Source organism: Pseudomonas sp. TUM22785 (assembly GCF_028198105.1).
GTDB lineage: Bacteria > Pseudomonadota > Gammaproteobacteria > Pseudomonadales > Pseudomonadaceae > Metapseudomonas > Metapseudomonas solani.
In genome coordinates, this window is the sequence record NZ_CP116239.1 from 6,662,595 (window position 1) to 6,718,185 (window position 55,591).

The 55,591-nt window shown below is 67.7% G+C and carries 53 protein-coding genes (2 of these 53 only partly in view); 15 read left to right on the plus strand and 38 right to left on the minus strand.

What is annotated here, in order from left to right; genetic code table 11:
• The 7 genes from ssuB to PI990_RS30120 form a co-directional block, all read right to left on the minus strand.
• Positions 1 to 14, minus strand: partial view of an aliphatic sulfonates ABC transporter ATP-binding protein gene (gene ssuB / locus PI990_RS30090; RefSeq protein ID WP_271659352.1) — the beginning only. The gene continues 796 nt to the left of window position 1, outside the view; the window shows 14 of its 810 coding nt (coding positions 1-14); it begins with the start codon at positions 12 to 14; its stop codon lies off the left edge, out of view.
• A complete protein-coding gene (gene ssuC / locus PI990_RS30095; protein WP_043240389.1) occupies positions 11 to 796 on the minus strand; it encodes an aliphatic sulfonate ABC transporter permease SsuC in 786 nt (261 codons plus the stop codon). The genes ssuB and ssuC overlap by 4 nt, the downstream gene beginning before the upstream one ends.
• Positions 797 to 806: 10 nt before the next feature.
• The gene (ssuD, locus tag PI990_RS30100) at positions 807 to 1,964 is read right to left on the minus strand and encodes an FMNH2-dependent alkanesulfonate monooxygenase (RefSeq protein WP_263401028.1); all 1,158 of its coding nucleotides are present in this window, start codon (positions 1,962 to 1,964) and stop codon (positions 807 to 809) included.
• Between the two features lie 110 nt (positions 1,965 to 2,074).
• On the minus strand, positions 2,075 to 3,040 hold the full coding sequence (locus PI990_RS30105) for a sulfonate ABC transporter substrate-binding protein (RefSeq protein ID WP_021222844.1): 966 nt from the start codon (positions 3,038 to 3,040) through the stop codon (positions 2,075 to 2,077).
• Between the two features lie 109 nt (positions 3,041 to 3,149).
• Positions 3,150 to 3,725 (minus strand): NADPH-dependent FMN reductase, encoded by a 576-nt coding sequence (gene ssuE, locus PI990_RS30110; RefSeq protein ID WP_184489796.1) that lies wholly within the window; start codon positions 3,723 to 3,725, stop codon positions 3,150 to 3,152.
• A 103-nt stretch (positions 3,726 to 3,828) separates the two neighbouring features.
• Positions 3,829 to 4,467 (minus strand): peroxiredoxin, encoded by a 639-nt coding sequence (locus tag PI990_RS30115; RefSeq protein ID WP_263401030.1) that lies wholly within the window; start codon positions 4,465 to 4,467, stop codon positions 3,829 to 3,831.
• Positions 4,468 to 4,933: 466 nt separating this feature from the next.
• Positions 4,934 to 6,277, minus strand: coding sequence for an OprD family porin (locus PI990_RS30120; RefSeq protein WP_184489798.1), 1,344 nt, complete (start codon positions 6,275 to 6,277; stop codon positions 4,934 to 4,936).
• Between the two features lie 552 nt (positions 6,278 to 6,829).
• Here PI990_RS30120 and tauA point away from each other — a divergent pair.
• The 6 genes from tauA (at position 6,830) to PI990_RS30150 (ending at position 13,092) form a co-directional block, all read left to right on the plus strand.
• Positions 6,830 to 7,810, plus strand: coding sequence for a taurine ABC transporter substrate-binding protein (tauA, locus tag PI990_RS30125; RefSeq protein WP_271659353.1), 981 nt, complete (start codon positions 6,830 to 6,832; stop codon positions 7,808 to 7,810).
• A gap of 141 nt (positions 7,811 to 7,951) precedes the next feature.
• Positions 7,952 to 8,734: a taurine ABC transporter ATP-binding subunit gene (tauB, locus tag PI990_RS30130; RefSeq protein WP_021222839.1), complete on the plus strand. Its 783-nt coding sequence runs from the start codon at positions 7,952 to 7,954 to the stop codon at positions 8,732 to 8,734.
• Positions 8,731 to 9,558 (plus strand): taurine ABC transporter permease TauC, encoded by an 828-nt coding sequence (gene tauC / locus PI990_RS30135; RefSeq protein ID WP_271659354.1) that lies wholly within the window; start codon positions 8,731 to 8,733, stop codon positions 9,556 to 9,558. The genes tauB and tauC overlap by 4 nt, the downstream gene beginning before the upstream one ends.
• Before the next feature lie 15 nt (positions 9,559 to 9,573).
• Positions 9,574 to 10,407 (plus strand): taurine dioxygenase, encoded by an 834-nt coding sequence (gene tauD, locus PI990_RS30140; protein ID WP_271659355.1) that lies wholly within the window; start codon positions 9,574 to 9,576, stop codon positions 10,405 to 10,407.
• Positions 10,408 to 10,527: 120 nt separating this feature from the next.
• Entirely contained in the window at positions 10,528 to 12,573 is a 2,046-nt protein-coding gene (locus tag PI990_RS30145) for an OPT family oligopeptide transporter (RefSeq protein WP_271659356.1), read from the plus strand.
• 114 nt (positions 12,574 to 12,687) lie between these two features.
• Complete coding sequence (locus PI990_RS30150; RefSeq protein WP_021222835.1) at positions 12,688 to 13,092, plus strand: hypothetical protein; 405 nt, start codon at positions 12,688 to 12,690, stop codon at positions 13,090 to 13,092.
• A gap of 244 nt (positions 13,093 to 13,336) precedes the next feature.
• Here PI990_RS30150 and PI990_RS30155 read toward each other — a convergent pair whose 3' ends face one another.
• The 10 genes from PI990_RS30155 to PI990_RS30200 form a co-directional block, all read right to left on the minus strand.
• A complete protein-coding gene (locus PI990_RS30155) occupies positions 13,337 to 13,645 on the minus strand; it encodes a DUF971 domain-containing protein (protein WP_271659357.1) in 309 nt (102 codons plus the stop codon).
• Positions 13,645 to 14,610: a HEAT repeat domain-containing protein gene (locus tag PI990_RS30160; protein WP_271659358.1), complete on the minus strand. Its 966-nt coding sequence runs from the start codon at positions 14,608 to 14,610 to the stop codon at positions 13,645 to 13,647. Before PI990_RS30160 ends, PI990_RS30155 begins: the two co-directional genes overlap by 1 nt.
• On the minus strand, positions 14,607 to 15,461 hold the full coding sequence (locus tag PI990_RS30165) for an ABC transporter ATP-binding protein (RefSeq protein ID WP_271659359.1): 855 nt from the start codon (positions 15,459 to 15,461) through the stop codon (positions 14,607 to 14,609). Before PI990_RS30165 ends, PI990_RS30160 begins: the two co-directional genes overlap by 4 nt.
• Positions 15,461 to 16,240 (minus strand): ABC transporter permease, encoded by a 780-nt coding sequence (locus PI990_RS30170; protein WP_442969307.1) that lies wholly within the window; start codon positions 16,238 to 16,240, stop codon positions 15,461 to 15,463. The genes PI990_RS30165 and PI990_RS30170 overlap by 1 nt, the downstream gene beginning before the upstream one ends.
• Before the next feature lie 72 nt (positions 16,241 to 16,312).
• Complete coding sequence (locus PI990_RS30175) at positions 16,313 to 17,722, minus strand: ABC transporter substrate-binding protein (protein WP_271659360.1); 1,410 nt, start codon at positions 17,720 to 17,722, stop codon at positions 16,313 to 16,315.
• Positions 17,723 to 17,852: 130 nt separating this feature from the next.
• Entirely contained in the window at positions 17,853 to 18,098 is a 246-nt protein-coding gene (locus PI990_RS30180; protein WP_021222829.1) for a 4Fe-4S dicluster domain-containing protein, read from the minus strand.
• A gap of 67 nt (positions 18,099 to 18,165) precedes the next feature.
• The gene (locus PI990_RS30185; RefSeq protein WP_043240355.1) at positions 18,166 to 19,890 is read right to left on the minus strand and encodes a fumarate reductase/succinate dehydrogenase flavoprotein subunit; all 1,725 of its coding nucleotides are present in this window, start codon (positions 19,888 to 19,890) and stop codon (positions 18,166 to 18,168) included.
• A complete protein-coding gene (locus tag PI990_RS30190) occupies positions 19,887 to 20,636 on the minus strand; it encodes a GntR family transcriptional regulator (RefSeq protein ID WP_263401042.1) in 750 nt (249 codons plus the stop codon). The genes PI990_RS30185 and PI990_RS30190 overlap by 4 nt, the downstream gene beginning before the upstream one ends.
• A gap of 714 nt (positions 20,637 to 21,350) precedes the next feature.
• Positions 21,351 to 22,541 carry a trans-sulfuration enzyme family protein gene (locus tag PI990_RS30195; RefSeq protein WP_271659361.1) on the minus strand — a complete coding sequence of 397 codons (1,191 nt, stop codon included), beginning with the start codon at positions 22,539 to 22,541 and terminating at the stop codon, positions 21,351 to 21,353.
• Positions 22,542 to 22,771: 230 nt separating this feature from the next.
• A complete protein-coding gene (locus PI990_RS30200) occupies positions 22,772 to 23,554 on the minus strand; it encodes a MetQ/NlpA family ABC transporter substrate-binding protein (RefSeq protein WP_021221752.1) in 783 nt (260 codons plus the stop codon).
• A gap of 273 nt (positions 23,555 to 23,827) precedes the next feature.
• On the opposite strand from PI990_RS30200, the gene PI990_RS30205 reads away from it, so the two are divergent.
• From PI990_RS30205 to PI990_RS30225, 5 genes are all read left to right on the plus strand, one after another.
• The gene (locus PI990_RS30205) at positions 23,828 to 24,829 is read left to right on the plus strand and encodes a D-cysteine desulfhydrase (protein ID WP_271659362.1); all 1,002 of its coding nucleotides are present in this window, start codon (positions 23,828 to 23,830) and stop codon (positions 24,827 to 24,829) included.
• Between the two features lie 117 nt (positions 24,830 to 24,946).
• Positions 24,947 to 25,747: a cystine ABC transporter substrate-binding protein gene (tcyJ, locus tag PI990_RS30210; protein ID WP_021221754.1), complete on the plus strand. Its 801-nt coding sequence runs from the start codon at positions 24,947 to 24,949 to the stop codon at positions 25,745 to 25,747.
• Positions 25,744 to 26,412 carry a cystine ABC transporter permease gene (gene tcyL, locus PI990_RS30215; RefSeq protein ID WP_021221755.1) on the plus strand — a complete coding sequence of 223 codons (669 nt, stop codon included), beginning with the start codon at positions 25,744 to 25,746 and terminating at the stop codon, positions 26,410 to 26,412. The genes tcyJ and tcyL overlap by 4 nt, the downstream gene beginning before the upstream one ends.
• Entirely contained in the window at positions 26,412 to 27,158 is a 747-nt protein-coding gene (gene tcyN, locus PI990_RS30220) for an L-cystine ABC transporter ATP-binding protein TcyN (protein ID WP_021221756.1), read from the plus strand. Before tcyL ends, tcyN begins: the two co-directional genes overlap by 1 nt.
• A 346-nt stretch (positions 27,159 to 27,504) precedes the next feature.
• The gene (locus tag PI990_RS30225; RefSeq protein ID WP_271658950.1) at positions 27,505 to 28,449 is read left to right on the plus strand and encodes a transposase; all 945 of its coding nucleotides are present in this window, start codon (positions 27,505 to 27,507) and stop codon (positions 28,447 to 28,449) included.
• A gap of 155 nt (positions 28,450 to 28,604) precedes the next feature.
• On the opposite strand, the gene PI990_RS30230 is transcribed toward PI990_RS30225, so the two are convergent.
• The 4 genes from PI990_RS30230 to PI990_RS30245 form a co-directional block, all read right to left on the minus strand.
• The gene (locus PI990_RS30230; RefSeq protein WP_271659363.1) at positions 28,605 to 29,534 is read right to left on the minus strand and encodes a sulfonate ABC transporter substrate-binding protein; all 930 of its coding nucleotides are present in this window, start codon (positions 29,532 to 29,534) and stop codon (positions 28,605 to 28,607) included.
• A 2-nt stretch (positions 29,535 to 29,536) separates the two neighbouring features.
• The gene (mgrA, locus tag PI990_RS30235) at positions 29,537 to 30,580 is read right to left on the minus strand and encodes an L-glyceraldehyde 3-phosphate reductase (protein WP_043246657.1); all 1,044 of its coding nucleotides are present in this window, start codon (positions 30,578 to 30,580) and stop codon (positions 29,537 to 29,539) included.
• 54 nt (positions 30,581 to 30,634) lie between these two features.
• On the minus strand, positions 30,635 to 31,969 hold the full coding sequence (locus PI990_RS30240) for an LLM class flavin-dependent oxidoreductase (protein ID WP_271659364.1): 1,335 nt from the start codon (positions 31,967 to 31,969) through the stop codon (positions 30,635 to 30,637).
• A gap of 88 nt (positions 31,970 to 32,057) precedes the next feature.
• On the minus strand, positions 32,058 to 34,307 hold the full coding sequence (locus PI990_RS30245) for a TonB-dependent receptor (protein WP_442969358.1): 2,250 nt from the start codon (positions 34,305 to 34,307) through the stop codon (positions 32,058 to 32,060).
• A 216-nt stretch (positions 34,308 to 34,523) separates the two neighbouring features.
• Here PI990_RS30245 and PI990_RS30250 point away from each other — a divergent pair, with 216 nt between their 5' ends.
• From PI990_RS30250 to PI990_RS30260, 3 genes are all read left to right on the plus strand, one after another.
• A complete protein-coding gene (locus PI990_RS30250; protein WP_271659366.1) occupies positions 34,524 to 35,558 on the plus strand; it encodes a LacI family DNA-binding transcriptional regulator in 1,035 nt (344 codons plus the stop codon).
• 41 nt (positions 35,559 to 35,599) lie between these two features.
• On the plus strand, positions 35,600 to 36,790 hold the full coding sequence (locus PI990_RS30255; RefSeq protein WP_021221762.1) for an MFS transporter: 1,191 nt from the start codon (positions 35,600 to 35,602) through the stop codon (positions 36,788 to 36,790).
• 198 nt (positions 36,791 to 36,988) lie between these two features.
• Positions 36,989 to 37,354, plus strand: coding sequence for a nuclear transport factor 2 family protein (locus PI990_RS30260; protein ID WP_021221763.1), 366 nt, complete (start codon positions 36,989 to 36,991; stop codon positions 37,352 to 37,354).
• A 30-nt stretch (positions 37,355 to 37,384) separates the two neighbouring features.
• Here the strand turns inward: PI990_RS30260 and PI990_RS30265 are convergent, their stop codons facing one another.
• On the minus strand, positions 37,385 to 38,299 hold the full coding sequence (locus tag PI990_RS30265) for a sigma-54-dependent transcriptional regulator (protein WP_271659367.1): 915 nt from the start codon (positions 38,297 to 38,299) through the stop codon (positions 37,385 to 37,387).
• A 166-nt stretch (positions 38,300 to 38,465) separates the two neighbouring features.
• Entirely contained in the window at positions 38,466 to 39,047 is a 582-nt protein-coding gene (locus tag PI990_RS30270) for an RBBP9/YdeN family alpha/beta hydrolase (protein WP_271659368.1), read from the minus strand.
• A 184-nt stretch (positions 39,048 to 39,231) separates the two neighbouring features.
• On the opposite strand from PI990_RS30270, the gene PI990_RS30275 reads away from it, so the two are divergent.
• Positions 39,232 to 40,149: a LysR family transcriptional regulator gene (locus PI990_RS30275; protein ID WP_021221766.1), complete on the plus strand. Its 918-nt coding sequence runs from the start codon at positions 39,232 to 39,234 to the stop codon at positions 40,147 to 40,149.
• A gap of 54 nt (positions 40,150 to 40,203) precedes the next feature.
• Here PI990_RS30275 and PI990_RS30280 read toward each other — a convergent pair whose 3' ends face one another.
• From PI990_RS30280 to PI990_RS30350, 15 genes are all read right to left on the minus strand, one after another.
• The gene (locus PI990_RS30280; RefSeq protein ID WP_271659369.1) at positions 40,204 to 41,607 is read right to left on the minus strand and encodes a sodium:proton antiporter; all 1,404 of its coding nucleotides are present in this window, start codon (positions 41,605 to 41,607) and stop codon (positions 40,204 to 40,206) included.
• A gap of 125 nt (positions 41,608 to 41,732) precedes the next feature.
• Positions 41,733 to 42,497: a malonate transporter subunit MadM gene (madM, locus tag PI990_RS30285; RefSeq protein WP_021217719.1), complete on the minus strand. Its 765-nt coding sequence runs from the start codon at positions 42,495 to 42,497 to the stop codon at positions 41,733 to 41,735.
• Between the two features lie 5 nt (positions 42,498 to 42,502).
• The gene (gene madL, locus PI990_RS30290) at positions 42,503 to 42,904 is read right to left on the minus strand and encodes a malonate transporter subunit MadL (RefSeq protein ID WP_043246646.1); all 402 of its coding nucleotides are present in this window, start codon (positions 42,902 to 42,904) and stop codon (positions 42,503 to 42,505) included.
• Between the two features lie 60 nt (positions 42,905 to 42,964).
• The gene (gene mdcH, locus PI990_RS30295; protein ID WP_271659370.1) at positions 42,965 to 43,885 is read right to left on the minus strand and encodes a malonate decarboxylase subunit epsilon; all 921 of its coding nucleotides are present in this window, start codon (positions 43,883 to 43,885) and stop codon (positions 42,965 to 42,967) included.
• Positions 43,882 to 44,496: a malonate decarboxylase holo-ACP synthase gene (locus PI990_RS30300; protein WP_184489811.1), complete on the minus strand. Its 615-nt coding sequence runs from the start codon at positions 44,494 to 44,496 to the stop codon at positions 43,882 to 43,884. The genes mdcH and PI990_RS30300 overlap by 4 nt, the downstream gene beginning before the upstream one ends.
• Before the next feature lie 22 nt (positions 44,497 to 44,518).
• Positions 44,519 to 45,304 carry a biotin-independent malonate decarboxylase subunit gamma gene (gene mdcE, locus PI990_RS30305; RefSeq protein ID WP_184489812.1) on the minus strand — a complete coding sequence of 262 codons (786 nt, stop codon included), beginning with the start codon at positions 45,302 to 45,304 and terminating at the stop codon, positions 44,519 to 44,521.
• Positions 45,301 to 46,155, minus strand: a complete 855-nt coding sequence (locus PI990_RS30310) for a biotin-independent malonate decarboxylase subunit beta (protein WP_271659371.1) — start codon at positions 46,153 to 46,155, stop codon at positions 45,301 to 45,303. Before PI990_RS30310 ends, mdcE begins: the two co-directional genes overlap by 4 nt.
• Positions 46,148 to 46,447 carry a malonate decarboxylase subunit delta gene (locus PI990_RS30315; protein WP_271659372.1) on the minus strand — a complete coding sequence of 100 codons (300 nt, stop codon included), beginning with the start codon at positions 46,445 to 46,447 and terminating at the stop codon, positions 46,148 to 46,150. The genes PI990_RS30310 and PI990_RS30315 overlap by 8 nt, the downstream gene beginning before the upstream one ends.
• A 2-nt stretch (positions 46,448 to 46,449) precedes the next feature.
• On the minus strand, positions 46,450 to 47,298 hold the full coding sequence (locus tag PI990_RS30320) for a triphosphoribosyl-dephospho-CoA synthase (RefSeq protein ID WP_271659373.1): 849 nt from the start codon (positions 47,296 to 47,298) through the stop codon (positions 46,450 to 46,452).
• Positions 47,298 to 48,962 carry a malonate decarboxylase subunit alpha gene (gene mdcA / locus PI990_RS30325; RefSeq protein WP_184489815.1) on the minus strand — a complete coding sequence of 555 codons (1,665 nt, stop codon included), beginning with the start codon at positions 48,960 to 48,962 and terminating at the stop codon, positions 47,298 to 47,300. The genes PI990_RS30320 and mdcA overlap by 1 nt, the downstream gene beginning before the upstream one ends.
• Positions 48,963 to 49,103: 141 nt before the next feature.
• Positions 49,104 to 50,048, minus strand: coding sequence for a transposase (locus PI990_RS30330; protein ID WP_271657778.1), 945 nt, complete (start codon positions 50,046 to 50,048; stop codon positions 49,104 to 49,106).
• A gap of 472 nt (positions 50,049 to 50,520) precedes the next feature.
• Positions 50,521 to 52,941, minus strand: a complete 2,421-nt coding sequence (locus PI990_RS30335) for a TonB-dependent siderophore receptor (RefSeq protein ID WP_271659374.1) — start codon at positions 52,939 to 52,941, stop codon at positions 50,521 to 50,523.
• Positions 52,942 to 53,678: 737 nt separating this feature from the next.
• Positions 53,679 to 54,677: a FecR family protein gene (locus PI990_RS30340; protein ID WP_271659375.1), complete on the minus strand. Its 999-nt coding sequence runs from the start codon at positions 54,675 to 54,677 to the stop codon at positions 53,679 to 53,681.
• Positions 54,674 to 55,255, minus strand: coding sequence for an RNA polymerase sigma factor (locus tag PI990_RS30345; RefSeq protein ID WP_271659376.1), 582 nt, complete (start codon positions 55,253 to 55,255; stop codon positions 54,674 to 54,676). Before PI990_RS30345 ends, PI990_RS30340 begins: the two co-directional genes overlap by 4 nt.
• Before the next feature lie 129 nt (positions 55,256 to 55,384).
• Positions 55,385 to 55,591 carry the end of a type VI secretion system ImpA family N-terminal domain-containing protein gene (locus tag PI990_RS30350; RefSeq protein ID WP_271659377.1) on the minus strand. It continues 921 nt past the right edge of the window, so only the last 207 of its 1,128 coding nucleotides appear in the window; its start codon lies off the right edge, out of view; the stop codon is at positions 55,385 to 55,387.

The following is a 55,591-nucleotide window of genomic DNA, read 5'->3' on the forward strand; positions in this document are numbered from 1 at the left end:
GAGAGCGCGTTCATGCCGCACCTCCCTTGGCCTGGTAGGCCGGGTGCCAGCGCAGCCACAGGCGTTCGAGGCCACGGGCGGCGACGTCGGCCAGCTTGCCGAGCACCGCGTAGAGCAGGATCGCCAGCACCACGACATCGGTCTGCAGGAACTCGCGGGCGTTCATCGCCAGGTAGCCGATGCCGGAACTGGCCGAGATGGTCTCGGCGACGATCAGGGTCAGCCACATGAAGCCGAGGGCGAAGCGCACGCCCACCAGGATCGAGGGCAGCGCGCCGGGCAGGATCACCTGGCGGAACAGGCCGAAACCGGAGAGGCCATAGCTGCGCGCCATTTCCACCAGCGCCGGGTCGACGTTGCGGATGCCGTGGTAGGTGTTGAGGTAGATGGGGAACAGGGTGCCGAGGGCGACGAGGAAGATCTTCGCCGACTCATCGATGCCGAACCACAGGATCACCAGCGGGATCAGCGCCAGGTGCGGCACGTTGCGGATCATCTGCACCGAGCTGTCGAGCAGGCGCTCGCCCCATTTCGACAGGCCGGTGATGAAGCCCAGCAGCAGGCCGATACCGCCCCCGATGGCGAAGCCGATACCGGCGCGCCAGCCGCTGATGGCCAGGTGGGTCCAGATTTCACCGCTGGAGAGCAGGTGCCAGCCCGCCGTCACCACGGCGCTGGGCGCCGGCAGGATGCGGGTGGAGAGCAGGCCGGTTTCCACGGCGATCTGCCAGGCGGCCAGCAGCGTGAAGGGCAAGGCCCAGGGCGCCAGGCGCTGGAGGATGGATTGGACGTTCATCTGCGCATCCTCAGCTCTGGGAGACCTTGAGGCGACGCTCGGGCAGCGCCTCGTTGGCGACCATCTCGCCGAAGGGGCTGACGAAGGCCAGGCCGTCACCCGTCTGCGGGCGCGCCACGTCCAGGTGGGGGAACAGCAGTTCGGCCACGCGGTAGGACTCTTCCAGGTGCGGGTAGCCGGAGAAGATGAAGGTGTCGATGCCCAGGTCGGCGTATTCCTTGACCCGCGCCGCCACCGTGGGGCCATCGCCCACCAGCGCGGTGCCGGCACCGCCACGCACCAGGCCGACGCCGGCCCAGAGGTTGGGGCTGACTTCCAGCTGGTCGCGGCGGCCGTTGTGCAGGGCAGCCATGCGTTGCTGGCCGACGGAATCGAAACGGGCGAAGGCGGCCTGGGCCTTGGCGATGGTCTCGTCGTCGAGGTTGGCGATCAGGCGGTCGGCGGCGGCCCAGGCCTCTTCATTGGTCTCGCGCACGATCACGTGCAGGCGGATGCCGAAGCGCACGCTGCGGCCGAGCTTGGCGGCCTTCTCGCGCACCTGCTCGATCTTCTCCTTCACCGCGGCCGGCGGCTCGCCCCAGGTCAGGTACAGCTCGACCTGTTCGGCGGCCAGGTCCTGGGCAGCTTCGGAGGAACCGCCGAAATACAGCGGCGGGCGCGGCTGCTGCAGCGGCGGGTAGAACAGTTTGGCGCCCTTCACCTGGATGTGCTTGCCGTCGTAGTCGACGGTCTCGCCCTCCAGTACGCGGCGCCAGACGCGGGTGAACTCGACGGAAGCCTCGTAACGCTCTTCATGGTTCAGGTGCAGGCCGTCGGCGGCCAGCTCGTCCGGGTCGCCCCCGGTCACCAGGTTGAACAGGGCACGGCCACCGGAGAGGCGGTCGAGGGTGGCGGCCTGGCGTGCGGCGACGGTGGGCGAAATGATCCCCGGGCGCAGGGCCACGAGGAACTTCAGGCGCTGGGTCACGGGGATCAGCGAGGCAGCGACCAGCCAGGAATCCTCGCAGGAGCGGCCGGTGGGGATCAGCACACCGCCGAAACCGAGGCGGTCGGCGGCCTGGGCGATCTGCTGCAGGTAACCGTGATCGACAGCGCGGGCGCCCTCGGATGTGCCGAGGTAGTGGCCATCGCCGTGGGTAGGCAGGAACCAGAAGATGTTGAGGCTCATCGCAATAACTCCAGAGTGAGCGCGCCGGCGTGGCGTAGCCGCGCGATGATGGTTCGCTTACGGGTATCAGGACCTTCCCCGCGCCGTCCTGGCGCGGGGCAAGGCGCACATCACGGCTGCTGGGCGACCTTGGCGGGCGGCGTCCAGATCACGTCCTTGATGCTGAGTTTTTTCGGGATCAGCTTCAGGTCGGTGAAGGTGTCGGCGATCTTCTGCTGTGCGGCGACCACCTCCGGGGTGAGGAACTGCGCGCCGTAGCCCTGGCGCTTCACCGCGATGGCGGTGATGTCCTTGGGCAGGCCGAGCAGCGGCGCCACCTGTTCGGTGACGGTGTCCGGGTCGGCCTTGGAGTCCTCGCCCACCGCGCGCACTTCCTCCACCAGGGTGCTGATCACCTGCGGGTGCTGGGTCGCGTAGTCGCGGGTGGCCAGGTAGAACTGGTGGTTGTCCACCAGCTGGCTGCCGTTGCGCAGGGTGCGCGCCTGCAGTTGCTGCTCGGCGGCGGCCTGGAAGGGGTCCCAGATCACCCAGGCGTCGACGCTGCCACGCTCGAAGGCGGCGCGGGCATCGGCCGGGGGCAGGTACACGGGCTGGATGTCGCTGTACTTCAGGCCGGCATCTTCCAGGGCGCGGACCAGCAGGTAGTGCACGTTGGAGCCCTTGTTCAGGGCGACCTTCTTGCCGGCCAGTTCCTTGACCGACTGGATGGCCGAATCCTTCGGCACCAGGATCGCCTCGCTGGTGGGCGCCGGCGGCTCATAGGCGACGTAGAGCAGGTCGGCACCGGCGGCCTGGGCGAACACCGGCGGGGTCTCACCGGTGACGCCGAAGTCGATGGAGCCGACGTTGAGGCCTTCCAGCAGCTGCGGGCCACCGGGGAACTCGGTCCATTTCACCTCGATGCCCTGGTCGGCCAGGCGCTTCTCCAGCGAGCCCTTGGCCTTGAGCAGCACCAGGGTGCCGTATTTCTGGTAACCGATCCGCAAGGTCTCGGCCTGTGCCTGGGTGATGGCGCCGAAGGTGATGGCCGCTGCAAACAGGGCGACCAGGCTCCGACGCAAAGTGATGGTGCGCATGGCGCTCTCCTCGAACTCTGCTTTGGGTAGTGGTTGCGCCTGCTTGCCCGTTGGCGGGCGAGTAAGGCTTTGTTCTTGTCACCCCCGAGGGAGTGTCGTGTCGTCTTGCTCAGATGCTCCAGCGCGCATTGCGCAGGGCATCCGGGGCCAGGGGCCGCGGCCTTCTGGCCAGGGCCCGCTGGAACTGCTCCAGCGATTCATCCAGGCGCTGCTCCAGCGACGGGGCGAGCTGTATGCCTCCGTTCTGGCGCTCCACCTGGCTGTCGTCGGCGAAGATGCCGTGCAGCACTTCCTCGGCCTTGAGGGCCGTCAGAACGGGCCGCAGTGCGTAATCCACCGCCAGCATGTGGGCCTTGCTGCCACCGGTGGCGATGGGCAGCACGACCTTGTGTTCCAGGGCCCGCTCGGGCAACAGGTCGAGCAGGGTCTTCAGCGCTCCGGCGAAGGACGCCTTGTACACCGGCGTCGCCACCAGCAGCCCGTCGGCACGGCCGACCTGTTCGATCAGGTGCTGCACCTGCGGGCTGTCGAAGCGTGCGTGCAACAGGTCCTCGGCCGGGAAGTCCCGTACCGCGAAGCCCGCCAGTTCCACCCCATGCCGCTCCAGCCACTGGCGGGCGCGGGTCAGCAGGGCTGCCGAACGCGACTCCAGGCTGGGACTGCCGGAAAGGGTTACCACCAACATCGGGACTGTTCCTCTTCGATAAAAAACGGACCGGCGCACCGGTCCGAACCCTGCTCGTACATCCATTCGCCCGGGCCTGCTCGTGCAGGCCTGGGCGCCCGCATCAGCGGTTGGGCTGCGGGGTCAGGCGCAGGTAGGGCTTGACCGCCTTGTAGCCACGGGGGAAGCGTTGCTTGATTTCGTCCTCGTCCTTCAGCGAAGGCACGATCACCACGTCGTCGCCGTCCTGCCAGTTGGCGGGGGTGGCGACCTTGTGGCTGTCGGTGAGCTGCAGGGAGTCGATCACCCGCAGGATCTCGTTGAAGTTGCGCCCGGTGCTGGCCGGGTAGGTGATGATCAGGCGCACCTTCTTGTTCGGGTCGATGATGAACAGCGAACGCACGGTGAGGGTGTCGTTGGCGTTCGGGTGGATCAGGTCGTAGAGGCCGGAAACGGCGCGGTCGGCGTCGGCGATGATCGGGAAGTTGACCACGGTGTGCTGGGTCTCGTTGATGTCGTCGATCCACTTCAGGTGCGAGTCCACCGGGTCCACCGACAGGGCGATGGCCTTGACGCCACGGGCGGCGAATTCGTCCTTGAGCTTGGCGGTCAGGCCCAGCTCGGTGGTGCACACCGGGGTGAAGTCGGCGGGGTGCGAGAAGAGCACGCCCCAGCTGGCGCCCAGCCACTCGTGGAAACGGATGCGGCCTTCGCTGGATTCCTGTTCGAAGTCGGGGGCGATGTCGCCGAGTCTGATGCTCATCTGTGCAGCTCCTTGAGACTGAATTCGTCGTTCTGTGCGCCCACTATGCCCAGCCTCGAAGGAAATCAAAAAGAATAAATAACAATTTATTTATAACTTTAGGAGCTATATATCCCCGCCCACCCAAACACCCGGCCAGCACCTGTAGCAGGGGTCGGGCGGCGTTCCGCGAGGCACGAAACCCATCAATGCGGAGTGCCTTGCGACCGCATGGGTTTCGCTCCGCTCTACCCATCCTACGGGTGGCTGCCTGGGGCGCGGTTTAAGGCACGCAGCGCTTTCGTAGGATGGGTAGAGGTACGAAACCCATCATGGCGGAGTATCCGGCGACCGCATGGGTTTTGCGCCGCTCGCGGAACTCCGCCCGACCCATCCGACGAAAGCCGGAGCGACGCCCTTCTCCAAATCGCGCCCACAAAAAAGCCCCGCCTCCGCCAGGGGCGGAAGCGGGGCTCGGTGACGCTGCTTACAGCAGGGTCAGGGTGTAGCTCACGATCAGGCGGTTTTCGTCCTGGTCGCGGGTGGTGCCACCCACGTCGCTGCGGAAGGCAGCGTTACGCCAGGACAGGCCCAGGCCTTTCAGCGGGCCGTCCTGCAGGGTGTAGTCCAGGCGGAAGTCACGCTCCCACTCGCCCAGGTCGCCACCGGTGGCGTTGTCGATGCCGCTGCCCTTCAGGTAGGTAGCGATGGCCTTCAGGCCCGGCACGCCGGCCTTGGTGAAGTCGTAGCCGTATTCGGCCACCCAGGTGCGCTCGCCGGCGCTGAGGAACTTGCCGATCTGACGGTCGGTGATCAGGTACGCGGTACCACCGTCACCCTGGTTCAGGAAGGGGAAGGCGCTGTCGCCGGACACCTGCTGGTAGCCCAGGCTGGCGGCATGGCTGCCCAGGGTGTAGGTGAAGAAGCCGCTCCAGGTGCGGTTGTCCACTTCGCCACGCAGCGGATCGTTGCTGGCCCATTTGCCGGCACTGCGGTAACCCTGGCTACGGCCGGCAGCGCTGGAGTTCAGGCCGTCGGAGGTGCTGTAGAAGTAGCGCAGGTCGGACTTCAGGGAGCCCGGACCAACCGGCAGCACGTGGGTCAGGCCCAGGAAGTGCTGCTTGTAGAACTCGTCGAGGTTGCCGTAGTAGTACTGGGCAGTCAGGTCTTTGGTGACCTTGTAGTCAGCACCGGCGTAGTAGAACTTGTTCTCGAACTTGCCGGTCTGGGCGTTGTTGGCGCCACCGATGGACAGGCCACGGGCGTCGCTGGAGTTACGGCCCTTGGCGTGCTCGAGCTGGCCGCCGATCAGGGTCAGGCCGTCGATTTCGTTGGAGGTGACCTGGCCACCTTCGAAGGTCTGCGGCAGCAGGCGACCGTCGTTGAAGGTCACGACCGGCAGCTTGGGCTGCAGGGTGCCAAGGCGGCCTTCGGTCTTGGAGACGCGGACCTTGCCGGTCACGCCGATGCTGCCGAAATCGTCCACGGCACGGCCATCGCCTTCCGACGGGAACACGATGCCGCCGTAGTTATCGCTGCCGTTGTTGTAGTGGGTGCCCTTGCCGGAATCCAGGCGCACGCCCAGCAGGCCCAGCGCGTCGACGCCAAAGCCTACGGTGCCTTCGGTGTAGCCGGAGGTGTAGTTGAAGATGAAGCCTTGGCCCCACTCTTCCTGCTTGGACGGGTTATTGGTCCCTTCGCGGTTGTCCTGGTTGATGTAGAAGTTACGCAGGCCGAGGGTGGCCTTGCTGTCCTCGATGAAACCGCCTGCGACGGCCTGTTGGGCCAGCAGGCCGCCAGCGATGGCCAGGGCCAGGGTAGATTTGTTCATGCAATGCTCCAGTGGTGCGTGTTTCTAGGTTGTTCTGATGGGTGAGGCGGACAACGCTATATACACAAGTAAATAGCGAGGCGGTATGACCCGCCGGTCATAAATTTTCCGTAGCGCCTTGCCAGCAGGCCTGCCTCAGGTGGCGGCCAATCTAGGACAAGGGATTTAATTCTTAAAAAGAATTTATCGTCACGTTCTTGTAACTAAATCGCATAAATAAGCCGATAACCTCCCTCTGGCGGGGAGCTGCCCCTGGGAGAGGCGACTTCGGTTACTCGAAAGGGCGCGCAAATTACCGACTTTGGCCGTCTTGCGCCATCCCCAATGACGCAGCAGCGGACGGAATTCGCAGTCCCACACCTCTCCTGGCCTGTAAAGGCGCCGGCACCCTGACGGCCGCTCATAAACTAATAACCAAATAGTATTTATTGAGAGGTTTTTAGATCATTTAGATTTCGCTTCACCGGACCACCGGACACCCTGAGAAAACCCCGATTCCCGTCCCGTGGCCCGGCCTCCAAACCGGCCCGTCGCCTGTTTAGGAGCACCACCATGATCAGCTCTCTGTTCCCCCGTCGCCTGCTGGCGGCACTGACCCTCGGCGGCCTGGCCATCACCGCGCAGGCCGCGGACTTCACCGTCGCCTACCAGACCACCGTCGACCCGGCGAAGGTCGCCCAGGCCGATGGCGCCTATGAAAAGGCCAGCCACTCGAAGATCGACTGGCGCAAGTTCGATGGTGGCGCCGAAGTCATCACCGCCGTCGCCTCCGGTGACGTGCAGATCGGCTACGTCGGCTCCAGCCCCCTGGCAGCCGCCGCCACCCGCCAGCTGCCGATCCAGACCTTCCTCATCGCCACCCAGATCGGCGACGCCGAAGCCCTGGTCGCACGCAACGGCGCCGGCATCGCCAAGCCCGAGGACCTGATCGGCAAGAAGATCGCCGTGCCCTTCGTCTCCACCGGCCACTACAGCCTGCTGGCCGCGCTCAAGCACTGGAAGATCGACCCCAGCAAGGTGACCATCCTCAATCTCGCGCCGCCGGCCATCATCGCCGCCTGGCAGCGTGGCGACATCGACGCCACCTATGTATGGGACCCGGCCCTCGGCGTGGCCAAGTCCTCCGGCAAGGTGCTGATCAGCTCCGGCGAGCTGGGCAAGCTGGGCGCGCCCACCTTCGACGCCTGGATCGTGCGCAAGGACTTCGCCGAGAAGCACCCCGAAGTGGTCCGCGCCTTCGCCAAGGTCACCCTCGACGCCTACGCCGCCTACCGCAAGGACCCGCAAGCCTGGCTGGCCGACAAGGCCAACATCGACAAGGTGGTGAAGCTCTCCGGTGCCAAGGCCGAAGACATCCCGCTGCTGCTGCAGGGCAACGTCTTCCCGCTGGCCGCCGACCAGGCCACCGCCCTCGGCGCGCCGACCACCCAGGCCATCAACCAGACCGCCACCTTCCTCAAGGAGCAGGGCAAGGTCGAGGCAGTGCTGCCGGACTACGCCCCTTATGTAAGCAGCCAATACGTCACCAACTGATCGGCTGCGCGTCGGCGGGGCGTTGTTGAAAACGACCTTGGCTTGCTCACTTACAGACGTAAGCTCCGCAGCCCCGGTCGTTTTCGCCTAGCCCCGCTCTAGCTCGCTCGATCAGACACACTCAGAAGAGCGTCGAAGAAAATGGCCTTACTCCAGCTGGAGCGCATCAGCGCACAGTACCCCGGCACGGCCGAGCCGGTACTGACCGACATCTCCCTCAGCCTCGGGCCACAGCAACTGCTGGTCGCCCTGGGGCCTTCCGGCAGCGGCAAGACCACGCTGCTCAACCTCATCGCCGGCTTCGTGCCACCCAGCGACGGGCAGATCAGCCTCGACGGCAAGCCCGTGCAGGGCCCCTCCGCCGAGCGCGGCGTGGTGTTCCAGGACGACGCCCTGCTGCCCTGGCAGAACGTGCTCGGCAACGTCGCCTTCGGCCTCGAACTGGCCGGCGTCCCCCGCGCCCGGCGTGAAGCCAAGGCCCGCGAGATGCTCGCCCTGGTGGACCTCGCCGGCTTCGACACGCGGCAGATCTGGGAGCTCTCCGGGGGCCAGCGCCAGCGCGTCGGCATCGCCCGCGCCCTGGCCGCCGACCCGCGTGTGCTGCTGATGGACGAACCCTTCGGCGCACTGGATGCCTTCACCCGCGAACAGATGCAGGAGCTGCTGCTGCAGGTCTGGCAGCGTGCCGCCAAGCCGGTGTTCCTGATCACCCACGACATCGAGGAAGCGGTATTCCTCGCCACCGACCTGATCCTGCTGTCGCCCAACCCGGGGCGCATCAGCGAGCGCCTGAGCCTCGACTTCGGCCGCCGCTACGCCGCCGGTGAAAGCGCGCGGGCGATCAAGTCCGACCGGCGCTTCATCGAAACCCGCGAACATGTCCTCGCCCAGGTCTTCGCCGAACGGCAAAGGAGAAGTGCATGAGCAGCCTCGACCTGCCCCTGCTGGAAAAAGCAGCGGCGCCCGCACCGCGCCCCTGGCGCCTCTCCACCTTCGCCATCAGCAGCCTGACCCTCGCCGGCCTGCTGCTGGCCTGGTGGGCCGTCACCACCGCCGGCCTGGTGGAGCCGCTGTTCCTGCCCAGCCCCCAGGCGGTGCTGCGCAAGGGCTGGCTGCTGGCCACCCAGGGCTATATGGATTCCAGCCTCTGGGCGCACCTGCTGGCGAGCCTCGCGCGCATCGGCACCGCCCTGCTGGCCGCCGTGCTCACGGCCATCCCCCTGGGCATCGCCATCGGCCGCAACCGCGTGGCCCGGGGCATCTTCGACCCGCTGATCGAGTTCTACCGGCCGATCCCGCCGCTGGCCTACCTGCCGCTGATCGTCATCTGGTGCGGCATCGGCGAGCTGTCCAAGGTGCTGCTGATCTTCCTCGCCATCTTCGCGCCCATCGCCATCGCCACCGCCACCGGCGTGCGCAACGTCAACCCGGCGCGCCTGCGTGCCGCGCAGTCCCTCGGTGCCACCCAGGCGCAGCTGATCCGCCATGTGATCCTGCCCAGCGCCCTGCCGGACATTCTCACCGGCGTGCGCATCGGCCTCGGCGTCGGCTGGTCGACCCTGGTCGCCGCCGAGCTGGTGGCCGCCACCCAGGGCCTGGGCTTCATGGTGCAGTCGGCGGCGCAGTTCCTGGTCACCGACGTCGTGGTGCTCGGCATCCTCGTCATCGCCCTGGTCGCCTTCGCCCTGGAGCTCGGCCTGCGGGCCCTGCAGCGCAAGCTCGTGCCCTGGCACGGGCAGAACCACTGATTCGAGACAACCGCCATGAGCCTGCACATCACCCCCCTCAGCCCCGCCCTCGGCGCCCTTATCGGCGGCGTCGACCTGCGCGAGCCGCTGAGCACCGAACACCGCGACGGCATCGAAGCCGCCCTGCTCCAGCACCAGGTGCTGTTCTTCCGCGCCCAGCCCCTGGAACCCACCCAGCAGGCGCGTTTCGCCGCCCAGTTCGGCGACCTGCACATCCACCCGATCTACCCCAACATCCCCGAGCAGCCCGAAGTGCTGGTGCTCGACACCGCCGTCACCGACGTGCGCGACAACGCCCTCTGGCACACCGACGTCACCTTCATGGAAACCCCGGCCCTAGGCGCCGTGCTCAGCGCCAAGCTGCTGCCGGCGGTGGGTGGCGACACCCTCTGGGCCAGCAGCAGCGCCGCATTCGAGGTCCTCTCCGAGCCCCTGCAGCGGATGCTCGAAGGCCTCACCGCCACCCACGACCTGGCACGCTCCTTCCCCGAGGAACGCTTCAGCCTGACGGCGGACGAACGCGAGAAGCTGGAAGCGGCCAAGCGCAAGCACCCGCCGGTCAGCCACCCGGTGGTGCGCACCCACCCGGTCACCGGGCGCAAGGGCCTGTTCGTCAGCGAAGGCTTCACCACGCGCATCAACGAACTCTCCGCCGCCGAGAGCGACGCCCTGTTGCGCTTCCTCTTCGCCCACGCCACGCGCCCGGAATTCACCCTGCGCTGGCGCTGGCAGGAGAACGACGTGGCCTTCTGGGACAACCGCATCACCCAGCACTTCGCCGTCGACGACTACCGCCCCGCCCGCCGCGTGATGCACCGCGCCACCATCCTTGGCGACAAGCCGTTCTGACCCACACCATGACCGATCCCTGCACGTTCACGTCCGTTCCCTGCAACCAATGGCCGCACCCGCTGGTCTAGGCTTTCCCCTGCCGGCAGAATGCGCGCCGGCATACCTCTGGAGAGCCCCATGACGGACCGCGTCCCCGACCATCTCGACCTGCCCGAACTGACCCTGCGCGGGCTGGTCCTCGGCGCGCTGATCACCCTGGTGTTCACCGCCTCCAACGTCTACCTCGGCCTCAAGGTCGGGCTGACCTTCGCCTCGTCGATCCCCGCTGCGGTGATCTCCATGGCGGTGCTGCGCTACTTCAAGGGTTCGAACATCCTCGAAAACAACATGGTGCAGACCCAGGCCTCGGCGGCCGGCACCCTGAGCTCGATCATCTTCATCCTCCCCGGCCTGCTGATGATCGGCTACTGGGCGGGCTTCCCCTTCTGGCAGACGGCGGCCATCTGCGCCATCGGCGGCATCCTCGGCGTGCTCTACACCATCCCCCTGCGCCGGGTGATGGTGGTGCAGAGCGAACTGCCCTACCCCGAAGGCGTGGCGGCGGCGGAAATCCTCCGCGTCGGCAGCGACGACGAAGCCGCAACCGATGGCAAGCCGGCCACCCGTGACAAGAACGAGCCCGGCCTGCGTGACATCCTCGGTGGCGGCCTGGTGGCCGCGGCCTTCAGCCTGTGCAGCAGCGGCTTCAAGGTGCTGAGCGAAGGCATCAGCGTCTGGGCCACCGCCGGGCAGACGGCCTTCCGCTTCACCACCGGCTTCTCCTTCGCCCTGGTGGGCGCGGGCTACCTGATGGGCATCACCGCCGGCATCGCCATCCTCGTCGGCGTGCTCATCTGCTGGGGCGTCGCGGTGCCGCTGCTCACGGTCAACGCCACCCCGGCCGCCGGCCAGGCCATCAGCGAGCTGGCCACCCAGCTGTGGAGCTCCCAGGTGCGTTTCCTCGGCGCCGGCACCATCGGCATCGCCGCGCTCTGGACCCTGGCCACCCTGTTCAAACCCATGGCCCAGGGCGTGTGGACCTCGCTGCAGGCCGTGCGCGGCAAGGGCGAGATCAGCACCGAACGCACCGAGCGCGACATGTCGGCGCGGGCCATCCTGCTGCTGGCGGGCATCCTGCTGCTGGCCCTGTTCGGCGTGTTCGGCTTCTTCCTCCACGAGGCGGCGCCGGAACTCACCGGCCTCGGCTTCTGGGGCCTGGTGTCCGGCTGCGTGCTGTTCGCCTTCTTCTTCGGCTTCCTGATCGCCGCCGCCTGCGGCTACATGGCCGGCCTGGTGGGCTCCTCCAGCAGCCCGATCTCCGGCATCGGCATCATCGCGGTGATCCTCGTCTCGCTGCTGATCCTCGGCATGGGCAGCCTGGAATCCGGCCTGCTGCAACTGGCCGGCGGCAAGGTCGCCATCGCCCTGGCCCTGTTCACCACCGCCGTGGTGCTGGCCATCGCCGCCATCTCCAACGACAACCTGCAGGACCTGAAGACCGGCGACCTGGTGGGCGCCACGCCCTGGCGCCAGCAGGTTGCGCTGATCGTCGGCTGCCTGGCGGGCGCCCTGGTCATCCCGCCGGTGCTCGACCTGCTCTACAACGCCTACGGCTTCGCCGGCGCCCTGCCCCGTGAGGGCATGGACCCGCAGCAAGCCCTGGCCGCGCCCCAGGCGACCCTGCTCACGGCCATCGCCAGCGGCATTTTCAAGAACGCGCTGAACTGGAACATGATCCTCATCGGCGTGGTGCTCGGCGTCGCCCTGATCCTCGTCGACCTGGCCCTGCGCCGCACCAGCAAGGCCAGCCTGCCGGTGCTGGCGGTGGGCCTGGGCATCTACCTGCCGCCCACCATCGGCATGACCCTGGTGATCGGCGCCGCGCTGGGCTGGCTGATCGACAGCCGCCTGCAGAAGCGCGCCATCGCCGCCGGGCAGGACCCGGAGGCCTATGCCGAAGTCCCGCGTCGGCGCGGCGTGCTGCTGGCCTCGGGGCTGATCGTCGGCGAGAGCCTGATGGGCATCCTGCTCGCCGGGCTGATCGGCGGCAGCGGCGAGGACGCCCCGCTGGCCCTGGTGGGCGCGGGCTTCGCAAGCACCGCCGAGTGGCTGGGCCTAGTGGTATTCGTCATCGTCTGCGTAGGCTTCTGTCGTCATGTGCTGAGGTCGCAACGCAGTTCCTGAAACGCGTGTGAACCCTTTGGCAAACCTGTTCGTTCCCCCCTTTTTCGGGGGGAACTGTCGCTATGCTGGCTGCCTAATCGGAGTGAGAGCCAACATAGACAGGGCCCGTCAGCCATGAGTGCAGCCATCTACATAGTTCCTGAAAAGCCCCTCGCGGGCATCGATGACTTCGTCAACGGCAAAGCCGTGGCCAGCGTGGACGAGGTCGAGCTCGACGAGCTGTGCAAACGGCTCAAGGTGAAATCCCTCTGGGCGTTCGTCAGCCAGGACCCGGGCGACTTCGCCGACCTGCTGGAAGAAGGCGAGGCGCTGGACCTCAGCGACAGCCTGCCCGACGAGCAATGGTTCGCCGCCGAGGACGGCCTCAAGACCGTGCGTGCCCTGCAGGGCCACCTGGTCACCGAGCCACGCGCGCTGTCCAATTCCACCGACTTCCTCGAAGACCTGCAGGAATACGAGTGGGTGCTCAACGCCCTCGCCGAGCAGGAAATCCGCTGGCACTTCGAAGTGGATTTCTAAGCACCGGTGAATCGCTTCCGTAGGATGGGTAGAGAGGTACGAAACCCATCATTGCGGAGTGCCCGGCAACAGCATGGGTTTCGCTTCGCTCGCGGAACGCAGCCCGACCCATCCTACAAAGGCATCGCCTCACCGTAGTCCGTGGCCGCCAACCCCCGCAGCTTTCGTAGGATGGGTAGAGGTACGAAACCCATCATTGCGGAGTGCCCGGCAGCAGCATGGGTTTCGCTCCGCTCTACCCATCCTACGAAGGCATCGCCTCGCCGTAACCCTGAGCCGCCAACCCCCGCAGGTATTCCCAGGGATAGATCCCGCGCTCGTGCCCATCGCTGAACACCAGCTGCACGCCGTAGCCCTGTGGGTGGGTGGCGGTGAGGCGCACGGCCTCGTCCACCAGGGCGATGGCGCCACGCAGGCGCGCCGCCTTGCACTGCGAGCAGGGGCAGGCGCCGCGCAGGCGGGCGTGGCTGATGGCCTGCTGCTCGCCATCGCGCCATTCCAGGGTCAGGCGCCCTTCGCTGCGGGCATTGCGCAGGCCGGCGGGGGCGTCCATCAGGCCGCTCCTTGCAGTTGCACCAGGGCGATGCGCACCGCCTTGCGCACTTCCGGGTCGCCGTCGGCTTCCGCCGCGCGCAGGGCCGGCACGGCCCAGGTATCACCCAGCTCACCCAGGGCCAGCGCGGCTTCCTTGCGCAGGTTGGCGATGCCGTGCACCAGCAGCCCGGCGAGCCCCGGCCCGGCCGGGCGGTGGCGCAACCGGCCGAGGGCGCGGGCGGCGCGCAGGCGCACCTGCCAATAGGCGTCATCCAGGGCGGCGAGCAGGGCCGGGCCGGCGGCGTCCAGGCCCACCTTGCCGAGGGTGGTGGCGGCTTCTTCGCGCACCTGCCAGGCCTCGTCGGCCAGGGCCGCACGCAGCGCCGGCAGCACGCTGGCGTCGCTGGCCAGGCCCAGGGCGCCGGTGGCGGCGCGGCGGACGTCGGTGTCCGGGTCATCGCTGGCCAGGCGCGCCAGGGCCGGCAGTGCATCACTACGCTTGAGCCAGCCGAGGATGCCCACCGCCTCGCGGCGCACCCCGGCTTCGGCGTCGTCCAGGGCATACAGCGCCGGCGTGGCGGCGGCGTCCAGGCGCAGCTCGCGCAGGGCGCGCAGTGCACTGGCGCGGACGAAGGCGTCGGCATGGCGCACCCAGGGCAGGATCAGTTCCCCCGCTTCCGTGCTCTTCAGTTCGCTCAGGCTCTGCGCGGCGGCCAGGCGCACGGCTTCGTCGCCATCGGCCAGGGCGGCGCAGAGGGCCTGCACCACATCGGGCTCTTCCCAGGCTTCCAGCAGGCGCGCGGCCTCGGCGCGCACCTCGGCGGCGGCGTCGGCCACCAGGGCGTCGGTGAGCCAGGGCAGGCCTTCGGGGTCTTCCAGGTCGGCCAGCTCGATCAGGGCGATGCGGCGCACGCCGGCGTCCTCATCGGCGAGGCGCGGCAGCAGGTCGAGAATCTCGGGGTTGTCGGTTTCACGGTGGGTCATAGGGCGACTCGCAAGGGCGGGTGGTCGGTGGGCAGGCCGAGCGGGGTCAGGCGCGGCAGTTCGCGGCCTTCCTCGTGGCGCAGCAATTCCAGGCAGTGGCGCTTGAGGTGGGTGAAGCCGGGGCTGGTCAGCAGGCTGGCGCGGCGCGGCCGTGGGAAGTCGAGGTGCAGGTCCTCGATGAAGCGGCCGGGGCGCGGGCTCATCACCAGGATGCGGTCGGCGAGGAACAGCGCTTCGTCGATGTCGTGGGTGACGAACACCACCGTGGTGCGGATGCGCGTCCAGATATCCAGCAGCAGCTCCTGCATGCGCGAACGGGTCTGCGCGTCGAGGGCGCCGAAGGGCTCGTCCATCAGCAGCAGGCGCGGCCGGTTGATCAGCACGCGGGCGATCTCGGCGCGCTGCTGCATGCCGCCGGAGAGCTGCGCGGGCCAGCGCCCGGCGAAGTCGGCAAGGCCCACCAGGCCCAGGAGCTCGGCGGCCTGGCGACGCCGCTCGTGCTTGCCGATGCCCTGCATCTTCAGGCCGAAGGCGACGTTGTCGAGCACGCTGCGCCAAGGCAGCAGGGTGTGGTGCTGGAACACCATGCCGCGCTCCGGCGAGGGCCCGGCCACGGCGCGCCCGTCCACTTCCAGGGTGCCGGTACGCGGCCGCAGGTGCCCGGCCAGGGCGCCGAGCAAGGTGGACTTGCCGCAACCCGAGGGGCCGAGGATGCAGACGAACTCGCCGGGGGCGATGGAGAAGTCCACCGCCTGCACGGCATCGAAGGCCTGGGCGCCCTCGCCGAGGCGGATGGACAGCTGCCGGCCCTCGATGCGGCCGGATTCGACGACCTGTTCGAAGGCGCTCATCAGGCGTTCCTCCGCGTGCGGTACCAGGGCGTGGCGAGGCCGCCGAGGCGCTTCACCAGGCCGCTGCTGCCCATGCCCAGCAGGCCGATCAGCAGCATGCCGACGACGATGTCCGGGTAGTTCTGGATGGTGTAGGACTCCCAGGTGTAATAGCCGATGCCGAACTGCCCGGAAATCATCTCGGCGGTGACCAGGCAGAACCACGAGGTGCCCATGCCGATGGCCAGGCCGGTGACGATGCTCGGCGCGGCGCCGGGCAGGATCACCTCACGCAGGATGGCCAGGCGCCCGGCACCCAGGCTGCGCGCCGAGGCCACCAGGCGCGGGTCGACGCCTTCGACGCCGTGCACGGTGTTGAGCAGGATGGGGAACAGCGCGCCGGTGAAGGTGATGAACACCATCGACAGCTCCGAGGACGGGAACATCAGGATGGCCAGGGGAATCCAGGCCACCGCCGGGATCGGCCGCAGCACTTCCAGGGGCGGCAGCAGGCTGTATTCGGCCCAGCGCGAACGGCCGATGGCCAGGCCCAGCAGCACGCCGACGATGGCGGCGGCCAGGTAGCCGGCGAACACCCGCGCCAGGCTGCTGGAAAGGTGCGGCAGCAGCTTGCTGGAATGCACCAGCTGCCAGGCGGCCTCCAGCACCGCGCCGGGGGTGGGCACGTAGCTGAAGGTGATCAGCCCCAGGTCCAGCCGCGCCGTGGCCGCCAGCTGCCAGAACAGCAGGCAGGCGGCCAGGGAGGCGAAGCGCAGGGGCCAGCGAAAGAGGGATGTCATGGGCTTCTCCTGCAGGTTGGCGCCAAGCGGAGCGCGACCCAGCAGGGCCCCGCTCAGCACCGACCTACGTATTCAGCGGCTGGCCAGGGCCTGCTTCTGGTTGGCACGGGTGAAGTCCAGCGCGGTGCCGCCATTGGCCTGGGCGTAACGCTCGGCCTGGTCCTTGAGCAGGAAGGCGGAAAGCTCGCCCTTGTCGTTGCGCACGAACCAGGCCTGGTTGGCCAGCAGCTTGATGCCGCTGTCGGTGGCCTGGGCGTAGATGGCGCGGATGTCCTTGCCCTCCTGCTCCAGCTGCGCCAGGGCGGCCAGGGCCGCTTCCGGGGAGGCGTAGTGGCGCACCTTGTCTTCGCCGCGCACCCAGATCTGCGCCAGGCGCTTGAAGTCGGTGATCGGCTTACCGGTGGCGGCGTCCTTGGCCACCAGCGGCAGCGGGGCGTAGTTCTTCAGCGCCTTGTCGTAGTCCTGCCCGGCGTCCTTGAAGGCCGCGCGGATGAAGCGGTCATCGATGAAGGTGCCGGTGTCCAGGCCGCGGTCGGTCTTCTTCAGCAGCTTGAGGGTGTCGATGGAGGTGGCCACCGCCTGGCGGTATTCCGGCTTCCAGGTGAGGTCGCGGGTCTGCAGGCCGAGGGGGCCGTGGAACAGGTAGTTCACTTCGGCCTCGATGCCGGTGACCTTCTCGATCAGCTCGCTGTACTTCCCCGGCTCGGCGGCCAGCAGGCGGTCGGCCTCCAGGCTGGCGCGCAGGTAGGCGGTGACCACTTCCGGGTACTTCTCGGCGTAGGCGGCGTCCACCAGCGCGCCGTGGAAGGTCGGCGCCTCGGCCTGGGAGCCGTCGTAGATCTTCCGCGCGAAGCCACGGTTGGGGAACAGCTCGGCGAAGGGCACGAAGTCGGCGTGGGCCTCGATGCGGTTGCTGCGCAGGGCGGAGCCGGCGATCTCCGGCGGCTGGGCGATGATGCGCACGTCCTTCTCCGGGTCCCAGCCCTGGGCGGCGATGGCGCGCAGCAGCATGCCGTGGGCGGTGGAGGCGAAGGGCACGGAGATGGTCTTGCCCTTGAGCTCGGCGATGGACTGCACGCTGGATGAGGCCGGCACCACGATGCCGTTGCCGCTGCCCCGGGTGCTGCCCGAAAGCACGCTGATGAACAGGCTGCGCTTGCCGGCATCGAGGTGGGCGACGCCGTTGAAGGAGCCGGGGAAGTCGGCCATGGCGCCGAAATCCAGCTTGCCGGCGACCATCTCGTTGGTCAGCGGCGCGCCGCTGGTGAAGTTCTTCCACTCCACCTCGTAGTGGGCGTCCTTGTACGTGCCGTCGTGGGGCAGGTACTTCTCCAGCAGGCCCAGCTCGCGGATCAGCAAGCCGCCGGTGGCGCAGTTGATGGTGGTGTCCTGGGTGCCGATGGCGATGCGGATGGTCTCGGCGGAGGCGGACGCGGTGGTAACGGCCAGCGCGAGGCCGGCGATGGTTGCACGTAGGCTCATGGTTCCCCTCGAATCATTGGTCGGGTTGTCGTCTCCGCCACATCGTCGGTGGTGGGAAACGAGGGGTCTTGCAGGCAAGGCGTCCGGCGGCGGGCCGGATGGCGGGTGTCGTTCTTGTGGGTGAAACGGATCAGCGCAGCAGGTAGGGGATCTCCACCTTCACCGCGCCGGTCGGGCAATCCTTCTCACAGGGCATGCAGTACCAGCACTCGTCGAAGGCCATATAGGCCTTCTGGGTCGCCGGGTTGATGGCCAGCAGGTCCATCGGGCAGACCTCGACGCACACGGTGCAGCCCTTGTGGGCGATGCACTTGTCTTCGTCGACCGTCACCGGCGCGCTGCTGCGGAAGAAGATTTCCTGGGGTTGAAAGGCCATGTCACGGGTCCTTGGAGCCTTGGGGCTCTCTGTGTTCTTGGGATGTAGGTTGAATGAAAAGCGCGGATTACGCGGCTTCGGTCTTCACCCGCAGGCGGTCGTAGGCGCTTTGTTCTTCCGCATCCAGGGCGATCAGGTAGGGCTCCACCGGTTTCTTGAAGCTGGTCATGGCGCCGTCATCGCCCTTCTTCAGGTGGCAGTGGCAGAACCACTCGGCGTCGTTGCGCTCGGGGTGGTCGACGCGGTGGTGGTAGAGGCCCCAGCGGCTTTCCTCGCGGAACAGCGAGGCGCGGGCGGCCATCTCGGCGCAATCGCGGATCACGCTGACTTCCATGGCACGCATCAGCTCGTGGGGGTTGTTGGCCTTCATCTGCCCGAGGTCGCGTTCGATCTCGGCGAAGCGGGTCAGGCCGATCTCCATCTTCCTGGTCACCTTGGGCGGCTGCAGGTAGTCGTTGACCATGCGCCGCAGCTTGTACTCCACCTGGGCCGGCGGCAGGCCGTGCTCGCGGTTCAGCGGCGCGTAGACCCGCTCGCGCTCGCGCTCCACCTGGGCCGGGTCGACGGCGGCGAAATCACGCCCGGCCACGTAGTCGGCGGCGTTGATGCCGGCGAACCAGCCGTAGGTGAAGGCGCCGAGCATGTAGTTGTGCGGCACGGCGGCCATGTCGCCGGCGGCGTAGAGGCCCTTCACCGAAGTCTCGGCCTTCTCGTTGACCCACACGCCCGAGGCGGAGTGGCCGGAGCAGAAGCCGATCTCGGAGATGTGCATCTCCACCATCTGCTGGCGGTAGTCGGTGCCCCGGCCGGCGTGGAACTGGCCACGGCTGGGGCGCTCGTTGCTGTGGAGGATCTCCTCGATGGTCTGGATGGTTTCCTCGGCCAGGTGGTCCAGCTTGAGGAACACCGGGCCGTTGCCGCCTTCGAGCTCCTGGTGGAACTCCCACATCATCTGGCCGCTCCAGTAGTCGCACTCGATGAAGCGTTCACCCTTGTTGTTGGCCGTGTAGCCGCCCAGGGGGCCGGTGACGTAGGCACAGGCGGGGCCGTTGTAGTCCTTGATCAGCGGGTTGATCTGGAAGCACTCGAGGTTCGCCAGCTCCGCCCCGGCGTGGTAGGCCATGGCGTAGCCGTCGCCGGCATTGGTGGGGTTCTCGTAGGTGCCCATCAGGTAGCCCGAGGACGGCAGGCCCAGGCGCCCGGCGGCACCGCAGGCGAGGATCACCGCCTTGGCGCGGATCACCTGGAAGTCGCCGCTGCGGCAATCGAAGCCGAGCACGCCGCAGGCGGCACCCGCCTCATCCAGCAGCACGCGGGTGGTGACCAGGCGGTTGGTGATGTTCACCCGCGCACGCTTGAGCTGGCGGTAGAGCACCTTCTTGATGTCGTGGCCCTCGGGCATCGGCAGCACGTAGGCGCCCATGTGGTGGACCTTCTTCACCGCGTAGTCGCCGGTCTCGTCCTTCTCGAACTTCACCCCCCAGCGGTCCAGCTGCTCGATGGTCGCGAAGCTGTGGGTGGCGTAGGCGTAGACGGCGGCCTGGTTGACGATGCCGTCGTTGGCCACGGTGATTTCCTTGGTGTACTGCTCGGGCGTCGCGTGGCCGGGGATGATGGCGTTGTTCAGGCCGTCCATGCCCATGCTGATGGCGCCGCTGCGCTTGACGTTGGCCTTGTCCACCAGCAGCACGCGCAGCTCGCGGTTCTTCTCCTTGGCCTTGATCGCGGCCATGGGGCCGGCGGTGCCGCCGCCGATGACGACGATGTCGTATTCCTGCTCCAGGGTGTTCATGCCTGTGCTCCCTTCTGGCGGTCGATGCGCAGGCGGTACTGGAAGGCATCGCCGCGGTAGTAGAGGTGTTCGAAGTCCAGCGGCGCGCCATCGGCGGTGTGGGTCAGGCGCTCGATGCGCATGATCGGCGAGCCCTCCTCCACCTCCAGGGCCTGGGTCAGGTCGCTGTCGGCGAGCACGGCGTCGATGGCCAGGTCGGCGTGGCCCAGGGGAATGCCGCAGTCGTTCTCGAGGATGAGGAAGATGTCGCGGGTGACCAGGTCGGCCTTCTCCAGCTTCTCGCCCACCGCCAGGGGCAGCCAGGTGAGTTCCAGGGACACCGGCTCGCGGTTGATCAGGCGCACGCGCTTGATCTCGATCACCGGGCTGCCCTCCTCCACCTGCAGCCGCTCGGCCACCAGCGCACTGGCCGGCACCTGCTTGAAGCTGCGCAGGCGGTTGAGCACCTCGTAGCCCATCTGGGTCATGGACTCGGCCAGGCCCTGCAGGGTGGAGACGTTCTGGAAGGCCTTGGGCTTGGCGACGAAGGTGCCCTTGCCGTGGATCTTGAAGATCAGCCCTTCCTTCTGCAGGTCGCCCAGCGCCTGGCGCACGGTGATGCGGCTGACGTCGAAGGCCTTGCCCAGCTCGCTTTCCGAGGGCATGCGGCTGTGGGGTGGATAGGTGCCATCGAGGATGCGCCCGCGCAGCAGCTCCTTGAGCTGGCTGTAGAGGGGCACCGGGGAAAGGGGAAGCAGTTCGGCCATGTCGTTCGCTCGTGATCCTGACTTGTTATAACAAGTTATGGCGCGAGGATAGCGAGCATAAGGACCGCAGCGGAAATACCGTTATCGAATAAGAATAGAAGCCGGCCAACACGCTTTTTGTAGGGGCGACTTCAGTCGCCAAGCAGGCCGAAGGCCTGCCCTGCCTGGCTCCCAAGGGGCGGCTGTGCCGCCCTGGGCGAATGAATTCGCTCTGTCTGCGTTAGCTGTTGTGGTTTTAATGCAAGCGCTCAAGCACGGTGCTTTCCGGGCGCCCGAGGGTTTGTGCCACCTCCACCGCATGGGTTTCGCTCCGCTCTACCCATCCTACGAAAGTCCGTGCGCACCACGTGGTGATGCGCTGGACGAAGAAAGTTGGAGCAGCCGCCAACGCCCCTCCAGGAGGCCGAACGCAGTCGTTGCGCCGGGGGACGAGCGGCATGGATGCCGCGAGAGGCGCGCCAGGCCATGGACGGCCCATCGCGCCGGCCCCCAGAGCGGCGATGGAGTGAGGGAACCCCGGCGAAGCCGGGGCCGGATGATGGGGCAAGCGTTTTTGGTTCCTTTTTTGGCGACTGAAAAAAGGGACTCGCCCGGGGGGGCGAAACCAGAAACATCACCAGAGCTCGGCAATCAGCTGGGCTCAAATCCTCTAGCAACACTTAACGCACACAGAGCCAATGAATTCGCCCCTACAGGTTCGCGTTCCGCGCCTCGTCAGAGGCTATCCAGCGCCTGCACGAAGTCGGCGACGATGTCCGCCGCATCCTCGATGCCCACCGACACGCGGATGGTGCCGTCGTGGATGTCCAGCTCGGCCAGGGCATCCTGGGAGAGGGCGCGGTGGCTGGTCTTGCCGGGGTGGGTGATGCTGCTGGCGACACCGGCCAGGGACGGGGCGAAGGCGGTGTTGCGCAGGGCACGGATCAGGCCGTCCACCTCCGCCAGGCCGCCCTTGAGGGTGAAGGCGAGCATGCCCGAGGCACCATTGGGGAACAGCCGGCGGGCCAGTTCGAAGTCCGGGTGCGAGGGCAGGCCCGGATAAAACACCCGTGCCACCTTCGGGTGGGCCTCCAGCGCTTCGGCCAGGGCCTGGGCGTTGGCCGAGTGGGCTCCCATGCGCAGGGCCAGGGTCTTGGCGCCACGGAAGGTCAGCCAGGCCTCGAAGGGGCTGGCGCTGCCGCCGGCGTTGATCTGGAAGCGCCGCGCCTGGGCGACCCATTCGGCGTCACCGACGAGGATGCCGCCGGTGGCGTCGCTGTGGCCGTTGAGGTACTTGGTGGTGCTGTGCAGCACCAGGTCGGCACCGGCGGCCAGGGGGTTGTAGAGCGCCGGCGAGAGGAAGGTGTTGTCCACCAGCAGCTTCAGCCCGCGTGCCTTGGCCAGCCTGGCCAGGGCGGGGATGTCGCTGACCCGCACCAGCGGGTTGGACGCGGTCTCGGTGTAGATGATCCGCGTCGCCGGGGTGATGGCCGCTTCCACCGCCGCCAGGTCGTTGATCTCCACCAGGGTGGCGCTGATGCCGAAGCGCGCCAGCTCCTTCTCGATCAGGCTCTGGGTGGTGCCGTACAGCTCGCGGCTGGCGATCAGGTGGTCACCGGCACTCAACCGGCCCAGCAGCGCGGCGCTCACCGCGGCCATGCCGGAGGCGGAGAACAGCGCTGCCTCGCCACCTTCCAAGTCCCGCACCAGGTGCTCCAGGGCCGCCTGGTTGGGGTTGGCGATGCGCGTGTACATGTAGTTGTCGGGGTTGCCGGCGAGGAAGTCGTCCACCTGCTCCAGGTTGTCGTAGACGAACACCGAGGATTCGTAGATCGGCAGGCTCTTGGGCCGGGTGACCATCTTGCGGTCGACGTCGTTGCCGCTGTGCACCGCGCGGGTGGAAAGGCCGGGTTTGGATTCGGGCATGGGTGCCTCCGAGGAGTCGTGCGGGATGTAGGGGCGAATTCATTCGCCAAGGACCGCGCAGCGGTCCCAGGCCTTGCAGGGCGCGCCTGCGGCACGCATTCGCGGATGAATCCGCTCCCACGGGCCTGTCGCTCACCACAAAAAAGAACGCCGACGATAGTCGAGACTCGTCGGCGTGAGGAGAGGCGTGGACACAGGCGGTGCCCACACCATCGTGGCTCTGGGGTCGATCAGAAGGCCGGGACTACCGCGCCGGAGTACTTCTTCTCGATGAAGGCTTTGACTTCAGGGCTGGTCAGCGCGGCGGAGAGTTTCTGGATGGCGTCGCTGTCCTTGTTGTCCGGGCGGGCGACCAGGTAGTTCACGTAGGGCGAGGTGCGGTCTTCCAGCACCAGCGCGTCCTTGGACGGGTTGAGCTTGGCTTCCAGCGCGTAGTTGGTGTTGATCAGGGCCAGGTCGACCTGGTCCAGCACGCGCGGCAGCAGGGCCGCTTCCAGTTCCTTGAACTTGAAGTTGTGCGGGTTCTCGGCGATGTCCTTCGGGGTCGCCAGGGCGTTGCTCGGGTCCTTGAGTTTCAGCAGGCCGGATTTCTGCAGCAGGAGCAGGGCGCGGCCGCTGTTGCTGCCTTCGTTGGGGATGGCGATGGTGGCGCCGTCCGGCAGCTCCTTCAGGGATTTGTACTTGCTGGAGTAACCGCCGAAGGGCTCGACGTGCACGCCCTTGACGATGACCAGGTGGGTGCCCTTGCCGCTGTTGAAGTTGTCCAGGTAGGGCTTGGTCTGGAAGTAGTTGGCGTCCAGGTGCTTCTGGTCCACCTGCAGGTTGGGCTGCACGTAATCGGTGAAGACCTTCACTTCCAGATCCACGCCTTCCTTCGCCAGCTGCGGCTTGATCAGTTCGAGGATCTCGGCATGGGGCACCGGGGTGGCGGCGACGGTGAGTTTCTCGGCGGCGCTGGCCAGGGAGGCGGAAAGGGCGGCGGCCAGGGCGGTGAGGAGCAGGGTCTTCTTCATGATGGTCCTTGGTGTTGGCAGGCTCCGGCTGGATCATCAGCCGCGAGCGACGTGTCGGTTTCCCGGTCTGGGTGTAGCCGGGTTGGAAGCGACACTACGGCGAATTCTTATAACCAACAAATACCGTTTTATTATTCTCATATTCCATAATCACAGGTCTCACCAGGGCCGGCCGGTCGCCTGCGCACGCACTGGATGTCGCCTCTGAGAATTGCTCTCAAAGCTGTCGCTCACTAGAGTGATGCCCCAACTCCCGCAACACGAAGTCCCGCCATGATCACCGCCGCCCTCGCCCGCTTCCCCCGCCTCGAACTGGTCACCGCGCCCACCCCGCTGGAGAAGCTCGAACACCTCTCGCGCCGGGTCGGCCGCGACATCTGGGTCAAGCGCGACGACATCACCCCCTTCGCCCTCGGCGGCAACAAGGTGCGCAAGCTCGAATACCTGGCCCAGGATGCGCTGGCCCAGGGCGCGGACGTGCTGGTCACCGCCGGCGCCATCCAGTCCAACCACGTGCGCCAGACCGCCGCCCTCGCCGCGCGCCTGGGCCTGGGCTGCGTGGCGCTGCTGGAAAACCCCATCGGCACCGCCGACCGCAACTACCTGGAGAACGGCAACCGCCTGCTGCTGGACCTGTTCGGCACCGAGGTGCAGCTGGTGCCCAACCTCGACACCGCCGACCAGCTGCTGGCCGAGGCTGCCGAGCGCCTGCGCGGCGCTGGCCGCACCCCCTACGTGGTGCCCATCGGTGGCTCCAACGCCCTGGGCGCCCTGGGTTACGTACGCGCCGGCCTGGAGCTGGCCGAGCAGATAAAGGCGAGCGGCCTGCAGGGCGCCGCCGTGGTGCTGGCCTCCGGCAGCGCCGGCACCCACGCCGGCCTCGCCCTGGCCCTGGAACACGCCCTGCCCGGCACTCGGGTGGTGGGCGTCACGGTGTCGCGCCCCGATGCCACCCAGCGGCCCAAGGTGGAAGGGCTGCTGCAACGCACCGCCGACCTGCTGGGCGCCCCGCTGCCCGCGGCCCTGCGCGTGGAACTCTGGGACCAGTACTTCGCCCCGCGCTACGGCGAGCCCAATGCCGGCACCCTCGCCGCCATCCGCCAGGTCGCCTCCAGCGAAGGGCTGCTGCTCGATCCCGTCTACACTGGCAAGGCTTTCGCCGGCCTGCTCGATGGCCTGGAAAACGGCGCCTTCGAGGGGAATGGCCCGGTGATCTTCCTGCACACCGGCGGCTCGCCCGCGCTCTTCGCCTACCACCCCGCACAGGGGGCCTGAGCCTGAGCGCTGCTTATTCCCAGAATGACCGCAAACCAAACTTATTATTATTTTATTGAATAAAGCGACATCCCCAGAATTGCCACACTTTCGCCACCTGTCTCGTGAGGCTCACCCATGAAATTCGCAACCCTGCGTCGTCAATTCCTCATCGGCACCCTGGGCCTGGCCCTCGGCGCCAGCTTCATCGGCAACAGCGCCGTGGCCGGTGAACTGCTGCAGCAGATCAAGGACAAGGGCTCGGTCAAGGTCGGCCTGGAAGGCACCTACCCGCCCTTCAACTTCCAGGACGAGAGCGGCAAGCTCACCGGCTTCGAAGTCGAGTTCGCCGAAGCCCTGGCCAAGGAGCTGGGCGTGAAGGTCGACTTCCAGCCGAGCAAGTGGGACGGCATCCTCGCCGCCCTGGAATCCAAGCGCCTGGATCTGGTGATCAACCAGGTGACCATCTCCGACGAGCGCAAGAAGAAGTACGACTTCTCCACCCCCTACACCGTCTCCGGCATCCAGGCGCTAGTGCGCAAGGGCAACGAAGACAGCATCAAGAGCGCTGCCGACCTCGCCGGCAAGAAGGTCGGTGTCGGCCTGGGCACCAACTACGAGCAGTGGCTGAAGGAAAACGCGCCGAAGGCCGATATCCGCACCTACGACGACGACCCCACCAAGTTCCAGGACCTCAACGTCGGCCGCATCGACGCCATCCTGGTGGACCGCCTGGCCGCCTTCGAAATGGTCGAGAAGACCGGTGGCCGCCTGGCCGTGGCCGGCGCCCCCTTCTCCCGCCAGGAGTCCGGCATCGCCCTGCGCAAGGGTGACCCGGAACTGCTCGCCGCCATCGACAAGGCCATCGCCAAGCTGAAGGCCGATGGCACCCTCAAGGCGATCTCCGAGAAATGGTTCAAGGCTGACGTGACCCAATGATCGAAACCAGCCTGCAACTGGCGCTGGACTCCGCACCCTTCCTTCTCAAGGGTGCGGTCTACACGGTGGTACTGAGCCTCGGCGGCATGTTCTTCGGACTGCTGCTGGGCTTCCTCCTCGCGCTCGCCCGCCTCTACGGCTTCGCCCCCCTGCGCTGGGCCTCGCGCATCTACGTATCGTTCTTCCGCGGCACCCCGCTGCTGGTCCAGCTGTTCATGATCTATTACGGCCTGCCGCAACTGGGCATCCAGCTCGACCCGCTGCCCGCCGCACTGATCGGTTTCTCGCTGAACATGGCCGCCTACACCTCGGAGATCCTCCGCGCCGCCATCGCCTCCATCGATCGCGGGCAGTGGGAAGCCGCCGCCAGCATCGGCATGAGCCGCAGCCAGGCGCTGGTCCGCGCCATCCTCCCGCAGGCCGCGCGCACCGCCCTGCCGCCGCTGGGCAACAGCTTCATCTCCCTGGTCAAGGACACCGCGCTGGCCGCCACCATCCAGGTGCCGGAGCTGTTCCGCCAGGCGCAGCTGATCACCGCGCGCACCTTCGAGATCTTCACCATGTACCTGGCCGCCGCACTGATCTACTGGGTACTCGCCAGCGTGCTGTCGCACTTCCAGAGCCGCCTCGAAGCGCGGGTCAACCGCCATGAACAGGACACCTGATGATCACCGTCCGTAACCTGACCAAGTCCTTCAAGGAGCAGGTGGTGCTCAAGGGCATCGACCTGACCATCGAGCCGGGCGAGGTGGTGGCCATCATCGGCCCCAGCGGCTCGGGCAAGACCACCCTGCTGCGCTGCCTCAACCTGCTGGAAGAACCCAGCGGCGGCAGCATCCGCGTAGGTGACATCGAGATCGACGCCAGCAAGCCGCTGAAGCCCCAGCAGGCGCTGATCCGCCGGCTGCGCCAGCACGTGGGCTTCGTGTTCCAGAACTTCAACCTGTTCCCCCACCGCACCGCGCTGGAGAACATCACCGAAGGCCCGGTGGTGGTGAAGAAGGAACCCCGCGAGCGCGCCACCGAACGGGCCCGCGCCCTGCTGGCCAAGGTCGGCCTGGCGGGCAAGGAAGACGCCTACCCCAAGCGCCTCTCCGGCGGCCAGCAGCAACGGGTGGCCATCGCCCGCGCCCTGGCCATGGAACCCGACGTGATCCTCTTCGACGAACCCACCTCCGCCCTCGACCCCGAGCTGGTGGGCGAGGTGCTGGCGACCATCCGCGGCCTGGCCGAGGAGAAGCGCACCATGGTCATCGTCACCCACGAGATGAGCTTCGCCCGCGACGTGGCCAACCGCGCGATCTTCATCGACAAGGGCGTGATCGTCGAACAGGGTGACGCCAAGACCCTGTTCAGCGCGCCGAAGGAAGAACGCACCCGGCAATTCCTCGCCAAGTTCCTGGTGGGGTGATTCTCACCTTCGCAGGCGAAACCCTGTGGGAGCGAATTCATTCGCGATGGAGCGCAACGCGCTCCCGCCTTTTCACGGCACCGTGCTGGCAGGAAAAAGCGGCCCTTCGGGCCTTTCGCGAATAAATTCGCTTGTATGTCCTAGGGTGGAACCTGTCGGGGGGCGGAGGGAGCGAAATCGCTTCTGCAAGCCAGACCGTGGGAGATTTCTCCCGCCCCTCACCTCACTGCAAGCGCCGATAAGGAATCCATCGGCTCAGGTCCGCCCCCGAGACCGACCATATCTGCAAGCCTGCGCCATCGTGAGCCCCCGACAGGTCATTCCATCTTGGCCCTGGGAGTTCGTCATGACAATGCAGAGCACCGTAATCGGTATCGATGTCGCCAAAGACAGTCTGAGTCTGTATCGAGCAGATCTGGAGCAGGCCAGAGAGCTCATCAATGAGCCGCACGCTATCGCCACCTGGCTCAAGAGCCTGCCTGCAGGTTGCAGCCTGGCCATCGAAGCCACCAACACCTACCACGTTGCCGTCGCCACGCTGGCGCACAAACGTGGCCACAGGGTCTACGTGATCGATGGTTACCGCCTGAGCAACTACCGCAAAGGCATCGGTGGCCGGGTCAAGAACGACCTGAGCGACGCCCGCCTGCTGGCCCGCTACCTGGCTCATGAACAGAAGCAGTTGCACCCCTGGGCGCCGCCGAGCCGCCTGTACCGCAAGCTGCAGGCCCTGTTGCACCGTCGCGCCACCCTGGTGCGAGTAACGACGGCTCTGCGCCTGAGCTTCGCCCAGGATCGCCAACTGGCGGAGGCATTGAAGCCCGTCCTGCAGCAGATGAAAGACCTGGAGCGGACACTCAACAGGGCGCTGCAATCCACGCTGAAAGAGGCCGGTTTGAGCGCGCAGGCACAACGTTGCCAGGAGATCGAAGGGGTTGGCCCGATCACCGCTGCTGCGCTGAACCTGGCCTTCCTGCGGGGTACCTTCCGCAGTAGCGATGCATTCATCGCCTTCCTCGGGCTGGATGTCCGGGTCAGGGAGTCGGGGCGCTACATCGGCCGGCGCAAGCTGACCAAGCAGGGGGATCCGGAGATACGACGGCTACTGCATAACGCCGCCATGGCCGCCAGTCGCACAGCCGCCTGGAAGGAACGCTATCAAGCTTATTTGCAGCGGGGTTTGAAGAAGACCGAGGCCCTAACGATCCTCGCCCGGAAACTGGCCAGAATCGCCTTTGCCCTGATGACCAGCCAACAGCCGTACCGACACCGGGACGCTACGGCTGGTTGACATAGAATCTCCCACCAGAAAGCCCGTTCCCTGCGGCATCGCTTGGTGGATGAAAAGAGCGTCATCCACCCTACACACCGATCAGCCACCGGCAATCCGTAACCACCCGTAGGGTGGTGTAGAGCGCAGCGAAACCCATCACAGCCCTCGCCCCCCTAAGGCCGCCACACCGCACTCCCGACATCCACCCGCCTGGGCAACAGCCGGTTCTCCAGGAACAGGTCCGCCGTGCGCTGCTGGGCGGCGGCGATTTCGTCGGTCACCGGGCCGATGGGCGAGGCCGGGCGGTGCTGGAAGCTGCGCTCGATCACCGCCGGGGGCAGGCCCATGAACTTCGCCAGCAGGGCGATGCTCGCCTCGCGGTCGTCGCGGGTCAGGGCTTCGGCGCGGGTGAGTTCCTCCAGCAGCGCGTGGATGAAGGCCGGGTCGCCCTCGGCGTAATCGCGCGCGGCCAGGTAGAAGGGCCCGGTCAGCCCCAGCCCCTCGCCGTTGGCCAGCAGGCGCGCGTGGCCTTCCAGCTCCATCGCCGAGTAGAAGGGGTCCCAGATCGCCCAGGCATCCGCGCTGCCCTGCTCGAAGGCGGCGCGGGCGTCGGCCGGGGTAAGGAACAGCGGCTGGATATCGGCCATGGACAGGCCCGCCGCCTTGAGCGCGCGCAGCAGCAGGTTGTGGGCGCTGGAGCCTTTCTGGAACGCCACCTTGCGCCCCTTGAGCTCGGCCACCGAGTGGATCGGGCTGCCCTCGGGCACCAGGATCACCTCGGCCTGGGGCTTGGGCGGCTCGGCGCCGACGTAGAGCAGGTCGGCGCCAGCGGCCTGGGCGAAGATCGGCGGGATGTCGCCGGTGGAGCCCACATCCAGGCTGCCGACATTGAGCGCCTCGAGCATCTGCGGGCCGGCGGGGAACTCGATCCATTGCACGCGGGTGCCGGGAAAACGCTGCTCCAGCAGGCCGTGCTCCTTGGCCAGCACCAGGCTGGCGGAGCCTTTCTGGTAACCGATGCGCAGGGTCGCGGGGTCGGCCAGGGCGCCTTGTGCCAGGGCCAGCAGCGCCAGCAACGCGGCGCCCAGTCGAAGTCGTTGCATGGTCAGTCCTGCCAGTCGGTGGAGGGTTTTTCCCAGAGGTTGATGCCGCCTTCCACGGCGTGGCGATCGATCTCCGCCAACTCCTCGGCGCTGAAGGCGAGGTTGTCGAGGGCGGCGACGTTCTCGACGATCTGCTCCGGGCGGCTGGCGCCGATCAGTGCCGAGGTCACCCGCGCGTCGCGCAGGGTCCAGGCCAGGGCCAACTGGGCCAGGCTCTGGCCACGGCGCTGGGCGATCTCGTTGAGCGCACGCACCCGGGCGATGTTGGCCTCGGACAGGTGCTCCGGGCGCAGCGAGGCGCCGCCGGGGCGGTTGACCCGCGCATCCTCCGGCACGCCGCCGAGGTACTTGCCGGTGAGCAGCCCTTGGGCCAGCGGGGTGAAGGCGATGACGCCGGTGCCGAGTTCCTCGGTGGTGGCCAGCAGGTCCTTCTCCACCCAGCGGTTGAGCAGGTTGTAGGCCGGCTGGTGGATCAGCAGCGGCACCTTCCATTCGCGCAGCAGGGCGGCGAGCTCGCGGGTCTTGCCCGCCGAGTAGGAGGAGATGCCCACGTACAGCGCCTTGCCCTGCTGCACCGCGCTGGCCAGGGCGCCGGCGGTTTCCTCCAGGGGCGTGTCCGGGTCGAAGCGGTGGGAGTAGAAGATATCCACATAGTCCAGGCCCAGGCGCGCGAGGCTCTGGTCGAGGCTGGAGAGCAGGTATTTGCGCGAGCTGCCGCCCTGGCCGTAGGGGCCTGGCCACATGTCCCAACCGGCCTTGGTGGAGATCACCAGCTCGTCGCGGTGGGCGCGGAAATCTTCCTGCAGCAGGCGGCCGAAGTTGATCTCGGCGCTGCCATAGGGCGGCCCGTAGTTGTTGGCCAGGTCGAAGTGGTTGATGCCCAGGTCGAAGGCGGTGCGCAACAGCGCGCGCTGGGTGTCGATGGGCGTGGCGTCGCCGAAGTTGTGCCACAGGCCCAGGGACAGGGCCGGCAGCACCAGCCCGCTGCGGCCGACGCGGCGATAGGGGATGCGTTCGTAGCGGTCGGGGGCGGCGATATAGGTCATAGGGGGCTCACTTGAGGTTGGCGGGGCCACGCGTGTGCGGGCCCCGGTGACTGTTCACGCAGGGCGTGCGAAGCGGTTCGCCGGCCGCGCCAGGCCGAGGTGTTCGCGCAAGGTGCTGCCTTCGTAATCGGTGCGGAACAGGCCGCGGTGCTGCAGCTCCGGCACCACCCGGGTGGCGAAGTCCTCGAGCCCGGCGGGCAGGTGCGGCACCAGCACGTTGAAGCCATCGGCGGCGCGGCCTTCGAACCAGGCCTGCAGCTCGTCGGCGATCTGCGCCGGGGTGCCGATCAGGCTGTGGTGGCCACGCCCCCCGGCGATGCGCCGGCCCAGCTGGGCCAGGGTGAGGTTCTCCTGCCCGGCGAGTTCGGTGAGCAGCTTCTGCCGGCTCTGCTGGCCGTCCTGGGTCAGCGGCAGCTCGGGCAGCGGGCCGTCCAGCGGGTATTCGGAGAGGTCGAAGTTGCCGAGCATGCGGCCCAGCAGGGCGACGCCGACGCGGGGGTCCACCAGTTCCTGGAACCGCTCGAACTTCTCCCTCGCCTCGGCCTCGCTGGCGCCGACCACGACAAAGGCACCGGGCATGATCTTCAGGTCGTCCTCGCGGCGGCCGTACTTCGCCAGGCGCCCCTTGAGATCGGCGTAGAAGGCCTGGGCCTTGGCCAGGGAGGTTTGCGCGGTGAACACCACGTCGGCGGTCTCGGCGGCCAGTTCGCGACCGGTCTCCGAGGAGCCGGCCTGCACCACCACCGGCCGGCCCTGGGGCGAGCGGGCGACGTTGAGCGGGCCTTGCACGCGGAAATGCTCACCCTGGTGGTCGAGCACGTGCAGCTTGGCCGGGTCGTAGTACTGGCCGCTGGCCTTGTCGCGGAGGAAGGCATCGTCTTCCCAGCTGTCCCACAGGCCGGTAACCACCTGGTGGAATTCCCGGGCGCGGGCGTAGCGCTCGGCGTGGCCCAGGTGGGCGTCGCGGTTGAAGTTGAGCGCCTCGGCGGCGGCGTCGGAGGTCACCAGGTTCCAGCCCGAACGGCCCCCGGAGATATGGTCCAGCGAGGCGAACTTGCGCGCCACGTGGTACGGCTCGTTGTAGCTGGTGGTGACGGTGCTCACCAGGCCGATGCGCTCGGTGACGGCGGCCAGGGCGCTGAGCAGGGTCAGCGGTTCGAAGTAGGTGGAGCGGGCCATCTGGCTGGCGATTTCGCCGGTGGGCGCGGCGACGCTGTCGGCGACGAACAGGGCGTCGAACTTCGCCGCCTCGGCAATGCGCGCCAGGTGCTTGTACTGGGCGAAATCGAGGGTGTCGGCGGGGACGTCCGGGTGGCGCCAGGCGGCGACGTGGTGCCCGGTGGCCATGAGGAATGCGCCCAGTCTGAGTGTGCGTTGCGATGCGGTCATGTCGGTTTTCCCTGGTGATGTCGTGGAGGTCCTGCCGGGCCCGTCTGGGCGAGCCTCGGCAGTCCGTTCACACAAGGCGGTTTGGGGGTCAGAAGTCCTTGCGCAGCTGCACGCCGAAGTAGCGTTCGTCATCGCGCGGCACCACGCGGTAGACGTAGCCGGTACCGGTGGCGAGCAGCGACGAATAGGACTTGTCGGCGAGGTTCTTGCCGAGCAGCGCGACGCGCCAGCCCTGGTTGTAGTCGGCCAGGGCGATGCTGGCGTTCCAGATGCCGTAGGCGCCCTGGATGGTGTCGGGGTTCTGGTCGAGGCTGTACTGCACCTTGTCCTGCCAGCTGTAGTCGGTGGCCAGTTCGATATCCAGGCCGTTGTCCAGCGGGATCACGTAGTCGGCACGCACGTAGCTCTTCCAGTCCGGGCTGAAGGGCAGCGGCGAGCCGTCGACGTTGCAGCTGGAGGCGGCGCCCGGCGGGCACTGGAAGCTGTCGATGCGCGCCTTGGTGTAGGCGATCGCGCCGGAAAGCTTGAGCTGACGGGTGGCCTGGAAGGCGTAGTCCAGCTCGACGCCCTGGGTCTTCACCGCGCCGGCGTTGATCAGGCGGGTGACCACGGTGCCGGCGACCAGGTCGGGGAAGTTGGCCTGGTAGTCGTCGTAGTCGGTGTGGAACACCGCCAGGTTGGCGGTGGCGCGGCCGTCCAGGGCGCTGGCCTTGAGGCCCACCTCGTAGGAGTCGGAGGTCTCCGGCTTGAGCGCGCCGGTGTCACGGGGCTGCATGTTGAAGAACACGTTGTAGGCCGGCCCCTTGTAGCCACGGGAGTAGGTGGCGTAGGCGGTGACGGCGTCGCTGAGGTCGTACTGCAGGCCGATGCGGCCGGACCAGCCGTCCTCGTCCACCGAGCCGCTGCTGGCGGTGGAAGGCTGCACGCCGGCCACGGCGGTGGGCGAGGTGGAAACCCGGCGGTGGTCGTACTCCAGCGCGTCGTGGGTCCAGCGCAAGCCGAAGATGCCGCGCAGGTCCTGGGTAAAGTTCAGGGTGCTCTCGCCGAACAGCGAGTAGCTGTCGCCGGTCACGCTGTAGTCGGCGCGACCGGTGTTGGGCACCGAACCGGTGATGGACAGGCGGCGGTAGGTTTCCTCCGCCTTGCTGTGCATGACGTAGGCACCGGCGACGTATTCGAGGAACTCGCCCTTGGGCGAGGCCAGGCGCAGCTCCTGGGAGTACTGGTTGTAATCCACCTCGCCCTTGTCGTGGGAGGCCGCCACCGGCAGGGTCGCCAGGCGGTCGCCGTCCTGGAACTGGGTGTTCTCCCAGCCGCGCCAGGCGCTGATGGAGGTCAGGGTGTAGTCGCCCAGCTGCCAGTCGAACTGGCCGGACAGGCCCTGGTTGACGTCGTCGACATAGGTGCGCTGGTCGTTGTTCAGCTTGCGCGAATCGCTGTCGGCGGTGACCGGCAGCAGGGCGCTGGCGAAACCGGCGTTGGTGACCTTGGTGATGGGGCCGGCGGCGATGTCGTCGCGGCTCTTCATGTAGTCGGCGATCAGGGTGAAGCGGAAGTCATCGTTGGGTTCGAACTCCAGCTTGCCGCGCGCGCCCTTGTGGTCGTAACCGTTGACGTCGTGGCCGTTGTGCACGTTCTCGACATTGCCGTCGTAGCCGCCCAGCAGGGTGGTCAGCGAGCCCTTGAGGCTGTCGCTGAGGCGCCCGCCGATGCCGAAGCGCAGGCGGTTCTCGTTGCCGCCGCCGAAGTGCGAGTAGTCGACGTAGCCGTGGGTCTCTTCCGGTGCCTCCTTGCTGACGATGTTGAGCACGCCGGCCGAGGCGTTCTTGCCGAACAGGGTGCCCTGGGGGCCGCGCAGCACTTCGATGCGCTCCAGGTCGAGCAGGTCCAGGGTGGCCTGGCCGGGGCGGCCGTAGACCACGCCGTCGACCACGGTGGCGACGGTGGGCTCGACGCCCGGCGAGGTGGAGATGGTGCCCACGCCGCGGATGAACAGCGAGGTGTCCTTGTTCGAGGCGCCGGCGCGGAAGTTCAGGGTCGGCACCTGGCTGACGATGCTGGAGACGCCGTTGCGGTTGTCGCGCTCCAGCTGCTCGCCCTCCACCACCGAGACGGCCACCGGCACCTTCTGCAGCGTCTCTTCGCGGCGGGTGGCGGTGACGGTCACGGTGTTCAGGGTCGGCGCGGCCTTCTGCCCGTCCTCGCTGGCGCCGGTGGTTTTCTCGGCGGCCCCGACGGCGCTCCCCAGCGCCGCCAGGAGGATGCCGATGGCCAGCGGGCTGCGGCGCCCGCCGTGGGTGTTGCGAAGGCCGCACGGTGCGGCCGGATGGTTATGGATGCTCATGCTCGTTTCACTGCCCTGCGGAGACCAGACGCGCCTGCTGCTTGCAGGCTCCTTGTGGGCTGTCGCGGTCTGGTCTCGCTCGTGCGAGTGGCAGCAAAAAGGCAGACAGCCGGTATTTGTTAGCGCTAACATCGCCAGTATCAGAGCGACGCCAATAGATCGTCAAATAATTAAAAATTACTTTTATATGCCTTTCAGGATGAACAATTCATGAGCAGCCCCCGCAAGCGCCGAGGCGCAGGACGCGTCACCCTCAGCGCCGTGGCCGAGCGCGTCGGCGTTTCCGCCATCACCGTGTCGCGCTACTTCAACCAGCCGGAGCAGGTCTCCGAGGAGCTGCGCGGGCGCATCGAAGCGGCGGTGGCCGAGCTGGGCTACGTGCCCAATCGGGTGGCCGGCGGGCTCGCCTCGGCGCGCGGGCGCATCGTCGGCATGGTCATCCCCAACATCTCTGGGCCGATCTTCGCCAACACCATCCAGGGCTTCAGCGACACCCTGGCGCGCCACGGCTACCAACTGCTGCTGGCCTCCAGCTACTTCTCCGAGGAACAGGAAGAGAGCGCCGTGCGCGCCTTCCTCGGCTGGTCGCCGGCGGCCCTGGTGGTGACCAGCCACTTCCACAGCCCCGGCACCGAGAAGATGCTCGCCGAGGCGGACATCCCGGTCGTCGAGGTCTGGGACTACCAGCCCGAGCGCGCGCCGATGCAGGTGGGCTTCCTCCACCGCGACGTGGGCGTCGCCGCCGCCTGCTACCTGCTGGACAAGGGCCACCGGCGCATCGCCTTCGTGCAGAACAGCGCCGCTGGCGACTTCAGCGCCCTGGACCGCCGCGACGGTTATGCCGACACCCTGCGCGAGGCCGGCCTCGAGCCCTGGGTCTTCGTGCCCAGCGGCGGCCTGGCGCCCTTCGAGGCCGGCAAGCAGGCCATGGAGGCGCTGATGAAGCGCTCGCCGCGGCCGGACGCGATCATCTTCGCCAACGACAACCTCGCCGCCGGTGGCCTGCTCGCCGCGCAACGGGCGGGCCTGGACCTGCCGGGGGACTGCGCGGTGATGGGCTTCGGCGACTACCCCTTCGCCGAGATGCTGCTGCCCAGCCTGACCACCATCCGCCCGCCGGCCCTGGAGATCGGCGAGCGCGCCGCCACCCGCGTGCTGCAGGCCCTCGGCGTGCTGCCGCTGGAGGGCGAGGTGGAACGCCTGAACCTGCTCGACTGTCAGGTCATTGCAAGGGAAAGCGCGTAGAATCCGCGCCCCTCGCAAAACGCCCCACCACCGGAAACACCATGAATCCAGGCACCCTCCTCTCCCTGCCGCTGCTGGCACTGGCCCTTGGCGGCTTCGTCGTCGGCAGCAGCGAATTCATCATCATGGGCCTGCTGCCCGAAGTGGCCCAGGACCTCTCCGTAAGCCTCTCCGACGCCGGCCTGCTGGTCAGCGCCTATGCCATGGGCGTGGTCATCGGCGCCCCCCTGCTCGGCCCGCTGCTGGGCCGCCTGCCACGTCGCCAGGCCCTGCTCTGGCTGATGGGCGCCTACGCCCTGGGCAACCTCGGCTGCGCCCTGGCACCGAACTACGAATGGCTGATGGCCGCGCGCATGTTCACCGCCTTCAGTCACGCCGGCTTCTTCGGCTGCGCCACCCTGCTGGCCGCCGAACTGGCACCGCCCCACCGCCGCGCCTCGGCCATGGCCCTGGTGCTCAGCGGACTGACCATCGCCAACGTCCTCGGCGTCCCGGCCGGTGCCTGGCTCGGCCAGGCCACCAGCTGGCGGGTGACCTTCATGGTGGTGGCGGCCCTGGGCTTCCTCACCCTGCTGGCGCAGTTCCTCTGGCTGCCGGCCACCGCCAAGCCACAACCCAGCGCCGCCGGTGCCTGGGACGGCATCTTCCGCCGGCCGGTGCTGCATGCGCTGGGGGTGTGCAGCCTGTCGTCGGTGGCGCTGTTCGGCGTGTTCACCTACATCAGCCCGCTGCTGCGTGATGTTTCCGGCTTCAGCCCCGAGCATGCCAACTTCGCCCTGCTGCTGTTCGGCATCGGCCTGACCCTCGGCAACCTGCTGGGCGGCCGCCTGGCGGACAAGGGCTTCCGCTTCGCCCTGCCCGGCGCCTTCGCGGTGAGCACCCTGTGCCTGCTGGGCCTGTTCGTCTTCGCCCAGGTGCCGGTGCTGGCCCTGGCCTGCCTGTTCCTCTGGGGCGTGGCCAGCTTCGCCATCTCCTCGCCGCTGCAGTTGCTGCTGGTGGAGCAGGCCGGCGAATCCGCCAGCCTCGCCGCCACCCTCAGCCACGCGGCCTTCAACCTCGGCAACGCCAGCGGCGCCTTCGTCGGCGGCCTGTGGCTGAGCACCGGGATGGGCCTGGCCAACCTGCCGCTGATGGGCGTGGGCGTGCTGGTTGCCACCCTGCTGGTATGCCTGCCCCTGCCGCGCCTGCGCGCCACCCGCGAGCGCCTCCAGGCGGCCGGGCAGATCCATTGACCCAGGCCCCGTGAGATGAAGCGCCCGTAGGGTGGGTCGCGCGTCTCCGATCCACCGTCCAGCCCCGAGCCGCGCCGCGCATCGGGGCGATGGGCGTTATGGCGGTTGGGAGGGTCCGCGGTACGGAACATCGGGAGCTGCGGTATCGGTCCGGGCGGGCTAGGCTCTGGCCTTTTCCCACGCGACAGGAGCACGGACATGGAAGCGGAACGCCAGGCCATCGAGGCTGTGGTACGGGATTACGTGGAAGGCATGGTGCGGGCGGACGCGACGCTGTTGCGCAGCGCCTTCCACCCCGACAGCCGCATCGTCGGGCACTTCGGCCCGGACCTGCAGTGGCTCTCGCCCGAAGCCTTCATCGCCGGCCTGCAGGCCAGGGGCCCGGTGGTGGCCGAGGGCGAAGCGCCGGTGTGGCGTCTGGAGTCCCTGGACCTCACCGGCGACACCGCCCTGGCCAAGGTCACCGACGTCTACGCCGGCCTGGACTTCACCGATTACCTCTCGCTGCTGAAGATCGACGGCCGCTGGCGCATCGTGCACAAGCTGTTCCACCTGCACGGCTAGGGCCTGCCTCCGGGGTGTCGATCCACCGCTTTACCCCGCCAGCACCTCGGCGAACAGCTGCCGCAGGTTATCCACATCGTTGGCGGCCAGTTGGCGCAGCTGCAGCGCGAGCTGTGCATAACTCGGCGCGGGCGGCAGGTTGAGGTGCTGCGGTAGCACCTCGTCGCCGTCGCTCACCAGCAGCGCGAAGTGCACGCTGTTCTCCAGCTCGCGGGTGTTGCCCGGCCAGGGGTAGCTCTCCAGCGCGGCCTGGGCGGCGGTGCTGATCAAGGGCAGCGGCAGGTCCAGGCGCTGGGCGTAGATGCCGAGGAAGTATTCGGCCAGGGGCAGGATGTCGTCCGGGCGCTCGCGCAGCGGCGGCAGCTCGACGCGGCCTTCATCCAGGTACTGGTACAGGCGCTCGTTGAACTTGCCGGCGGCCACCGCCTTGGCTAGGTCGATGCTGGTGGCGGCCACCAGGCGGGCGTCCACCGGGGTCGGCTGGGCAGCGCCGACGCGGATCACCTCGCGGCTTTCCAGGGCCGCCAGCAGCTTGGCCTGCAGGGGCAGCGGCAGGTCGCCGATCTCGTCGAGGTAGAGGGTGCCGCCGTTGGCCGAGCCGAACCAGCCGGCGCGGCTGCTGGCCGAGCCCGCATGGGCACCCGGGGCGTGGCCGAAGAGTTCGGCCTCGGCGTAGACCTTGCTGATGGCGCTGCAGCTCACCGCCACGAACAGCCCCGGGCGTTCGCTGCCCTTGTGGATCTGCCGCGCCAGCAACTCCTTGCCGGTGCCGGTCTCGCCCTGGATCAGCACCGGCACGGCGGCCGGTGCCAGTTGCTCCACCTCCTCGCGCAGGCGCCGCGAGCGGGCGTCGACGAACACCAGCGCGCGGGCGCGGATGCTCAGGGGGCTGCGGTCGGCATCGGCGAAGCTCAGCAGGGGCTGGCCGGTATGTTCCTGGGTCATGAACGAAATCTCCCGCCGGACCCTGGCTGCGAAGCAGCGGGCCCTGGCGTCACATTGAAAAATGAACCTGTTCGGGATCGAGCGAGCTGGAGAAGAACAAGGCGAAAACAGCCGGGGGCGCGAAGTTCACGAGCTGCAAATGGGCAAGCCGATCCTGGGCAGGTGCTCAGGCGCGCTTGCGGGTCAGTTGCTCGATGCGACCCTGCAGCCGGTAGAGGTAGGCGAACCCCTGTTCCCAGAGATGGTGGCCGGACTTCACATTGATATGCCCGGCACCGGCGAGGATGGCCGGCTCGGCGCCCCACTGGCGCGCCAACTCCAGCGCACGCGGGGTGCTGGCGGCATGGTCGTTGTCCGAGCCCACCAGCAGCGTGGGGAACGGCAGCGCGGTCCGGGGAATCGGGGCGAAGCCCTGCAGCGGTTCGGGGCAGCCGGGGCGCTCGACATCAGCCGGCGCAACCAGCAGTGCGCCGCGTACCCGGCGCAGCACGTCCGGGTCGGCCTGCCGGGCCCAGTGGGCGACGGTGACGCAGCCCAGGCTGTGGGCGATGAGGATCACCGGCGTGCGCTCGGCATCGATGGCGCGCTCCAGCGCCGCGACCCAGGCGTCCCGCTCGGGGAGGTCCCAATCGGCCTGCTCGACGCGGCTGGCGTTGGGCAGGGTGCGTTGCCAATGGCTCTGCCAATGCTCGTCTGGCGAGCCCTGCCATCCCGGCAGAATCAGGTAACGAATGGCCTGGCTGCGCATGGCGAGCCCTCCTTGCAATGTTTCGACGAGGAGGAGTCTAGGGGCTGCCCATATATCTGTTAAGGAATAAGAATTTATTTAATTATGCATTATTAGCTTATTCACTAAAGGTCCCATCGGGTTCGCGGGCGCGAACTTGTAGGATGAGGGCTTCGCTCAATCACCCGGACCGGGACGCGGTGCCATGCAGATCGACGACGAACTCACCCTGAAGAAGCTGCAGACCTTTCTCGCCTTCATGCGTAGCGGCAACCTCTCCCGCGCAGCGGCCGAGCTGAACACCAGCAACGTCAGCGTGCACCGCGCCATCCACTCCCTGGAGAGCGCCCTGCGCTGCCCGCTGTTCAAGCACGAGGGGCGCAACCTGACACCGCTGGAGAGTGCCTTCGTGCTGGAGGAGCGTGCGCAGAAGCTGGTGCAGGACGTGCTCGAGACGGTGCGCCTGACCCGTGAAGCGGCAGGCTTCTCGGCCGAGCGCTTCAAGCTCGGCTCGCTCTATTCGCTGACGGTGAAGACGGTGCCGCAGCTGATCATGGGGCTGAAGCTGCGGCGCAGCGAGCTGAACATCGACCTGATCCTCGGCTCCAACGTCGATCTTTTCTACAAGCTGAAGAACATGGAGCTGGACGCCATCCTGGTTTCCCTCGACGAGGGCGTGAGCGATGGCGATTGCGAGCAGCTGCCGCTGTTCTCCGACGACATCTTCCTCGCCGTGCCCACCGACTCGCCCTTCGCCGGCCAGCCCGAGGTGGACCTGGCGGACCTGGCCGACTCCACCTTCATCACCCTGACCCAGGGCTTCGCCACCCACCGCGACGGCGGCCGGGTGTTCCAGCAGGCGGGCTTCGAGCCGAAGGTGGCGATGCAGGTGAACGACATCTTCACCCTGCTCAGCATGGTCAGCTCCGGGGTCGGCTACGCCCTGCTGCCCGGGCGCATCGCCGCGGTGTACGAGAACCGCGTGAAGCTGATCCCGCTGCAGGCGCGCTACCGCCTGCAGCAGCACATAGGCGTGGTCTTCCTCAAGGCCAAGGAGCGCGACCCGAACCTGCTGGCGCTGCTGGCCGAATGCCGGATGTACAGCCTGGCGCGCGGGGGTTGAAGGCGGCGCCAGAGACGTAGCCCGGGCTTCAGCCCGGGAACGCCGAGCGCCCCCTTAGAGCATCACCCACTGCAGCACCGCCAGCAGCGGTAGAAGCACGGCGCAGGACCAGAGCAGGTAGCCGAAGAAGCTCGGCATCTTCACGCCGCGCTGCTCGGCGATGGCCTTGACCATGAAGTTCGGCGCGTTGCCGACGTAGGTCATGGCGCCCATGAACACCGAGCTCATGGAGATCGCCAGCAGGGTCTGTGGCAACTGCTCCATCATCACCTGAGCGTCGCCGGAGGCGAGGTTGAAGAACACCAGGTAGGTGGGTGCGTTGTCGAGGAAGCTGGACAGCACCCCGGTCATCCAGAAATACATGGTGTCCAGCGGTTGGCCATCGGCACCGGTAACGGCGGCGACCACCGCTGCCAGGTGCCCGTCGCGGCCGGCGCGAAGGATGGCGATCAGCGGGGTGAGGGTGATGAAGATGCCGGCGAACAGCTTGGCCACCTCGACTATCGGCCCCCAGTTGAATTCGTTGCCCTTGCGTGCCCAGTGCGGGGTCAGCCACAGCGACAGCCCCGCCAGGGCCAGCAGCAGGCCGTCGCGTACCAGGTTCTGCAGTTCCACGCGGGTGCCCAGCAGGTCGAAACCGATGCCCGGCTTCCACACCCCCGAGAGCAGCACCGCACCGACCACGCCGGCCAGCAGCAGGAAGTTGAACTGCCCATGCACATAAAGCGGCGCATCGGGGGTGGGGTCGGCGGGAGCCAGTTCGTCTTCGCGGCTGAAGAGGTAGCGATCGATCACGTAGAAGATCGCCAGCAACGGCAGCGCCATGGCCAGCACCGGTACGGCCATGTGCTTCAGGGTCCAGAAGAAGTCCACGCCCTTGAGGAAGCCGAGGAACAGCGGCGGGTCGCCCAGGGGTGTTAGACCGCCCCCGACGTTGGCCACCAGGAAGATGAAGAACACCACCACATGGGCGTTGTGCCGGCGGTTGTCGTTGGCGCGCAGCAGCGGGCGGATCAGCAGCATGGCCGCACCCGTAGTGCCCATCACCGAGGCCAGCAGCGTGCCCAGGGCCAGCAGCCGGGTGTTGAGCCCGGCCGAGCCGTGCAGGTTGCCCTGCACCAGGATGCCGCCGGAGATGGTGAACAGCGCCAGCAGCAGCACGATGAAGGGCAGGTACTCGCCGAACAGCACGTGCACGCCCATGGCCAGCGTCGCGTGGGCGCCGAAGCTGGCGACGAAGGGCACCAGGAACAGCAGCGTCCAGCCGGCAGTGATCTTGCCGAAATGGTGGTGCCAGAAGTCACTGGCGATGATCGGCAGCAGCGCGATGCTCAGCAGGATGCCGGCGAACGGCAGCGCCCAGAGCAGGCTCAGGCTGGCGCCGTCGACCTCGGCGGCCTGGGCGATGGCGGGTAGAAGCAGCAGGGGAATGAGCAGGCAGGCACGCAATGAAGGCATCGGAGGCAACCAGGCTGGGCGAGAGGAAAACGGCGCGGTGCTCCAGCGGGCCGCCGCACCCCGAAAGACGCGGGATGCTAAACCAAAGCGGCGCCCGACCCCAGCGCCGCTTGTAGGACAAGGCTTCAGCCCATCAGCCCACGCATGGCGAAGAACAGCACCGACGGGCCCATCAAACAGCCCAGCGCGGTGTAGAAGGCGGCGGTCAGGCAGCCATAGGGCACCAGCTTCGGGTCGGTGGCCGCCAGGCCGCCGGCCACGCCGCTGGAGGTGCCCATCAGGCCGCCAAAGATCACTGCGGTGCGCGGGTTGTTGAGGCCGATCAGCGGCGCTACGAAGGGCGTCGCCACCATCACCAGGATGGCCTTCACCAGGCCGGCGGCGATGGACAGCGCCATCACCTCGGAGCTGGCACCGATGGCCGCACCGGTGACCGGCCCGACTATGTAGGTGACCGCCCCGGCGCCGATGGTGGTGAGGCTGACCACGTCCGTGTAGCCGAAGGCCAGGGCCACGCCGACACCGGCGACGAAGGAAGTGCCGATGCCGACGAACAGCGAGATCACCCCGGAAACACCAGCGCGCTTGAGCTCCTCGATGTTCACCCCGAAGGCCGTGGCGACGATGGCGAAGTCGCGCAGCATGGCGCCCCCCAGCAGGCCGATGCCCGACAGCAGGGAGATGTCCACCAGGCCCTTCTGCCCACCGGTGACCACGCCACCCACATAGGACAGCACCAGGCCGAGGAAGATGGCGATGGCCGAGCCGTGCAGGCGCCCACGGGTGAGCTTGTCGGAGAGCCAGTAGGACAGCCACATGGTCACGCCGATCACCGCGAAGCCGCTGATCAGCCCGTAGCCGTTGATCACTTTCAACATGGATTCGTACATGGCGGTCACCGTTGCGCTTGGGTCAGGGGCTCAGCGGGGGCCGCCGAGGGCTTCTTTTGTCCGAGCCTGTCCAGCACCGGAACCATGGCGAAACCCAGCACCACCGCAGCGACGCCGGCGAGGATCGCCATCGGCCCGCCGGAGAGCGCGCCGAGCACGTTCTGCTGGGCGGCCATGGCGACCACGATGGGGATGTAGACCGCGCTCCAGAACTCCACGCCCTGTTCGGACTTGGCGCTCATCAGGCCGCGTTTGTTGAGGTAGCTGCCGATGAAGATCAGCAGCAGCATGGCGATGCCCACGCCGCCGACGTTGGCGGGGACACCGAGCAGTTTGCCCAGCAGCTCTCCGATGAGGAGGCCTGCCAGGGTGCACAGGGCGAGAAAGGCGACACCGTAGATGATCATTGTTGTTGTCCTCGGTTCTGTCGAAGTTGTTGTTCTTGTGCTTCGAAACGCGCGGGGGGGTCAGGGCGTTCGACCTACCTCCCGACGCAGCAGGGCGTCCAGCGTATCGCGGCGGGTGCCCTGGAAAGCGATCACCGTACCTTGGTCGAATACGCGCCGCACCAGGCCGCTGAGCACGGCACCGGGGGGCAGTTCGATGTGCAGGCGCACGCCGCGTTCGTAGGCGTTGCGCAGGGTGCCGTGCCAGTCGACGACGCGGCACATGTTGAAGGCGAGGTCGTCACGCAGGCGCTCGGGGTCGTGGATCGGCCGCGCCGTGGTGCCGCTGATGTAGCCGAGCTGCGGGCGATGCACCTGTACTTCGGCAAAGGCCGCAGCCAGCTCGCGGGCCGGTGCTTCCAGCAGCGCGCAATGGGACGGCACGCTGACCGCCAGGCGCTTCGCCAGGCCGGCGCCCAGGCCGCGGGCGCGCGCGGCGACGGCGGCCATGGCGGCGTCGCTGCCGGCGATCACCTGCTGGTTGTCGGCGTTGATATTGGCCAGGAACACCGGGCCTTCGGCCTCCGCGATCAGGCGTTCGAGGGTGCCCAGGTCGAGCCCGCCGATGGCGGTCATGCCGAAGCCCTGTGGATAAGCCTGCTGCATCAGCTCGCCGCGCAGGGCCACCAGGCGCAGGGCATCGGCGAATTCCAGGGCACCGGCGACCACCGCCGCCCCGTAGGCGCCGATGGACAGGCCGGCCACGTAATCCGGCGCCGGGCTTTCCTTCAGCAGCAGGCGGGCGCAGGCAACGCCGGTGATCAGCAGGCACAGCTGCACGGCGCGGGTGCCTTGCAGCGCCTCGGCCGAGTCCAGCGCCAGCACGTCTTCGCCCAGCGCTGCGCTGGCCTCGTCCAGGCAGGCACGTGCTTCGAGTGGCAGCTGGTGGAGCATGCCCACCTGCTGCGCGCCCTGGCCGGGGAAGGCGAAGAGGCTGCTCACGCCACGTGCTCCAGGGCCTGCCAGGGGTTATCCACAAGGCGCGCGCCCTCTGCGCACTTGAGCAGTACGCGGCGGGAATCGCCGGCCCATTCGCGCAGGGCGATGGCGCCGAACGGGGTTTCCAGTTGCAGGTCGATGCGGCAGCGGGCGCGTTCGAGCAGCGCCAGCAGCTCACGGGCACGCTGGCGTTCGAAGGGTTCGGGAGTGCGCAGCAGCAGGTCGAGGTCGCTTTCGCCATGCAGCACCGGCACGCCGGTGGCCAGCTCGAACCCGACGCCGCCGGTGGGGCCCCAGGCGAGGCCGGTGGCCTCCAGCACGGGGGCAACCTCCACCAGCGCGCGCAGCGCCGGCCAATGCCCGGCTGTACGCGGGCGCAGCTGTTCCGGGCTGATGCAGCGCTGGACGGCGGCAAGGGGCATCAGCGTGGCGAAGCGCTGTTCGCGGCTGGCGCCACGCACACCCACGGCGACCCGACCCGGCTCGCACAGGGCGCGGCGCACCACCACCGGCTGGCCGGCGGCGAGCACCTGCCGCGCCCAGGCCGGGGCCTCGGCGGGCAGCTGCTCCGGGGCGAGGCCCCAGAGAAGATCGTGAGGATGATTGGCCTTCATGGTCCGCTCCTGTGCGAGGGCCTTACCACTGCGCCCGCAGCATCGCCCGCACCTTCGCCGAGGCCGCGCGGTTCTCGGCGCCGAGGCGCCCGCGCAGGTCGGTGGTGGTGCCGATATCCGCCACCGCCCGCACCAGGCAATCGCGCACCCGGGCGACATCGGCGGCAGCGGGCTGCTCGACGTTATCCACAGCCAGGCGCTCCCAGAGCAGGCCGAGGGAGGCGTAGTTGTCGAGGTCGTAGGCCATGGGCGGGATGGTCGCGGCGAGGGCTTCGAGGTCGTCGACGCTGCGCAGGGTGATGCGCGCGGCGGCGGCCTTGCCCATGGCGTGGACCATCACCCCGGCGTCGTCCAGGGCGATCAGGCGCTGGGCCTGGTAGCCGTGGGCGAGGAAGGCGCCGGACATGGCCTTGCCCACCAACAGGCCGATCACCGGGTGCCCGGCGAGACGGGCGCGGGCATAGGCGTCCACTGCGCCGGCCAGGGCCTGGTGGATGCCCAGGGCCTCCTCGCGGCGGCCGTAGGCCTGGCTGGGTACGTCCACCACCGCCACCAGCACGCGCTTGGTGCCGCGCCCAGCGTCGGCTTCGATGGCGTCATCCACGGCCTTGGCCAGGCCCCAGCCTTCCAGCAGCCCCACCTCGCCGTTGCGGGCGCGGGGGAAGGGGTTGGCGGCATCCGCCACCACGGCGATGAAGCGCGCCGCGCGGCTGCCCACCTCGCCATCGATGACCTTCACCGAAGCCGGATAGCCGGCTTGTTCGCTGTCGCCTGCCAGGGCGTGCAGCCACTGCATTCCACGGCTCATTGCGGTTCTCCCGTGTAGAGGGCGCGCACGGCGGCGGCGTCCAGTTGTGCACAGTCATCGCCCAGGCGCGCCAGGCGTTCGAGGAACCAGGCATGCCGGCGGCTGCGGGGCAACGGCGGCTCGTCGCTGGTCAGCAGGCCGCCGAGGGCCTCGCGGATGGCGTCGATATCGTCGGCGACATAGCCATCCACCAGCTCGCTGGCCATGCGCTGCTCGCCACCGGTGAGGCTCCAGATGAAGGGCCGGTCGCGGGAGTCGTATTCCTCGATGCCGGCTTCCTGCTCGATCACCTGCGGGCCGTTGAGGCCCAGGCGCGCTTCGCGGGTCACCAGCAGGTGGCTGCACAGCCCGGCGGCGATGGACATGCCACCGAAGCAGCCCACCGGCCCGGCCACCAGGCCGACCACCGGCTGGTACTGGCGCAGCTCGACGATGGCGGCCTGGATCTCGGCGATGGCCGCCAGGCCCAGGTTGGCCTCCTGCAGGCGCACGCCGCCGGTTTCCAGCAGCAGCACGGCGCAGGTGGGAATGCCCTTGCGGTTGTCCTCGGCAGCCAGCTCCAGCAGGCCGGCGATCTTGGCGCCGCCCACCTCGCCCATGCTGCCGCCCTGGAAGGCGCCCTCGATGGCGGCGATCACCGCCGGCAGGCCATTGATGCTGCCCTTGGCCACCACCACGCCGTCGTCGGCCTGGGGCACGATGCCCTGGCGCGGCAGCCAGGGGGAGACCAGCCGTTCGAAGGGCCCCACCAGCTCGCGGAACGAGCCCGGGTCGAGCAATTCGCGGGCGCGCTGGCGGGCGCCCAGTTCGACGAAGCTGCGGGTGGCCAGCAGGCGTGCGTTGTCAGTCATGGGTCACCTCCTCCAGGGCCTGCTCCAGGCGCAGGCGCACCACGCCGGGGGTAGCGCCGAAATCGTGGATGTCGATGCACAGGGCCGGCAGCGACTGGCCGGCGAACATGCGCTCGAACAGGTGCCGCCAGCGGGCTTCGCTGCCGTTCACCGAGGTCACCACCTGGATCGACAACTTGCCGGCGAGGCCGGGCTCCAGCAGCACTTCCAGGTCGCCGGAGCCGACGCAGCCCACCAGCGCGCGGCCCCGGGCGGGTTGCCCGGCGGGGAATTCGAAAGACAGGGTTTCCATGGTCAGCTCCCGACTCGGTCGATGAACAAACAGGCGGCGAGCAGATCGGCCGCGCCGCCAGGCGAGGCATTGAGCCCCAGCAAACGGGTTTCCAGTTCGCGCAGCCGGCGACGCCCGTCGAGGCTGGCGCAGCCCCCGGCGTCGAGCACCGCGCGGGCGCCCCGCTGCATGGCGGCGAGCCCTTCCGGGCCGGCGCGCCAGAGCACGCAGGTGTCGGCCAGCTCGGCCATGATCGCCAGCAGCGCATCGAGCCGGGCGTTCTGCTCGCCGCTGCCGTGGGCGCGGCTGCGCTGCAGCTGCGGCAGGCCGTGCTGGCGCACGGCGGGGAAGCCCAGCTGGGCCTCCTCCCGCGCGCCCCGGGCGCCGTAGCGCTGGGCGACACGACTGCCGTGGCTGTCTTGCTGCGGCGCGGCGCGGTCGTCGATCAGGGCGATGCGCGCGGCACGGGTGGTGATGCCTGCGGCTTCGGCCTTGGCCGGTTCCAGTGCGACGGCGGCCACCAGCAGGCCGAGGGCCCAGATGGCACCGCGATGGGTGTTGACCCCGCCGGTGACGGCGAGCATGGCGGCCTCGCCTTCGCGGCCGATGCGGCCCAGTGCCTCGCGCAGCGGCTGGCCAACGTCGCCGAACGCCACCGCCGCCTCGGCCATGGCCTTGAAGGCCGGCCACAGCGACAGCGCCGAGGCGTGCATCAGGCCCAGGTGCAGGTCGCTGTGGGCGCCGCTGCCACGCCGGTCCACCAGCGCAGGCTTGGGCGAGAGGTCGGCTTCGTCGATCAGCGCATCGACGGCCTGGTCCGCCAGCCACTCGGCCAGGGGCAGCCCGGTACTTTTCGCGATCAGTGCGCTCATCACCAGCTCCTGAACTTGGCCGGGGGGGTGTAGAGGCCGCCGGACCAGTCCACCAGCTCGGCGATGCTCTTGGCGGCGAGCAGTTCGCGGGTCGCATCGGTGCGGCGGATACCAAGGTCCTCGGGCAGGGCGATCAGCCCTTCGCGGCGCATGCGCTCGGTGTCCTTGGGGTCGTGGCGCAGGCCGATGGCGGTGACCCCGGCGACGGCGGCGATCATGGCGCGACGCTCTTCCACCGTGCGCGCCTTGTACAGGTAGGCGATGCCTTCCTCGGTGAGCAGGTGGGTGACGTCGTCGCCGTAGATCATGATCGGCGCCAGGGGCATGCCGCTCTTCTTCGCCACATCGACGGCGTCCAGGGTCTCGACGAAGGTGGGTTTGCCGCCCTCCTGGAAGGTCTCGACCATCTGCACCACCAGCTTCTTGCCCCGCGCCAGCAGGGCCTCGGGTTCGGGGCGCATGTCCAGCCAGGCCGGGGTGGAATGGCGGCGGCCACGCGGGTCGTGGCCCATGTTCGGCGCGCCGCCGAAGCCCGCCAGGCGGCCCCGGGTGACGGTGGAGGAATGGCCGTCGCCATCCACCTGCAGGGTGGCACCGATGAACAGGTCCACCGCGTACTGCCCGGCCAGCTGGCACATCATGCGGTTGGAGCGCATGGAGCCGTCGCGGCCGGTGAAGAACACGTCCGGGCGCTGGGCGATGTAGCCCTCCATGCCCAGCTCGGTGCCGAAGCAGTGCACGCTTTCCACCCAGCCGGTCTCGATGGCGGGGATCAGCGTCGGGTGCGGGTTGAGCGTCCAGTTGCGGCAGATCTTGCCCTTCAGCCCCAGGGATTCGCCGTAGGTGGGCAGGATCAGCTCGATGGCGGCGGTGTTGAAGCCGATGCCGTGGTTGAGCGACTGGACCTTGTGTTTCTCGTAGATGCCGCGGATCGCCATCATCGCCATCAGCACGTGCACCGGCTTGATGTGGCGCGGGTCGCGGGTGAACAGCGGCTCGATGTAGAAGGGCTTGTCGGCCACCACCACGAAATCGACCCAGGAGGCGGGGATGTCCACGCGCGGCAGGTCGCCGACGTCGTCCACCAGCTCATTGACCTGGACGATGACGATGCCGTCGGAGAAGGCCGTGGGCTCCACCAGGGCGGGGGTGTCCTCGGTGCTGGGGCCGGTGTAGATGTTGCCGTGGCGGTCGGCCATGAAGCCGGCCACCAGCGCGACGTTGGGGATCAGGTCCACCAGCAGGCGCGAGTACAGCTCGATGTAGGTGTGGATGGCACCGACTTCCAGCAGGCCGTCTTCCAGCAGCTGGCTGATGCGCAGGCTCTGCGGGCCGGCGAAGGAGAAGTCGAGCTTGCGGGCGATGCCGCGTTCGAACAGGTCCAGGTGCTCGGCGCGGCTGACGCTGGGCATGATCATGTGCAGGTCGTGCAGGCGCCCGGGGTCGGCCTTGGCCAGGGAGCGGGAGAGGAAGTCCGCCTGCTTCTGGTTGTTGCCTTCGAGCACCACCCGGTCACCGGGGGCGATCAGCGCCTCCAGGGCGGCGACGATGCGCTCGCTGGGCAGCACCACGCCGTCGGCGAGGGATCGCACCTGGTCGAGGCGACGCTGCTTTTCCGCACGCCGACGCGACCATTGCGGCGGTGGGGAGATTGTCGTTGTCATTGGATGCTCCACGGGTTCCGCTGTCGTGGAGCGAACCTTAGGAGCGCGACCGGTGGGTCATCAATCAAGCCCGGGGACGGATCGTTACGGCGAAGTTAACGATCCGCTGCGGCACGCCTTGTTGTTGTGGGAGATTCTATGTCAACCAGCCGTAGCGTCCCGGTGTCGGTACGGCTGTTGGCTGGTCATCAGGGCAAAGGCGATTCTGGCCAGTTTCCGGGCGAGGATCGTTAGGGCCTCGGTCTTCTTCAAACCCCGCTGTAAATAAGCTTGATAGCGTTCCTTCCAGGCGGCTGTGCGACTGGCGGCCATGGCGGCGTTATGCAGTAGCCGTCGTATCTCCGGATCCCCCTGCTTGGTCAGCTTGCGCCGGCCGATGTAGCGCCCCGATTCCCTGACCCGGACATCCAGCCCGAGAAAGGCGATGAACGCATCGCTACTGCGGAAGGTGCCCCGCAGGAAGGCCAGGTTCAGCGCGGCAGCGGTGATCGGGCCAACCCCTTCGATCTCCTGGCAACGTTGTGCCTGCGCGCTCAAACCGGCCTCTTTCAGCGTGGATTGCAGCGCTGCGTTAAGCGTCCGCTCCAGGTCTTTCATCTGCTGCAGGACGGGCTTCAATGCCTCCGCCAATTGGCGATCCTGGGCGAAGCTCAGGCGCAGAGCCGTCGTTACTCGCACCAGGGTGGCGCGACGGTGCAACAGGGCCTGCAGCTTGCGGTACAGGCGGCTCGGCGGCGCCCAGGGGTGCAACTGCTTCTGTTCATGAGCCAGGTAGCGGGCCAGCAGACGGGCATCGCTCAGGTCGTTCTTGACCCGGCCACCGATGCCTTTGCGGTAGTTGCTCAGGCGGTAACCATCGATCACGTAGACCCTGTGGCCACGTTTGTGCGCCAGCGTGGCGACGGCAACGTGGTAGGTGTTGGTGGCTTCGATGGCCAGGCTGCAACCTGCAGGCAGGCTCTTGAGCCAGGTGGCGATAGCGTGCGGTTCATTGATGAGCTCTCTGGCTTGCTCCAGATCTGCTCGATACAGACTCAGACTGTCTTTGGCGACATCGATACCGATTACGGTGCTCTGCATTGTCATGACGAACTCCCAGGGCCAAGATGGAATGACCTGTCGGGGGCTCACGATGGCGCAGGCTTGCAGATATGGTCGGTCTCGGGGGCGGACCTGAGCCGATGGATTCCTTATCGGCGCTTGCAGTGAGGTGAGGGGCGGGAGAAATCTCCCACGGTCTGGCTTGCAGAAGCGATTTCGCTCCCTCCGCCCCCCGACAGGTTCCACCCTAGGACATACAAGCGGATTCATCCGCGATGGAGCGCAACGCGCTCCCGCCTTTTCACAGCACCTTGCATGCGGCGAGGTCGATCGGTACTCCGCTGGTGGACGTGAAGAGCGACGTCCACCCGCAGGCCTTCAACGTCTTGTGCTGCGGGTTCGGGATCGCCGTGTTGGGCCTCGCTGCGCTCGGCGCCAACCTACGGTCATGCACCGTGCTCGGTGTGATGCCGGTGGACCACGCTTCACCGGTCCACCATGCGGGGTCGACCGGGGCTTAGAACTCCAGGGTGCTGGAGAGCTGCACCAGGCGCGGGTCACCGACCGAGACGTTAAACTGGTTCACCGAGGAGCTGTAGTAGGTCTTGTCGAAGATGTTCTTCAGGTTCAGCTGCAGCTTGAGGCGCTTGTCGTTACCCAAGGGCGTCTCGTAGGCGGCGAAGGCGTCGGCGACCGCGTAGTGAGGCAGGTTGAAGCTGTTGGCGACATCGCCCTCACGGGAGCCGATGTAGCGACCACCAAAGCCTGCACGCAAACGATCACCCTCGAACACCTGGCCGAAGTCATAGACCGCCGAGAGCGAGCCACTGCGCTTGGCAACGTTCTGCAGTTCGTTGCCTTTGTAGAGCGGGTCCTTGGTCAGCTCCGCATCCAGCCACGCAAAGGTGCCGATCAGGCTGAGGTTGTCCGTGACCTGGCCGGTGACATCCAGCTCAATGCCACGTGAGCGGACTTCACCCACTGCTCGGTTGGAGCCATCGAGTTCGGTCACGGCGACGTTCTCCTTGACGATATCGAACAGCGCCAGGGTGCCGGTGATGCGGCCCGGCATATCCAGCTTGGCGCCGATCTCCCAGCTCTTGCCCTCCTCCGGAGCCATCGCGTTCACCGATCCGGTCCCGCTCAGCGGCGCAATGGTGGAATTCGGTTTAAAGGACTCGGTGTAGCCGCCGTAGAGGGACAGCTCGTCGGTCATCTTGTAGACCAGGCCAACACGGGGCACCCAGAGCTGACCGTCGATATCGGTGTTCTTGGTGAACGGACGGCCGCGACCTGCGAGCTGGTCGTAGAGCTGGTAGCGAGCACCGGCGATGAAGATCCACTGCTCGTTGAGGTGCACCGAGTCCTGGAAGAAGGCGGATTGGCTCACCACGCGATCGGTCTGGTCGCTGTCGCCGGCGGCCACCGTGGTGGGCACCGGCACCTGGCCATAGACCGGGTTCCAGGGGTTGAAGCTGAGACTGGTGGTCTGGCGGATCAGGTCCTCACGGTAGAACTTGCGGTACTCGTGGTCCACGCCCATCAACAGGTCATGCTGCATGCCGGCCAGTTGCACCTTGCCGTCCAGGTCGAAGGTGGCGAAATGCTCGGTGCTCACCGCGCCCCGGGTGCCATCCAGGCGACGCCTCAGCGTGCCGTTGGCGTTCTGGCTTTGCACCCGCGCCTGGTAGTCGTCGTAGGTGTCGCGGTTGTAGCTGTAGGCGAAGTGGGCTTTCCAGGCCTCGTTCAACTGGTGTTCGAGGTCGAGGATCATCAAGTCCGAGCGGCCCTCGGTGACGTTGTAGGGCTCGTCCAGGCGGCGGGTGGCCGGCACTGCCAGCGGCTTGCCGTTGATGAAGACCGTGCCGCGGTCGAAGGGCACCGAGTACTCGCGGTGCTCGAAGCTGAGATTCACCGTGGTGTCTTCGCCATACCAGGCGAAGGACGGGGCGAAGGTCTTGTCGCGGTTGTGACCGAAGTTGCGCCAGTAGTCGGCGTCGTCGTAGTCGGCGATCACCCGGTAGGCCAGGCCGGAATCCCCCAGGGGGCCGGTGACGTCGAGGGTGCCGCCGCTGCCGTTCTTGCCATCACCATAGGTGGAGGCGCGGCCGGTGATGGCGCTGTAGTCCTCCAGCAAGGGCTTCTTGCTGACCACGTTGATCACGCCGCCCGGGTCGAGGATGCCGTAGAGCATCGACGACGGGCCCTTGAGCACTTCCACGCGCTCGGCGGTGGCGGTGAAGTTGCGGCCCTGGATGGTGCGCATGCCGTCGCGCAGGATCGAGCCGTCGCGGTTGTCGCCGAAGCCGCGCTTCATCACCGCATCCTGGGTGCTGCCGAGGGTGTTGGCCTGGGTGATGCCACTGACGTTGGCCAGGGCGTCGTCGAGGTTCTGCGGCTGCTGGTCGAGCAGCGCCTGCTGGGGCACCACGGCCACCGCCTGGGGGATCTCCAGCAGCGGCGTTTCCGAGCGCATCAGGCGCGTGGTGGGTGGCGGCTGGTAGCTGGTGGCGACCAGCTGGCGGGAGTTGATGTTCACCGCATCGAGGTTCAGCGCGCCGTCGTTGGCGCGGGGCACCAGGGTGAGGGTGCCGGGGTTGACCTGTGCATAACCCAGCCCGCTGCCGGCCAGCAGCTGCGCCAGGGCCTGCTCGGCGCTCATGCGGCCGTTCACCGCCGGCGCCTGGACCTGGTAGGCGGCATCCTCGGTGTAGACCAGCGCCAGCCCGGTGACGCGGGTGAAGGCGGCCAGGGCCTGGGGCAGCGGCTGCGCGGCGATGGCGAACTCATGCACGCTGGCCAGCGCGGCGGCGGGCGCCTCGGCATCGGCGGCATGGGCCAGCGGCAGCCCGCCCACGTGGCCGAGGGCGAGCAATGCCGAAACCAGACCGAGGCGCTTGAATGCGCCGCCCTGCAACCGCGATGTCCTGTACTTCATGGGTATGACCTGCCCCCTGGCTGATGGGTTTCTTTGCGAATAAATCGCATTCCACCTCCTACACGGAGCCCGCGAGCGGATACCTCACCTGAAATTGAAAATAATTTTGAAAAAAATAAAACCGCCTGCCGGACAGCAGCTTTGTGTAGGGGCGAATTCATTGGCTCTGTCTGCATTAGCTGTTGTGGTTCTAAAACAAGGGCGTAAGCACGGTACTTCCCGGGCATTTATGACTCCCTGTCACGCCCACCGCGTGGGTTTCGCTTCGCTCTACGCCACCCTACGGAAACGGCTGTGCCCCGAGCGTGATGCGCACATCGATGAAAGCTCTGGCGAAGACGTTGGAGCAGCGGCCAAATGCCCCTTTCAGGAGGCCGAGCGCAATCGTCGTGTAAGGGGTTGAGCGACATGGATGTCGCGAGAGCCGCGATGGGCCAGGGATGGCCCTTCGCGGCGTGCCCCTGGAACGATGATGGAGCGAGGGAAGTCTGGCGAAGCCAGACCCGTATGCAGGGGCGAGCGCTTTTGGTTCCTTTTAAGGCGATTGTTAAAAGGGACTCGCCCGGGGGGCGAAACCAGAAGCACCAACAAAACTCGGCAATCAGCTGGGCTCAAATCCTCTAGCAACACTTAATTCATTCGCCAAGGGCAGCACAGCTGCCCCGCAGGGCTCCGTGTGGCAGGCCTTCGGCCTGATGGGCGAATGAATTCGCCCCTACAGAACAGGCACCAAACAGCTAGCGCAACACGATCAACCGGCCCAGCACCTCGTGCTGGCGGAAGCCGACCACGGCGCGCAGGGAGTCGAGGATGGCGTGGGGGTCGTTGCTGGGGAAGCTGCCGCTGATGCGTCGCGCGGCCAGCTCGTCGTCCAGCAGGACGATGCGCCCCGGGTAGTAGCGCGCCAGCTCAGCCAGCACATCGGCCAGGGGCGTCTTGTAGAAGGTCAGCCGCCCTTCCCGCCAGGACAGCTGCGCCTGGGCGTCCACCGTCCAGGTTTCACCGGCCTTGCCTTCGCCATAGACCAGCTGCTGGTTGGCGGCGAGCACGTCCTGGGGCTGGCCGGGCGCGGCGGTGACGCCCACCCTGCCCTGCTCCACCGTGACCCGCGCGCCGCCGTGGCGCAGCCGCACGCCGAAGCGGGTGCCGAGCACCCGGGCTTCGCCACCGGCTGCGTAGACCACGAACGGCACCTCGCCATGGCTGACCTGGAAGAAGGCCGCGCCGCGACGCAGTTCGACATGGCGTTCGTCCGCGCGCAGCTCGACGCTCACCGCGCTGTCGGCATCCAGGGTGATCACCGAGCCGTCGGCCAGTTCCACCGTGCGCACCTCACCGGGCGCGGACACGTAGTCGGCGCCCAGGTCCTGCAGCCAGTCGACGGGTTTCCAGCCGCCGCCCCAGACCACCAGCGCCAGGCTCGCGGCCATCGCCAGCAGGGCGCCCCAGCGCCGCCCACGAGCAGGCGGCACGGCCATGCGCTCCAGGTACTGGCGCAGGCGCGCGTCGTCCTCGGCGGCGATGGCATTGGTCGCGGGCCAGGTACGGCGCCACAGCTCCTGGGCCTGGGCGTAGGCCTCGATATGGGTGACATCGGCATAGAGCCAGCGCTCGAAGGCCTCGCGCTGGGCCGGCGAAGGCCGCCCCTGCATGCGCCCGATCCACAGCCAGGCCGCCTGCTCGACGGCATGCTGGCTGCTGGTGGCGGCGACGGGCCGCTGCTGATCGAGACTCATGGTTTCGCGCTCCCCGGCGAGATGGTGGCCGGCCTGTCCTGCAGGCTGGCCTTGCAGGCTTCCAAGGCACGCATCATATGTTTTTCCACGGCGGACTGGGAAAGCCCCATGGCGCGCGCGATGTCGCCATAGGTGCTGCCGTGGATGCGGTTGAGCAGGAAAATGTGGCGTGTGCGCTCGGGCAGCGAGCGCAAGGCCGCTTCAACGTGACGCAGGTCGTTGCCGGCCTCCAGCGCCGCTTCCGGGGGCGGCGCATCGTCCTGTTCGAGCAGCAGGCCGGCCTCGTTGCGGGTGCGCGCGCCTTCGCTGCGCATGTGGTCGATGGCCAGGTTGTGGGCGCTGCGCAGCAGGTAGGTGGCCAGGTCCTCCACCGGTGCCGCCGGGCGGCGCCAAAAGCGCAGGAACAGGTCCTGGACCAGGTCCGCCGCCGTGGCGCGGCAGCCTACGCGGCGGCTGACCAGTGCCTCCATCCGCTCCCGCTGGGCGAGGAACACGCGCAACAGATCCTCGCGCCGCGACGGATCGCCGGATGCGGGCGCATCCGGCGGCAGGTCGGCCGGTGAGGAGGTATCGGACATGGAGCGGCGCAGGCTTCGAGGAAGAGAGCGCGGATGATAATGCTTATCAAATAACAATTAACAGCGAGGCGACGATCGTATGCCCCCGGCCCCTGTGATGACCCGGGCCGGGGAGCGCTGGCAACCACCTCAACGAGGAGCCTGGCAGGCGTCCGGTTCCGGTACCAGGCTGATGTCGACACGGCGGTTGGCCGCGCGTCCGGCCTCGGTGGCGTTGTCGGCGATGGGTTGCCCCGAGCCATGGCCGCGCACGGCGAAGCAGTCGTCTGCCACATCCCCCATGTTCTTCATCCAGTCACGGACCGCTGCGGCCCGGGCCTGCGCCAGGGCGAGGTT

Coding starts and splice junctions, on each gene's coding strand:
- mdcE (WP_184489812.1), bottom strand. CDS start 45,304: ATGAGCCGTGGAATGCAGTGGCTGCACGCCCTGGCAGGCGACAGCGAA.
- PI990_RS30300 (WP_184489811.1), bottom strand. CDS start 44,496: ATGAAGGCCAATCATCCTCACGATCTTCTCTGGGGCCTCGCCCCGGAG.
- PI990_RS30120 (WP_184489798.1), bottom strand. CDS start 6,277: ATGAACAAATCTACCCTGGCCCTGGCCATCGCTGGCGGCCTGCTGGCC.
- PI990_RS30310 (WP_271659371.1), bottom strand. CDS start 46,155: ATGACTGACAACGCACGCCTGCTGGCCACCCGCAGCTTCGTCGAACTG.
- PI990_RS30115 (WP_263401030.1), bottom strand. CDS start 4,467: ATGAGCATCAGACTCGGCGACATCGCCCCCGACTTCGAACAGGAATCC.
- PI990_RS30330 (WP_271657778.1), bottom strand. CDS start 50,048: ATGACAATGCAGAGCACCGTAATCGGTATCGATGTCGCCAAAGACAGT.
- PI990_RS30280 (WP_271659369.1), bottom strand. CDS start 41,607: ATGCCTTCATTGCGTGCCTGCCTGCTCATTCCCCTGCTGCTTCTACCC.
- mdcA (WP_184489815.1), bottom strand. CDS start 48,962: ATGACAACGACAATCTCCCCACCGCCGCAATGGTCGCGTCGGCGTGCG.
- PI990_RS30265 (WP_271659367.1), bottom strand. CDS start 38,299: ATGACCCAGGAACATACCGGCCAGCCCCTGCTGAGCTTCGCCGATGCC.
- PI990_RS30190 (WP_263401042.1), bottom strand. CDS start 20,636: ATGGCCGAACTGCTTCCCCTTTCCCCGGTGCCCCTCTACAGCCAGCTC.
- PI990_RS30185 (WP_043240355.1), bottom strand. CDS start 19,890: ATGAACACCCTGGAGCAGGAATACGACATCGTCGTCATCGGCGGCGGC.
- PI990_RS30155 (WP_271659357.1), bottom strand. CDS start 13,645: ATGGACGCCCCCGCCGGCCTGCGCAATGCCCGCAGCGAAGGGCGCCTG.
- PI990_RS30180 (WP_021222829.1), bottom strand. CDS start 18,098: ATGGCCTTTCAACCCCAGGAAATCTTCTTCCGCAGCAGCGCGCCGGTG.
- PI990_RS30225 (WP_271658950.1), top strand. CDS start 27,505: ATGACAATGCAGAGCACCGTAATCGGTATCGATGTCGCCAAAGACAGT.
- PI990_RS30150 (WP_021222835.1), top strand. CDS start 12,688: ATGAGTGCAGCCATCTACATAGTTCCTGAAAAGCCCCTCGCGGGCATC.
- PI990_RS30260 (WP_021221763.1), top strand. CDS start 36,989: ATGGAAGCGGAACGCCAGGCCATCGAGGCTGTGGTACGGGATTACGTG.
- PI990_RS30250 (WP_271659366.1), top strand. CDS start 34,524: ATGAGCAGCCCCCGCAAGCGCCGAGGCGCAGGACGCGTCACCCTCAGC.
- PI990_RS30255 (WP_021221762.1), top strand. CDS start 35,600: ATGAATCCAGGCACCCTCCTCTCCCTGCCGCTGCTGGCACTGGCCCTT.
- PI990_RS30340 (WP_271659375.1), bottom strand. CDS start 54,677: ATGAGTCTCGATCAGCAGCGGCCCGTCGCCGCCACCAGCAGCCAGCAT.
- PI990_RS30170 (WP_442969307.1), bottom strand. CDS start 16,240: ATGACATCCCTCTTTCGCTGGCCCCTGCGCTTCGCCTCCCTGGCCGCC.
- PI990_RS30270 (WP_271659368.1), bottom strand. CDS start 39,047: ATGCGCAGCCAGGCCATTCGTTACCTGATTCTGCCGGGATGGCAGGGC.
- tcyL (WP_021221755.1), top strand. CDS start 25,744: ATGATCGAAACCAGCCTGCAACTGGCGCTGGACTCCGCACCCTTCCTT.
- tauA (WP_271659353.1), top strand. CDS start 6,830: ATGATCAGCTCTCTGTTCCCCCGTCGCCTGCTGGCGGCACTGACCCTC.
- PI990_RS30230 (WP_271659363.1), bottom strand. CDS start 29,534: ATGCAACGACTTCGACTGGGCGCCGCGTTGCTGGCGCTGCTGGCCCTG.
- madM (WP_021217719.1), bottom strand. CDS start 42,497: ATGTACGAATCCATGTTGAAAGTGATCAACGGCTACGGGCTGATCAGC.
- PI990_RS30105 (WP_021222844.1), bottom strand. CDS start 3,040: ATGCGCACCATCACTTTGCGTCGGAGCCTGGTCGCCCTGTTTGCAGCG.
- PI990_RS30195 (WP_271659361.1), bottom strand. CDS start 22,541: ATGCCCGAATCCAAACCCGGCCTTTCCACCCGCGCGGTGCACAGCGGC.
- PI990_RS30175 (WP_271659360.1), bottom strand. CDS start 17,722: ATGAGCCTACGTGCAACCATCGCCGGCCTCGCGCTGGCCGTTACCACC.
- PI990_RS30200 (WP_021221752.1), bottom strand. CDS start 23,554: ATGAAGAAGACCCTGCTCCTCACCGCCCTGGCCGCCGCCCTTTCCGCC.
- tcyN (WP_021221756.1), top strand. CDS start 26,412: ATGATCACCGTCCGTAACCTGACCAAGTCCTTCAAGGAGCAGGTGGTG.
- PI990_RS30315 (WP_271659372.1), bottom strand. CDS start 46,447: ATGGAAACCCTGTCTTTCGAATTCCCCGCCGGGCAACCCGCCCGGGGC.
- PI990_RS30165 (WP_271659359.1), bottom strand. CDS start 15,461: ATGAGCGCCTTCGAACAGGTCGTCGAATCCGGCCGCATCGAGGGCCGG.
- PI990_RS30160 (WP_271659358.1), bottom strand. CDS start 14,610: ATGACCCACCGTGAAACCGACAACCCCGAGATTCTCGACCTGCTGCCG.
- PI990_RS30345 (WP_271659376.1), bottom strand. CDS start 55,255: ATGTCCGATACCTCCTCACCGGCCGACCTGCCGCCGGATGCGCCCGCA.
- madL (WP_043246646.1), bottom strand. CDS start 42,904: ATGATCATCTACGGTGTCGCCTTTCTCGCCCTGTGCACCCTGGCAGGC.
- ssuD (WP_263401028.1), bottom strand. CDS start 1,964: ATGAGCCTCAACATCTTCTGGTTCCTGCCTACCCACGGCGATGGCCAC.
- mgrA (WP_043246657.1), bottom strand. CDS start 30,580: ATGACCTATATCGCCGCCCCCGACCGCTACGAACGCATCCCCTATCGC.
- ssuE (WP_184489796.1), bottom strand. CDS start 3,725: ATGTTGGTGGTAACCCTTTCCGGCAGTCCCAGCCTGGAGTCGCGTTCG.
- PI990_RS30240 (WP_271659364.1), bottom strand. CDS start 31,969: ATGACCGCATCGCAACGCACACTCAGACTGGGCGCATTCCTCATGGCC.
- tcyJ (WP_021221754.1), top strand. CDS start 24,947: ATGAAATTCGCAACCCTGCGTCGTCAATTCCTCATCGGCACCCTGGGC.
- PI990_RS30205 (WP_271659362.1), top strand. CDS start 23,828: ATGATCACCGCCGCCCTCGCCCGCTTCCCCCGCCTCGAACTGGTCACC.
- tauD (WP_271659355.1), top strand. CDS start 9,574: ATGAGCCTGCACATCACCCCCCTCAGCCCCGCCCTCGGCGCCCTTATC.
- PI990_RS30275 (WP_021221766.1), top strand. CDS start 39,232: ATGCAGATCGACGACGAACTCACCCTGAAGAAGCTGCAGACCTTTCTC.
- PI990_RS30320 (WP_271659373.1), bottom strand. CDS start 47,298: ATGAGCGCACTGATCGCGAAAAGTACCGGGCTGCCCCTGGCCGAGTGG.
- ssuC (WP_043240389.1), bottom strand. CDS start 796: ATGAACGTCCAATCCATCCTCCAGCGCCTGGCGCCCTGGGCCTTGCCC.
- tauC (WP_271659354.1), top strand. CDS start 8,731: ATGAGCAGCCTCGACCTGCCCCTGCTGGAAAAAGCAGCGGCGCCCGCA.
- PI990_RS30335 (WP_271659374.1), bottom strand. CDS start 52,941: ATGAAGTACAGGACATCGCGGTTGCAGGGCGGCGCATTCAAGCGCCTC.
- tauB (WP_021222839.1), top strand. CDS start 7,952: ATGGCCTTACTCCAGCTGGAGCGCATCAGCGCACAGTACCCCGGCACG.
- PI990_RS30145 (WP_271659356.1), top strand. CDS start 10,528: ATGACGGACCGCGTCCCCGACCATCTCGACCTGCCCGAACTGACCCTG.